Below are 57,671 nucleotides of genomic sequence, written 5' to 3'. Positions count from 1 at the left end.
TGGAAACCGGTCGTCGTCAAAGTGGACTCTCAAAATAGACCGCGCTAAATCGCTATATTTACAGCGTGCCCGTTTTTAAAATCGTCATTTTCGCATTAGTTCTTTTTCTTTGCGCTTGCGAAGAAGAAGTTTCTGTGCAACGCGAAATCCGCGAAACTCCTGGGGATATTCAGGTGTTAAATTCGAGCGGAATTCCTGGAGCCGCTTCTAAAATGCGAGATTATCTGCGTTCGCAGGGATTTGACGTCGTAGAAATGAGCAACGATAACCTTTGGAATTACGAAGAAACCATTATTGCATTACGCAATCCGCATTGGGCTGGCGCCGAAGCTCTCGCACAAGCGCTTAAAACAACAAACGTAATCCCTTTGGAAAATAAACAAAAACTCGTCGATGCCACCGTTTACGTCGGCAAAGATTTTGAAAAAATTACACAGACAGGAACACCATGACAACAGCCAAAAAGACTCCCGCCAAAAAAGAAACCGTCAAAAAGACTGCGGTCAAAGCTGCCGCAAAAACGGTAAAAGCCGCTAAACCTGCCGCCAAAAAAGCAGCAGTCAAAGCGCCCAAAACGACAGCAAAAGTCGCCGTAAAAAAAGCTGCGGACAAAAAAAGTACCGAGAAAAAGCCCGCCGTGAAAAAGGCTGCTGTGAAAAAAGTTGCTTACACCGAATCGGTAAGCAATGCTGCGAAAATTCTTTTCGAATTGCGCGCTCAAAAATTGCAGTTGATCGATCTCCGCGGAATTTCGGAAACCGCTGACTTTATGATTATCGCAACTTGCGAAAGCGAAGCGCAAATGCAAGCCATTCTCACCGAACTCAGCAAAACCTTTAAGCACCAAGGTTTGCCACACCGCACCGAATACAAGCCGGGCATCAATATGCGTTGGGCAGTTTTTGACGCGGGCTTTGATTTGATGGTTCAACTTTTCGAAGAAAGCAAACGCAAAGAACTCGCCTTCGACAAACTTTACAGCGACGCAAAAGTCACGGACTTGGACGAAAAGAATTTTGTGAAGAAAGCGACCAAGAAAGCAAAGGCAGACGATGAACTCATTTAACGAAGAAATCGCAAAAGCGGTAGCCGAAACCGGCGCCTTCGAAAAAGAACAAGCGCAAAAACTCATCACGGTTCCGCCCGATACGGAACACGGTAATTTTACATTGCCCTGTTTTGTTCTCGCGCGAACTTTGCACAAAGCGCCAAAGCAAATCGCCGAAGAATTGGCGCCCAAAATTGAACTGCCCGCAGGCATTTCAAAAGTCGAAGCCGTTGCCGGTTATTTGAATTTTTTCATTGACCGTAAATTTCTTGCTTCATCCATTCTCGAAAAAATTTCTGCGGATGGTTTGAATTACGGACATGCTGCATCGAACGGAAAAGTCATCTGCATCGATTACAGTTCTCCCAATATCGGAAAGGAACTCGCCTTCCATCATCTGCGTTCCACGATGATTGGAAACAGCCTTGCCCGCATTTATAAAGCGAGCGGTTATAAGGTGGAACGTATCAATCACTTGGGCGACTGGGGAACCGCTTTCGGGAAACTCATCGTCATGTATTTGCGCGAAAATCTCCCGACGGATCAAGAAACTTTAGACGCTCTCACCGTCAAAGAATTAAACGTTCTCTATGCGAGTTTTTCGAAAGCCGCAAAAGAAGAACCCTCTCTCGAAGACGAAGCCCGCAGCGCATTTTCGAAACTTGAAAAAGGCGATGCATTCTATCACAAATTGTGGCTCGCATTCCGTGCGGCAACTCTCAAAGAACTCATGCGCATTTACAAAATGATGGGCGTGGACTTTGATTATTACACCGGCGAATCTTTCTACGAAGATAAAATGCCCGCAGTCATCGATCAGCTCCGCCAAATGAATTTGCTCGAACGCAGCGAAGAGCGCGATGTGGTAAAGCTCGATGAATACAAATTGAATCCTTGCCTTATCCGCAAAAGCGATGGCAGTACTTTGTATGCGACGCGTGACTTGGCCGCAGCCATTTACCGCAAAAAAGAATACAACTTCGACAAATGTCTTTATGTCGTCGATTTGGGACAAGCGCTGCACTTTAAACAGGTGAAACTCGTCCTCAAAAAGATGGGCTTTGACTGGTACGATTCTCTTGTGCACATTCCGTTCGGCGTCATCTTAAATTTGATTGACGGAAAATGGGAAAAAGGAAAAACCCGCACCGGAACAGCAAGCCTTCTCCGCGATGTGATCGAAGCGGCTCAAAAGAAAATTTTGGAATTCATCGATCAGAAAAATCCGGAGCTCGAAAATAAAGAACTCATCGCGCGTCAAATCGGCATCAGTGCGTTAACCTTTAACGATTTGAAGAATCACCGTTTAATGGATGTAAAATTCGACTGGGATTCTGCGTTGAGTTTTGAAGGCGCAACTGGTCCGTATGTGCAAAACGCTCACGTTCGTCTTTGCAGCATTATGCGCAAAGCGGGCTACGACGTCGCCTTGCAAGATGTTCAATTTGAACAGTTGACCGACGATCACGCTTACGAGCTAATCAAATTCCTAGCGCAAAAATCGGATCGCATTCGCAAAGCTTGCGAAACCGATGAACCTTGCGAACTTGCGCAATATGCGCTCGACATCGCAGGAGCTGCGCACAAATTCATCCACGAAGATCGCGTTCTCGGCAGCGCCGAAGAAAAGTCTCGCCTTTTCCTCGTCAAATGCACGCAAATCGTTCTCGAAGATGTGTTGAATTTGCTCGGACTTTTCCCCGTTCGCAATATGTAATTTTTGAGGAGGCGCAAGCCTCCTTTTTCAATTTTTCTTTTTGGATAATCATGAATTTTTCGGAACAGATTCAAACAATTTTAAATAAAGCGCAATCCTTGAAACGCATTTCGTCCGAGGAAGCGCTTTTCCTTTTGAAAGAAGCTGACTGGACAGATATTGTCCGCATCGCCGATCAGGTGCGCCACGCAAAACTTCCCGGGAATCGCGTCGGTTATACCGTTTACCGCATTATCAATTACACCAATATCTGTTCCATTCTTTGTGACTTTTGTTCGTTCTCGCGCAAAGCCGACGCCGCAGGTGCTTACACTCTTTCCTTAGAAAAAATTCGCGAAAAAGCGTTGGAAGCAAAACGTCTCGGAGCCGATCAAATTTTTTTGCAAGGCGGCGTCAACGAAGATTTACCGATTGAATATTATACGGAAATTCTCACGATGCTTTCTCAAAATTTGGGAATGAGCGTCCGCGGATTTTCGCCCGTTGAACTCGTTCACATTGCAAACGCGCACAAATTAACTTTAGAAGAATTGCTGAAAATTTTCCGCGAAGCTGGACTTTCATCGGTTCCTGGCGCCGGCGCCGAAATTCTCTCGGACCCAATTCGAAAAAAATTAAGCCCGAAAAAACTTTCGGCAAAAGAATGGCGCGATGCCCTCGCCGTCTGTCAAAAGAACGGTCTTCCCGGCAGCGCAAACATTGTCATCGGCAGTTGTGAATTGCCCGAAGATATCATTGCGCATTTGGATTTAGTCCGCGGACTCCAAGACGAAACCGGCGGGCTCAAAAGTTTTGTCACTTGGACATTTCAACCGCAGACAGATCTCTTCCCGATTCGCCACGTAACGCCGATGGAATATTTAAAAGTTCTCGGACTTTGTCGCTTATACTTAGACAATATTCGTCATCTCGAAGTTTCTGTCTTAGGCATGGGAAAAGCGGTCGGCGAACTCGGATTGCATTCGGGCGCCGATGACATCAACAGCATCGTCCTCGAAGAAAATGTGCTCACTTCGCACGGGCTCACTTCTATTCCCGAAGCCGAAAAATTCATTCGCGAAGCGGGCTTTACGCCTTACCGCCGCGATTTGAATTTCACTTGCGATAATTAAATGCGCACGCATTCTAGCTTTAAACGTATTCGCCTTTCGGAAATTCTTCACCCCGAAACCGCGGAACGTTTTGCAGCGATCGGCGATTACGCACAAATTCATCTCTACAGTCTTGTTCTCGCAAGCCAAAATATTCCGCACAAAATTCAGCGCGATAAGCGCGGACCCTTTACGCTTTCGGTGCAACAGAAAAATTTGCAAAATGCCTTAGCGCAAATCGTTCTTTACGATCAAGAAAATCCACCGTCCAAAGAAAATCCGCCGCTTGCCTTTCGCCTTTCGCTTTCGCCCTTAATCGTTTTAATCGTTCCCATTATTTTTACGCTGTTCCAATTTTCGTCGCGAGGCAGCCGATTTTATCATACGGGAATTTCCGATGCCGAAAAAATTCTCGCGGGCGATTGGTGGCGTCCGATTACAGCGCTCACTCTCCACGGCGATGCGCATCATTTAGTTTCCAATTTAATTTCGGGCTATGTCGTTCTCAATTTACTCGCTTTTCGATTGCCGCTTTCCCGCATCGCGTTTCCGCTCGTCGTCGCATCGGCCATTGCCAATTTTTTCGTTGCACTTTCTCTGCAACAAAATTTCCGTGCTCTCGGATTTTCCACTTTTGTTTTTTGCGCACTCGGCGCTCTCGGTGCAATTGAATTTCGCTTAATGCCACGGACATTCCACGGTCTTCTGCGACGCTTCGCGCCTCTATTTTCGACTCTGCTTCTCGCCGTCTTTTTGGGCATCGGAGAAAAGTCCGATATTCTCGGCCATTTTTACGGTTTCGCTCTCGGCATTTTCGTCGGCTTTTTACCGCGAAAAAAATTTCTGTTATGGGGACGAAAGCCTACGCCCGCTGATTTTTTCCTCTGGATTCTTTACTTTGCAATTTTCCTCATCGCTTGGTTCCGCGCAATTTTATTATCTTTATAAGTACGATGGGAAACATCTTTCAGACATCCGGTTTTCAAATTGACGCAAGCGAAGCTTCGAAACTTCTCCACGTCTTTCCGCTGATTCTTTACGTGGGCGAAAAGCCTGCGCTCTTATTCCGCTTAGACGAAGATTTAAAAGTCGGCGCGCTCGTTTCATTCCGCCTTGTCGCAGGTTTCCGCATTCTCAACTGGAAAGGTTACGTGACTTCGGTTCAAGGAAATTCGTGGACCGCAGAACAAAAGCAAGGACCTTTTTTACAATTCCGCGTAGAACATTCCGAGCAAAATGAAAATTCGCTTTGGGAAGCTTCTGACGAATTGTCTTTTAGCGGCGAAGCGGAACTTGTCGCAGCTCTCGAAAAAGCCCGCATTATTTACGCTTTCCAAGAACGCGCTGCACTTCTTCGTGCAAAAGATTCTTATGAATCGCGCCATGCGACAGAAAGTTTCCGCGCATTCCAATCGGGATTTTCTGCGGGCTAGGAGCCCCCATGCCTTACAAATCGTTAGAAAGTGCGCTTTTGGATTTAGAAAAGCACGGGATGCTTTTGCGCATTTCCGAAGAAGTTTCGCCCGATTTGCTTATGCCCAAAATTGCAGAAATCGCTACCCGCGAAGCACTTCCTGCATTGCTTTTTGAGCACGTTCAAAATTCCCCATTTCGCGCAGCCGCAAATATTTTTGGCACTTTAGAGCGCACCCATTTTCTGTTTCGAAAAACATTGTGCGCAGCCAAAGCTGCAATTGACTTTCACGCAAATCCCGCAGAAATTTTCCGCCGTCCGCGAAATTTATTTTCTTTACCGCAAGCAGGAATTTCTGCGCTTCCGAAAAAAACTTTCAAAGCGCCCGTTCTCGAACAAGAAACGCAACTCAGCGAACTTCCGCAAATCCGTTTGCACCAAGATGACGGCGGCACATTTCTCACCTTGCCACAAGTCTTTTCGCAAATGCCCGGCGAACGCAACATGCTCAAATCCAATCTCGGCATGTATCGCATTCAAACTTCCGGAAACGATTACGTGCAAAATGCCGAATGCGGTTTGCATTATCAAATTGAACGCGACATCGCGCGTCATCACGAAGCGGCCATCGCTCAAGGGAAACCGCTTTCCGTTAGCATTTGGCTCGGCGGACCTCCGGCGCACACTCTTGCAGCGATTATGCCGATGCCTGCAAATCTTTCGGAGCTCATCTTTGCCGGTCTTCTCGGCGGACGCGGATTCCGTTACACAACATGGAACGGCTACCGCATTTCTGCCGATGCGGACTTTTGCATTTTAGGTGAAATCGCGAAAACGTTAAAACCCGAAGGACCTTTCGGCGATCACATCGGATATTATTCTGCGAAACACGATTTTCCTTATTTAAAAGTGAAAAAAGTTTTCTGCAAAAAAAATGCGATTTATCCGTTTACAACTGTCGGCAGGCCGCCGCAAGAAGATTCTGTTTTCGGAGAATTTATCGCAGAACTCGTGAAGCCGATGGTTCCCGCATCCGTTCCCGGCATCGAAGAAATGAACGCCGTCGATGCTGCGGGCGTGCATCCACTTTTGCTCGCCATCGGACGTGAACGTTATCAGCCATACATCCAAAATCGCGAGCCGATGGAACTTTTAAAAGAAGCCAATGCGCTTCTCGGATTTAATCAAGTTTCTCTTTCAAAATATCTGTTCATCGCTGCCCGCGAAGATGCGCCAAATTTACACACAAAAGAAGTCGTTAGTTACTTTATACACATTCTAGAACGCATTCAATTTCATCGCGATGTTCATTTTCAAACCGAAACAACCATTGACACTCTCGATTATTCGGGGCGTTCATTAAATCACGGTTCCAAAGTTATCTTCGCTGCCGCCGGTGAAAAAATTCGCACTCTCGGAAATTCAGAAGAAGAATTTTCTTCGCTGCATTTGCCCGAAGGATTTTCCAATCCGAAAATGGCGTTTCCCGGTGCACTCGTGATTCAAGCGAAACCGTCTGCAGACATGCACGCTCTGACCCGCGCCATTTCTTCTTTTTCATGTCGCGAAAAATTTCCGCTGATTACCATCGCCGACGATTCTCACTTTGCTGCAAAAAATATCGACAACTGGCTTTGGGTAACATTTACCCGCAGCGATCCCGCCGCAGACATTTACGGCGCTAACGAAAATATTCAGCAAAAACATTGGCAATGCGACGCGCCGCTTCTCATCGATGCTCGCATGAAATCGCAAATGCAAAAGCCCGTCGAAGAAGATGCAAAAATTGAGAGTCTCGCCCGCGATATTCTTTTCCGCGCACAAAAAAAGGCTTCGCGATGAAAGCCTTCATTTGCCTTCTCCTCGGAATTTTCGTCGGGGCAATTTTTGCCGATCCGATCTGCGGAAGAGCGCAAATTTTAGAAAATCGTTATGTGAAAAATGCAGCCTCTGCCCGCGTCGCTTATCAATCGACGACAAGTTGCGACGCTGAATTTTATTACGATTCGTCGGCTGTAAAAACTCGCGACACCGAACATTTTCGCATTTTCTATGTTCTCGAAGGCATTCACGCGACTACCGAAATTTTCGTCGATTCTCTCGCAAATTCCCTCGAAAAAGCGTGGACTTATTACATCCAAAAAATCGGCTATCGAGCGCCCCAAGGAAAAAAGAAAACTTATCACTTTCAAAAAGAAAATAACTCTCTTTTATATCCTGTTGAAGTCGTCGATATTACTTCGATGCGCAGCAATCAATTTCTCTTCGGCGGATTTATCGAATGTTATGCGCTGACTTATTCTTTTGAAGAAAATCTCGATGAAACAGAAATCGTCTTTGAAAACGATTTTATTTTTGCATCCGCACAAAGTCCGCATTTAATGGATACCGATTCGCATTGCACATTTTATTTGGCGAATCAACCGATGATCAATTCGGTAACACAAAAAAATTACGCCGAAGAATTCGGTCCGATATTACGCGCAACTGCATTTCACGAATTTTATCATGCGATTCAAACCGCATATATTGCCGAAGAATATCAAACTTCTTATTGGATTGAAGCGTCCGCGACTGCGCAAGAAGAAATCGGCGCGCCCGATGTCAATGATTATTGGGCTTATTTGCCTTCCTTCTTTTCTTCGATGCAGAAAAGTTTTAATCAAAATCAATTTCCTTACGGCATCGCCGTTTGGGAACTTTACAACGAAAATTTTTACGGGAATCGAATCGGGAAAAATTTTTGGGAACGCTATTCTAAAAATCAAACCGCATTATTCGAAGATATTTTTGCTGCCGAATTGCAATCAAAAAAAATTGACCCCGACTCTGCCTTTGATGATTTTGCGAAACGCCTTTTCTTCTCGGGCTCGCGCGCTGTTTACGATTCGAGTTTGCGTTTTACCGAAGATGCGCCTCGCTGGAAATCGACACCGAAAATTCTTCCGACAAAAATTGACACAGTTTCATTAACTCCGCCCGCAATCGCTTATTATCGCATCACTTCGGATTCTTTTCCGGATTTAGAAAATTTCCGCGGTCGCGCAAGCGTCGCCCTTTACGGCGAATCGAAGCCCGTTCAATTTTATTCTCTCGATACAATTACCGCTATTCAACTTGCGACGAAAATTGACAACTCCGAAAATGCAGTTTTAATTCTCTCGCGTCTTCACGAAGAATCGCAAACGCCAATCGTCCACGATTCTCTGCCGATGCGCAGTTATCCAAGCCCGTGGCGCGGCGATACACCGCTTTGTTTTGCGAAACTTCCCGAGAATAAACATTTCATCGAAATCCGCACACGCACAGGAAAGCTTGCGAAAAAGCAAGAATACACCGGCACGCATTTCTGCATCGAAGCCGAAGAACTGCGCCATTTTGCGCCCGGACTTTATTATTTCCGCGCGGGTAATCACGGCAAATTGAAGCCGATGATTTTCAATTTTTAATGCAATTCTTGAATCGCTGAAAAAATTTCGTCGTCTTGAAATTTTTCAATGCACTGCATCGCGGGCTCATTTCCTGAGCGCCACGCGAGTCCATTTCCCAATTTCTTTTGCGAACGAATGACGTATATTCGATTCCACAAACCGCTTTTTAAAATCTTTTGCATTAACGTTGCGCCCGTTTCTACCGCTAAACGGTGAATGCCTTTTTCTTGCAAATCGCGGAGAATGCATTTCCAATTTTCGGTAAAATCATTGCTCGGTAAAATTTTCAGTTCGGCGATTTCTTTTAAATCGGGCTGCGGAATGCGGCTATAAACAATTGTCTTCGGTGAAGTCATTTCAAAAAGATGAAGAGTCCGCGGAAGAAGGCGTGCGCCCGCTAAAACGATTCGCTGCGGAGAATTGCCGCAAACACCGCGGACAGTTAAACGCGGATTATCCGCGAGTGCAGTTCCTCCGCCGATTAAAATACATTCCGCAGTGCGCCGCCATTTCGCGGTCCAAATCGAAGCCTCGTTGCCCGAAATTTGTACCGGCGCACGGTCTGCGTTTGCGATGAAACCGTCTGCGGATTCTGCAATTTTCAATTCGATAAACGGACGCTGATACTTCACAAAGTAATCGTAAGCTTCGTAGTAGCGCAAAAATTCTTGCGGCGGTTCAACATATTCCGAAACGATTCCGGCGTCCGCTAAAATGCGTTCGCTTTTCCCTAAAACAAGCGGATTCGGATCGCGATGCGCAAAAAAGACCCGCTGAATTTTCGCTTGGATAATCGCATTCGTGCACGGCGGAGTTCGCCCGTAATGACAGCACGGTTCTAGAGTCACAAATAAAGTCGCCCCATTCGCGAGTTCGCCCGCATCGCGCAACGCCATCACTTCGGCGTGCGGCCCATGCACCACTTGCGTATGCCCGCGCCCGACAATTTTTCCCTCTTTTACAACGACGGCACCGACAGCGGGATTCGGAAACGAAACTCCCACCGCCTTTAAAGCTTCTTCAAAAGCTTCTTGCAAAAAAATCATTTTTTCGGAACCACTAGGCTAATGCCGTATAAAATATATTTGCCCAAATCATTTTTTTCGAGAGTGCTGCGCGTAATCATATTCACCGTAGAGCCGTCTCGATTTTGCACGGTAATTTCTAAATCTTGTGGCAAATCGCGTTCTTCGCCGTTGCTCGCCAAAAGTTCAATGCGCTGATTTATCATCGCCCGAAATCTCTGCAAGGTGTCGGCGGTAAAAACTTCTTCGTTCGATGTAATCGCTCCAATCGGATGATCGTCGATGCCAAAACGTTCCCGCGAAATCGGCGTTAAAAGCATCAACTGCCGCGACAAACAATCCATCGTCCAAATAATCCCAAAAGAATTATTCATCAAAACTTTTAGCAAATTTTCTTTTTCAATCAAATCGGCTTTCGTCAAAATCTGTTCGTTTAACGGCATATAAGTGCAGCACAAAATCCGCTTGGAATTATACGTCGTGAAAAATCCAAACAGTTCATACCACTGCCAACCATAACGCACGTCTTTTAAACGAAGCCGCAGATGTTCGATTGTCGTTTCGCCCGCATAACCGGTTTTATCTTTATTCAGCGAAGATTCGAGAGCGGTATTCAACAATTTTTCATCGTCAGGAAAAATAAATTCCCGCATACTGTGCTGTTTCAATTCTTCGGACGAGAAACCAAGCACTTGCCGCAGTGCAGCCGATGCCGAAAGCACATGAAAAGAATCCGCGTCGATAATAGCGAGTAAACTCTTCGTTTTTTTGTCGATTAAATCGATCAAATCCACTTTCCGTTTTAACGGAAGAATTTGAACGAGCAAAATAATCGTCGTAAAAAAGAAGAATATCGCAAAAGCTAAAAAAGCCAAATCCATCATGCCTCAAAATTTACCAAAACTTACGAATTTTTGTTGTTAGGATAATTTAATTTTACTTTTCACGATTCCAAAAAAGTCCCGCCATTTTTGAATTCATATAATCCGCATCGCGGTGAACGCCGAAGCTTGCGCCGATTCCTTCCCAGTTGAACGCTATGCCAACGCCGATTTTCGGTCCCGGAAAGACGACTTCGCCTTGAAATTCGAGCACGCCTAAACGCATTTTTTGCATGAATCCAAACATCCAGCCTTTTGGCTTTCGATAAAGCGAAGCAATTCCGCTGCGAAAATTTGAGCTCGGTTCCCAAAAAATTTCACCGCCGTAAGAATTCTCTTCGAAATCGCTCGGAAAAATTCCCCACGCTCCCACCGAAATGTGCGAAATCAATTCCGCAGAAATTCCGGTGCGCCCGACGAAACGCGCCCACGAAGCTTCGCCGGGAACGATTTGAATTTCCGCAGTTCCGCCCGCGCCGATGGAAAATCGATTCCAATGCAATGCGCCCGAAAGTTCGAAATTTTCGCTGCGGTAAATGGAATCCAAAAAAGCGCTCACAAAAACCGTTTGTAAGCGGTAGCGTTTTCCGCCCCATTCTGCAGCAAAGCCGACGACTTCGTAATCAACATCTTCCATCGGTTCCGTCCACAGAAGTCCCAAGCGAAAGCCTTCCCATTTTTTAGCGGGATTTGCGTCCGTTTCCCAAATGCCCGCTGACCAAGGTAACGGCACACGCACATCGGCGAAGGCACAAATCGCAAACAGTCCAATCCAAATCCAGCGACGCATTACGGCCTCAGCACAACGCCGACGCGCTTTTCATGCGAGCCCGCGGAAAATCGTAAAAAATTAGCGCCCGGAAATCCTTTTTGCAAAAGCGGAATTTCGGTCCACGCATTTCCGCTCGCTTCGGCGGGTAATTCCTTTTTCCAAAGCAAATCTCCCTTTCCCGAAATCAATTCCACGGTCACCGATAATTCCGAACGGATGCGCACCATCAACGGATTCGCAGACTTTTTCCGCGAAAAAACGCGGGCATTCCATTCGACTTGAAACGGTAACGCGGTATCGCGGGCAAGGCTTCCCGGCGTTTGAAATCCCGGACTGTCTTCGCTTCGTCCTGAGGCTACCGCAAATCCCGCGGGGCATTTCGGTTGAATTTGCGTGAGCTTTCCCCAGAAAACCGAATCGACTTTTTCCTTTCCGTAGCAAAGGTAAAGACTATCCGCTGCATTTTTCAAGTAGCCAAAATTCACCGGCAAAATTTTAACTTCGGAATTTCCGACATAAAGACGCATCGCTGCGGTATCTTTGGCGAGGACAATGCTTTCGTGTTTTTGGATGGAAACGGCGCTAGGAAATTGCGTTTTGTCTTTGCACAAACTCATCTGCGCAAGCGAAACTTCTCGTAATGCGGGATTGTAAATTTCAATCCATTCGGGCATGCCTTCTTCGGGACAAGGATGCACTTCGGTAAAGCGCACCGGAAAAGCGCCCGGTTTTGCAAAAAGCGAATCCACAAAATCATTCCCGGGCACATCATCTTCGGGAAGTTTCACCGTCAAATGAAACGCATCCGCCGTGAGATAAGTAAAAAACGGCGAACGCACTCCGCGGAAAAGCGTCCCGCGCCATTCCTTTTCGGCAAATGCTGTAATTCCCGAAAACTTGGCATCAATTTCTGCGGAATCGCAACCGGAAAGAGTCCACTCGCCGCGCCAACCATTTTCTGCATAAATCAACGTGTCGATATTTAAATGACAATCGACGATGCCTTTTTCAAAAATTCCATTCGGAATTCCGGGCGAAGGCTTTTCCCATTCCCATGCATCAAAAGCTTCGCCGCTTCGCACAAAGGATTCCCCCGCTTTGGGAATCGGAAGTTTGGCAGTATCCGCACACGATGGCGACGATAAAGTCCACATCGCTTCACGAGAATTGGGAAGAGCCGTTCCCGTCAAAGGGCGACAGAGCAAACCTTTTAGCAGCGGACACAGACTCGTATCGCGAATCAGCAAAATTCGCTTTACCGTATCGGATACAATTCCGCTCCAAACTTTTTTTTGTTCATTAACCACCGAAAGCGTGCCCCGCCGAAATTTTTCGGGCAAACGAATTTCTGCAAATTCCCCACGCGCATCTTCCACTTCCTGCGGATCGGGAAGAATTTCAGAAAAATAAGGACACGCTTCCCAAGCGGCAAGCGCCGCCAAAAGAAGCAACTTCATGAATGAATTTTACGGGTTTACTGAACCGCGTATTCTCCAGGGAGAATATAACGAAGCGGGTTTTCTGCCTTCGCATTGAACCAGACCTCATAATGCAAATGCGGTCCGGCCGAAAGGCCTGTGTTTCCCATATACCCAACTAATTGATAACGCTTCACAAATTGTCCTTGCTTGACCGAGGACGATTGCATGTGAGCGTATTTGGTGACAAATCCGTTGCCGTGATCGATGGCGACGTAATTGCCAAACGATTCACTGAAACGCGAAATGGTGACGACACCGTCTGCGGTCGCATAAATCGGCGTCCATTTGCTATTCGAAATATCGATGCCATTATGCATTCTGCCGACGCCTGTAATCGGGTGAATGCGGCTGCCAAATGCCGAAGCGTAACGTCCTGTTGTCGGAGAAATCGACGGCACGTGTTTCCAATGGGCGTATTGCTGCCCGACGAATCCCGCCACTTCCGAGAAACTGCGTTCATTTTCAAATGCTTTGGCGCGGAACTGTTCCGTCTTTTCTTTGAGGAGCATCGAATAATCTAAAATCGGATTTGCAGAACGCTTTAAGCGGACATCGGGACTTTCTGGTCCGCCGATTGCCATTTCCCGCGCAGAACGATCCGTCGGATTCAGTCCAAATTTATAATGCAGCAAATCTTCATTTGCAAAGCGCGATTCCATTTGAAGATTCAGCGAATCTAGACGCGCTTGTTCCTTGTTCAATTTTTTAATGAGCGATGTTCGGCTGCCGATTGTCCGATTTTTCAAAAAATCATAAGACGATAAAACGCCGACCTGCAAAACGAGCAGCGCAATTCCCAACACGACCACAACCTTTCCCACCCGAAGAACACGCCCGAAAAATTCGGGGAGACGCACAAAGTGTGTCTTCGACGAACCTTCAACGTGAACGGAAAGTTTGTAAAAATTCATAGTGAGGAATAATTTAATAAAAAATGCGGAATTAAAGCAACAGCCAACCGATGAGGAATCCGATTAAAGCGCCGCCGAGGAATGATCCCGCTGTCCGAGCCATTTCCATCGAACGATCGCGGCCGCCGTTATTCGCATCCATTTGCGCATTCACGACAATTTTTAATGCTTGCTGACAATTCGCATAATTCGCCGAAAGAATGGAATCCGACGGGCAAGTTTCTGCCGGAGCGAGCGAAACCACAGCCGAAGAATCTTTTTCCGATGCGGCTAAGCCCGCAGAAAATGTCTGCGCCGAGTCCGAAAGAGAATTGACTTTTTCCGAAGAATCCGCATTCACGCTTTCTATCGTTTCTGCGGGTTCTGCAAACAAAGCGGCCGCCAAAAATAAAATCGTAAGCGAAAATTTTTTCATGCGAAAAATGTAGAAAATTTGACTCCGATTATTCATCTTGATTTCTCCGCATAATTCCCTTTCCCCATTTCCAATCAAACGCAATCGTGCCGCTTAAATCCGTCCTCAAAATGCAGCTGCTATCGCCTACGACGCGGAAAAGTTTCTGCATGGTTTCCTTTGCCGGATGCCCGTAGCCATTTCCCTTCCCCACCGAAATCACCGCAACCGCCGGCGAAACCTGCGCTAAGAAAGGGAGCGACGAACTCGTCTTCGAACCGTGATGTCCCACTTGCAAAAGCTCTGCCCGCAAATCCGCAGACATTTCCATCAATTCTTCTTCGGCATCGCGTTCCAAATCGCCGACGAAAAGTGCCCGCGATTTTCCATCCGCAATTTGCAGCACAGCACTTGCGCTATTGCCTTCCCACGACGAAAATTCCGGCGTCCATAAAACTTTGCATTTCCACAAATCGCACGGGAGAATTTTCCCGCGAATCGCAGAAACTGTCGGCGTTTTCCACTTCTTCGCCAGCGAGAAAACGCTGTCGCGCAGCCAAACGCCGCTCGTATCGCCGCCATAAAAAAGAGTATCCACTTGGACCGTTCCGTCCCATTCCAAAAGGCTTCCCGCATGATCCCGGTGCCAATGACTCACCAAAATCCAATCCAAATGGCGAATTCCTCGCACCTTTAACGAATCCCAAAATCCCGTTGAATCATTCCCCACATCAAAAACCGCCGCATTTTTCCGCCCATTCACCGAAAAAAGCACCGAAAGCCCCTGCCCCACATCCAAAAATTCCACTTGGGCGACATTTTCATCCGCCATTTCTAGCGAAACTTCTGCATTTTCACAGCCAACGCCCCAAAACAAGAGCGCAAAAACCAAACACCAAAAGATTTTAAGCATAATTCCTCCAAAAAGAGTCTAATGTATATAGACGCTTGAAACCGAAAAAAAGAGACCAAAATTTGTGTAAAAAAACATTTACCAAATAATGGCGCGGCGTAGCCGCGCGGGGGAAACGCGAAGTTTTGGATCGGAAAATTTTTAATGTACTCGTGCGAAGCGCCTAATTTTTGCAAAATTTATTCATCGGAAGTCCGGAGATAACATTTTGCACGCAAAATTTGTCCGTCGGGACTCCGGAGATAACATTTTACACGCAAAATTTGTTCATCGGAAGTCCGGAGATAACATTTTACATGAAAAATTATTCCATCGGGACTCCGGAGAACTCCTCATTAACTCCATTCCCATTTTTCTCATTTTTTAGTAAATTTACTATCGCTATGCAGTTACCTAAATACAAAAAGAAAAAACGTATCAAACTCAAGATTTGCCAAGAACCGGGCTGCGGTCGCGAATTTTGGGGTCACCCGATTGCCAAATACTGCCCGCTTCACCGCGATATTAAAAATCGCCAAAAGCAAAAGAAAGACATCGAAAACATTGATGCGAAAAATATTGTCTTCCGCCACAACTACACCGATGTGATGGATCTCAAGTTCCGCTGCTGTCTGGACGGTTGCGATAATTTATTCGAAATTAAAGTATTTCCGAAGCAATTTATCTATCCGCGGTTCTGCAACGAACATCGAAACGACTATAAACGGGCGAATTTCATCCGTTTAAGACGCCATAAGGAACAAAGCGAAGAATAATTTTTTCGCAAAACCCCTTTAAAAATTTTCGAACCTTTGTTATATTTGGTTCGCACCATTTTATGGTGGGTGTAGCTCAGATTGGTTAGAGTCCCAGATTGTGATTCTGGTTGTCGTCGGTTCGAGTCCGATTACCCACCCTTGAAAACCCTCGCACGCAAGTGCGGGGGTTTCTCGGTTTAAATGACTCTTTTCGTGAGGCATTGAAGTTTCTAACTTATGCGCATGCTCGATCGTACTCGTGAAGCTCAAAAAGTAACTTGGATTGGATTCTTTGTGAATCTGATTTTAACCGCAGGAAAATTGATTGCGGGAATTTTTGGCAATTCTGCTGCGATGATTGCCGACGGAATTCATTCTCTTTCCGATTTTGTCACCGATTTCATTGTCATCCTTTTCATCCGCATTTCGGGACAGGAACGCGATAAAGGACATCCTTACGGCCACGGAAAATTTGAAACTCTCGCCTCGGTTTTGATTAGCGTTGCCTTGCTCGCAGTCGCCATCGGAATTTTCACCAACAGCGTGCAAAAAATTTATGCGACACTGCAAGGAGAAACTCCCGAAGTTCCCGAAGCGATTGCGCTCATCGCTGCTGCGGTTTGCATTGCGGTCAAAGAAATTCTTTACCGTTACACAGCCTTTGTCGGAAAACGCATCGATAGTCCCGCAGTCATTGCAAATGCGTGGCATCACCGCTCCGATGCGCTTTCGAGTATCGGCACTCTCGCCGGAATCGGCGGCGCATTTTTCCTCGGCGGAAAATTCGCCATTCTTGATCCGATTGCTGCGGTAATCGTCAGTTTCTTTATCGCAAAAGTCGCCTTTGAAATCGGCTTTCCCAATATTCAAGAATTGTTAGAAGCATCGCTTCCGCCCGATGTCGAAGAAGAAATTATTCGCATTATCCGCAACACCGACAAAGTCCGCTTTTTACATCATTTGCAAACGCGAAAAATCGGAAGCATTTATGCGATTGATGTGCACATAAAATTAGACCACGATATTTCTCTCGTCGATGCGCACGATGTCGCGACCGAAATCGAAGAAAAACTGCGCCAAAAATATGGCAAGCAGACACAAATTAACATTCACATGGAACCGCTTTCGGAGAATGAAAATGCCTAAAAAATTTTTTCTCGTTTTCATTTTTTGTTTTTGCTTTTTCGGCTGCGATGACATTCGCAAAGAAAATTATCCCAGCGGAAAAATTCGTTTGCAAGCGCAATATGTAAACGATCAAAAAAATGGTCCGCAAATTGAATTCTACGAATCGGGCGCAAAAAAATCCGAGAAGAATTTTGTGAACGGAAAAGAAGAAGGCGAAGCGAAAGAGTTTTACGAATCCGGTTCGGTCAAAGCTGAAATTTCGTACGAGCACGGCGCCATTCAAGGAAAGATGACGCAGTTTTACGAAAGCGGAAAAATCAAATCGATTGCCGTTTACGAAAGAGGAACCATCGCCGATTTTCCGCAGACATTTGATCCGAGCGGCGACCCCGAAATTCAAGGCGTTTACAACGATCCGCGCGACGGTCAACGCTACGAATGGGTGCGCATTGGCGATGCGGTTTGGTTAGCCGAAAACGGAAAATACGCGCCCGTTAACGGTTCGCTCTGCGTGCAATGCAACGTTTGGGGAAGACTTTACAATTTAGAAAGCGCAAAAATTGCGTGCCCAACCGGATTTCGTTTGCCGAAAATTTCGGATTGGAAAAATCTCGCTTCTGCAGTTGGCAAGGAACCGGCGAAAAAATTGAAGGCGACTTTTGGCTGGAACGATAACGGCGACGGCGCCGACGAATTTAGCTTTGCCGTTCGCGCAGGCGGCGCGAATTTCGCCCGCGTCGGTTCTGCCAATAAAAAATTCAAAGACGCGGGCGAAAAAGCCTTCTTCTGGACAGAAGAAGGCTCGGTCGCCGTTTTCAAAAAGAATTCTTCGGACATTCATTTTGAAAAATTCAATTCCGAATTTGGCGCAAGCATTCGCTGCATTCAAAAGTAATGACGAACAATAAATTAAATAGCATCGGAACGCAAAGCATTCCCCGTTTGATTCTCGCCTTCTCCGTTCCAGCGATTGTCAGCATGGCCGTTGAATCGTTGTACAATGTCATCGACCGCTACTTTGTCGCTGCGGGAGTCGGCTACTTAGGCATCGCAGGCATTACGCTTTGCTTCCCGATTATGCTTTTCATCATGGCGCTTTCGATGATCGTCGGCGTCGGCGGAAACACTCTTTTTGCGATTCGTCTTGGGCAAAAAAAATACGGCCAAGCTGCTCTCATTTTAAACAATTCGTTTACCCTTCTCATCGTGATGGCTTTGATTTCGTTTGTGCTCGGCGAAATTTTTATGGAGCCTTTGCTCAAAATTTTTGGTGCGAGCGAAGAAACTCTTCCCTATGCAACGAATTACATGCGAATCATTTTAATCGGAGCGGTTTTTCAAACGGTAACGCCGGGAATGAATCATTTTATTCGTTCTCTCGGGCATCCGAAAACAGCGATGTTTCGAAATCTTCTCGGTGCCGGATTGAACACATTTTTCGATTGGCTTTTCATCATAAAATTTCATTGGGGAATCGAAGGCGCTGCGTGGGCGACGATTCTCGCACAAGCGATTACGACGATTTTTGTTATGCAATTCTTCTTCAAAAAATCGACTCCCATCAAAATTTCTCTGCATTTAATGAAGCTCAAGTTTCCTTATCTGCGGCGCATTTACATCATGGGACTTCCGCCGAGTTTAATGCAAATTTGCAACAGCCTTATGAATGTCGTCTTGAATAAAAGTTTGGTGCATTACGGTTCCAATTCTCCGTATGGCGGCGATTTAGCAGTTTCTGCCTTCGGCATTGCCAACAGCATCGCGATGCTTTTGATTTTACCCGTCATCGGATTTGTGCAAGGCGGACAACCGATTATCGGATACAATTACGGTGCAAAATTATTCGGGCGCGTGAAGCAAACTTTAAAAGTCATGCTCACGATTAGCATTCTTTGGATGTGTCTTTGCTGGCTTTTGGTTCAAATGAAAGCGGAATGGCTCGTCGGATTTTTCAGCGCGGGAAATGAGCAACTTTTAACTCTTGCTAGTTCTGCGATGCGCACCTTCCTTTTTGCGCTGCCGACGATCGCCTGCGGCATGGTCTGCGGCAATTATTTTCAAGGCACGGGAAAACCTGGCCGTGCGATGTTTTTGAATTTAAGTCGACAACTGATTGTCCTCATTCCGTTTCTCTTGATCATACCTTTGTTCTTCGGATTGCGCGGCGTTTTTGTAGCGGCTCCCGTTTCAGATACGGTTTCGGCAATTCTCGCTGCGGTTCTTTTAAAACTCGATTTAAAGAAATTGCGTTAACCGATGAAATACGCCTACATCGAAATCACCGAACGTTGCAATTTCTGCTGCCCATTTTGTCCGAGCGCAACTCTTCAAAATTCTCGCGGCGAAATGTCCGCAGAACTTTTTCAAAATGTGCTGCAAAAATTATCGGGAAATGTCGAAGAAATTTTTTTGCATGTTTTGGGCGAACCGCTTTTGCATTCGGAATTTCCACGCATTTTGCAAATCGCAGAAAGTTTTCAAATCCCCGTCAATTTAACGACGAACGGATCTCTCATCGCCAAAAATTCCCCGCTGATTTTACGCAGCAAAATAATTCGGCAAATCAATTTTTCGACTCACGCTTACGCTTACTTGCCCCGAGAAAAAGCGTTAGAAATTTTACAGCAAACTCTCGATTTTACCGATGCATTGTCCAATACACATCCCGAAGTTTATGTGAATTTTCGCCTGTGGAACGATCATTCCGATGCCATTTCGCGCGATTGGAATTCAATTGTTTTGCAAAAGCTCACCGAATATTTTCACGTTCCTCTTTGCGATTCTGAATTTTCTGTTCGGAGAAAAAGCACGCCGATTTGTGGAAGAATTTACATTCACCGCGATTCGCGATTTGAATGGCCCAATGGCAAAGCCGAAGAAAATGAAAACGGAACTTGCCACGGCGTCAAAGATCAATGCGCCATTTTATTCGACGGACGCGTCGTCCCTTGCTGCTTAGATTATCGCGGACAAATCGTCCTCGGAAAATTTCCCGAAAATTCTTTTGCCGAAATTTTTGAAGGAATTCGCGCGACTCAAATGCGCAACGGATTTTTGCAGCATAAATTAACCGAAACTTTTTGCAGACGCTGCGCATTCGCCAAGCGTTTCGCTAACACGAGGAACGTCAAATGATCGGAAATTCCAAAGAAGTTGAAAGCAATCAAGACGGCATTCATCCCGATTTAGAAGAGCTCGTTTCGCGTTATCTCGATAGCGAATTTCGCCGTCCAATCGCCGACCATACCCGCGAAGCTTTTGACGCTGCCGCCAATTTTGTTTCGCACTTTCAAACACCAATTATTCTCGATTCGGGTTGTGGCACTGGACTTTCGACATTAGCGCTTGCCAAAAAATTTCCAGAGAATCCGATTCTCGGCATAGACAAATCCGAAATTCGTTTGAGCAAAGCAACTGCCCGCGGCGAAGAAATTCAAATTCCGGAAAATGTTTTTTATGTCCGCGCCGAACTCATCGACTTTTGGCGCCTCGCCAAATCCGCTGATTGGAATATCCAATTTCACGCTCTCTTTTATCCGAATCCGTGGCCAAAAAAATCCGAAGTCCGCTATCGTTTTCACGGGCACCCGATTTTTCCCACTCTCGTCAAACTTTCGCCGCAGTTAGAATTGCGCACAAACTGGAAAATTTACGCCGATGAATTTGCGTTTGCATTAAATTTGGCGGCAAAGCATTTTTCACTCCGCACAAACATTTCCGAAGAAATTTTCACTCCCGAAAATCCCATCACCGCATTCGAAAAAAAATTCCACGAAAGTCATCACACTTTGTGGAAAGTTCGCTTTGAAAATTTATCGTTTCCGATTTACACGCGGTAGTAGCGTCCGCGCGAACCGAAACGGACTGCGATGAGAATAATATCGATAATCCAACCAACGCTAAGCAATCCGCCAGTCAACAGCCAAAGAATTCCGGTCACAATTTTTCCTTCGTAGAAGCGGTGCACTCCCAAAGTTCCCAAGAAAATGGCGAGTAAAAGGGTAATCAAATTATCCTTTTCTCCAATCATCGGCGGTTCTGCAAATGGTTCCGAAGTTTGCTGCGTTGTATTCGCACTTGCAAAATCGACTTTCTTTCCGCATTTCCGACAAAAAGAGCTGCCATCTTCCATTGCTGCGCTACAAAATCTGCAAAATTGAGCCATAAAAAATTCCTTTTTTTGCCTAATTTAAAAATTTGCCAATTTATTTTCCCCGCAGAATAATTTTCCCATCAAAAAAACTCCTCGCTGCTTACGCAGCAAGGAGTTTTCATTCGAAAGTCGAACGGTTGGCGATTAAGCCTTGTTCAAACGATCCTGAATCATATCGATGATTTCAGAAAGTTCCTTCGGGAGGTGCTTACCGAACTTCGGATAGTGATTTTCCTTCACGTCAGCAAGTTCCTTCTTCCAGCCTTCTACATCAACCTTCGTGATTTCCGGCAAGGTTTCCTTGTAGTAATCAGCGAGGCCTTCAGTATTGATGGCTCCATCCTTCGGCATGTAACCGATCGGAGTTTCCTTAGCGTTATCAACACCATCGCAACGGTCGAAAATCCAAGCGAGAACGCGAGAGTTGTCGCCGTAACCCGGCCACATAAAGCCACCAGGAAGCTTAGCGTTGTTCGGATCCTTGCGGAACCAGTTCACGTAGAAGATCTTCGGGAGCTTGTCTTCAGAAGTCTTCTTACCGATTTCAATCCAGTGTTTGAAGTAGTCGCCCATGTTGTAGCCGCAGAACGGGAGAATCGCGAACGGGTCACGACGGATCTTACCGACCTGAGATGCATCAATGGTAGAAGCAGCGGTGATTTCCGAACCCACGATCGAGCCAAGGAACACACCGTGGTTCCAGCTGAGAGACTGATGAACCAGAGGAATTGTAGACGGACGACGACCACCGAAGAGGATAGCGCTGATAGGAACGCCAGCCGGATCTTCCCATTCCTTCGCAATGCACGGGCACTGTTTTGCCGGAGCGGTGAAACGAGCATTCGGGTGAGCCATTTCTTCGCCCTTCGGAGCCTTGTCCTTCGGGAGAGCGTCACGAGTCTTGCCCTTCCAGTCAACGAGCTTGCCCTTAGCCGGGTAGCCGATGCCTTCCCACCAAACGTCACCGTCTTCAGTGAGAGCGCAGTTCGTGTAAATGGTGTTCTTTTCTGCAGAGATAAGAGCGTTCTTATTGGATTCTGCAGAAGTTCCCGGAGCAACGCCAAAGAAGCCAGCTTCCGGGTTGATTGCATAAAGACGACCGTCCTTACCAAACTTCATCCATGCGATATCGTCACCGATGGTTTCGACCTTCCAGCCCGGAATTGTCGGGATGAGCATCGCGAGGTTTGTCTTACCGCAAGCAGACGGGAATGCGCCAGTCACATACTTGACTTCGCCCTTCGGGTTGGTGAGCTTGAGGATGAGCATGTGTTCAGCGAGCCAGCCTTCGTCGCGAGCGAGAACGGTTGCGATACGGAGAGCGAAGCACTTCTTACCGAGAAGAGCGTTTCCACCGTAGCCCGAACCGTAGGACCAAACAAGGTGTTCTTCCGGGAATTGAGTGATGTACTTGTATTCCACGTCAGCGCATGGCCAAATGCCATTGTCGCTTTCGCACTTGCGGAGCGGCTTACCCACAGAGTGGAGGCACGGAACGAAGTCTGCATTGATGTCTGCGTTGAATATGTCGAGAACTTTCTTACCAGCGCGAGTCATGATGTCCATGTTGAGAACAACATATTCAGAGTCGGTAATTTCAATGCCGTTCTTAGAAATAGCAGAACCGAGCGGGCCCATGCAGAACGGAATCACATACATGGTACGGCCGTGCATACAACCCTTGTAGAGTTCGCGCATCGTCTGCTTCAACTGAGCCGGGTCGATCCAGTGGTTGGTCGGACCTGCATCTTCTTCCTTCACAGAAGAGATGAATGTGCGGGATTCCACACGAGCCACGTCAGACGGGAGAGAACGGAACAGGTAGCAATTTTCCTTCTTCTTGAGCGGTGTTGCAAGACCTGCCTTCACGCACTTCTGCATGAGAGCATCATATTCTTCGCGAGAACCGTCAACAACAACCACGTTGTCCGGTTCGCACATAGCGATCATTTCATTCACCCAAGTAGAAATTTTCGGGTGCTTGATGTCGTTCAAAGTAAGACTCATATAGGTAACTCCTATTATGTTTTACGTTAGGTTTCGATTGATTCGAACGATTAGAAAATAGCAAATAATCGGAGTCAAATTGTAAAAGTTTTTAGAAAATTTTGCAAAAATACGATACTGCACAAAAAAGTAGAATTTTGTAAATTGATAGGAAAAGTTACATTCCCATAAAAAAGGCGACGATTCTGCGTTTTTCTCTTTTCTTCTCCCTTTTTTTGCTAAATTTCGCCTATTTTTTCAAAAATTACATAAATTAAAAGTGTAAACTTTGGAAAGGATTTTTTATGAATTGGTCCTATCGGGAACACAACAAGAATTTTCTCTGCATGATCATGGCAGGCGGCCAAGGCAGCCGTTTGCAGCCATTAACTCGCGACCGCGCCAAGCCCGCTGTTCACTTTGGCGGAACTTATCGTATTATCGATTTTGTTTTGAACAATTTCATCAATTCGGGAATTTTCAAAATCAAAGTCTTGACGCAATTCAAAAGCGATTCGTTAAATAAACATATTTCGGCAGCGTGGAATTTGAACGCAAGCTTAGACCAATATGTGGACCTCGTTCCGGCGCAGATGCGGACAGGTGGCGATTGGTATAAAGGCACCGCCGATGCCATTTTCCAAAACATCAATTTGATTACAGATGAACGTCCCGATATCGTTGCCATTTTCGGCGGCGATCATATTTACAAGATGGACGTTAATCAGATGATTGATTTCCATCTTTCGCGGGCAGCTCTTCTCACCATCGCTGCGATTCCCGTCCCCGTCGAAGAAGCGCACGAATTCGGCATTATCGAAGTGGACCAAGACAATCGCATGATAGGCTTTGAAGAAAAGCCGAAACAGCCAAAGCAAATGCCCGGACGTCCAGGCTGGTGCTTAGCGAGTATGGGAAATTACATTTTCACGAGCAAATTCCTTGTCCGCGAATTGTTGAAGCATTCTAGCGAAGGCGCAACCGACTTTGGCAAAGACATTATCCCGGCGCTGTATCCGAATTATCCTGTTTACGTTTACGATTTCAACACGAATATCGTCCGCGGCGAACGTGCCGAAACAAAAGGTTACTGGCGCGATGTGGGAACTCTCGACGCATTCTTTGACGCAAACTTAGACATTTGCTCCGAAAATCCGCCGTTCGATTTGTATAACAATTACTGGCCCATCCGCACTTACAACTGGAATCAGCCCCCTGCTCGATTCTTCAGTGCGGGCGATTCCGATCACCCGGGCGCAGCGATTGACTCCGTCGTTTCGGCGGGCTGCGTGATTGGTGGCGGTCGCGTCATCAAAAGCGTGCTTTCGCCAGCGGTGTCCATTCAAAAAGATGCTCTCGTCGAAGAATCCATTCTCTTCCCCGATGTGACGATTGGCCCGGGCGCAAAAGTGCGCCGTGCTATTATCGAAAAAGGCTTGCACATTCCTGCCGGCTTTGAAATCGGCTACGATTTGGAACGCGATAGCAAAATGTTCCACGTTACGCCTTCGGGAATCGTCGTCTTGGCAAAAGACACGATTATTAAAGCATAACGAAAGCTTTACAGAAAAAGCACCGCGAAAGCGGTGCTTTTTTATTTGAATTGAGAATGGAAAATGGGAAATTTTAGGAAGGTAAAATGAATGGCGCGCCTGCGGCGCGCCATTCGCATTAACTTTCTTCGGAAATTCTGAATTTAATTTTCGCGAGTAAAAATTTTACTCATTGCGAATCATCTTCACTTGATTTCCGCGTTTCACCAAAAACGCGCCTGCGTTTTGGAAACGGGCGCGCAGCGCATCGCTGAGCGAAGAGCCCGCAGAAACTTGAATGCTTCCGAGAATGCGACCTTGCATATCGAAAACTTGATAAGTGCCCGCAGCCGTTTGAAGCCGCAAAGAAGAATGAATTCCCGTATCGTCCAATGCCTTAAAGGTGATTTTATCCAAATTCGAATAACCATCTTCGAATGTAACGCGGATAATGTGCTCGCCCGCCGGCAATTTTACTTTGCCCGATGCCGGAGCGTATGTTTCCCATTTTTCATCTGCGGATTTGGTAAACGCAATTTCGCCCGCTTTTTCGCCATCAACCGAAATGGAAATGCTTCCATCCGTCGCACCGTTCACGAGTAATGCTTCTGCAGTATATTCGCCTGCAGCCGCAATATCGACGGTATATTCTAACCATTCGCCCGCAGTCGTATAACCGACCGCGTAACCGTCGCCCGTTCCCACGATATCGACGAAGTAATTTTCGCCGCGGTATTCGGTATTTGCGCCTTCTTCAACCGTTTCACTGTCATCGTAATACGAAACTTCGTTATTGCCTTCATCAAAATTTTCCGCTTCGATGACTCCCGGAATTTTTGCTTTTACCCCTTGGAATGGGCGACGTTCAATTTCTTTGACCGGTTCTACAGGCGTTACTTCTGAAGATTCGCCGTTATCGCTCATCGCAAAATAGGTATAATCGACAGTTCCCGTAGCGTTTCCGCCCGCTTCGTTCATGAGCATGACTTCCGTCACTTTACCGAATTTTAACGTCGTCGATCCGCCGCCTTTTGAACCTTTCAATTCTGCGGTTTGACCCGTGAAAAGTTCATCCCACTTTTTGAAATGCGCCGAAATATCGATATGTCCGCATTGACGCGGCGTTTTGCGAATGCTAAAAATTTGCAAGAATGTAGAAGTTCCCGTTTTCGAAGCTTCTTGCTGGCGCAAGAAGGCGTGCACCGTATAAGTTGCGCCATCGACTGTAATTTCACCGAATTTTTTGCCGACATAATTTTCATTCGGTTGACTATACCAGTCGTCGACGATATAATATTCGACTTGCGGATTGACCGTCCAGCCGTAAACGCCGATGTAACCGTAAGAAGCTTTTCCCGTTTTGGTGTATTTATAATCGACAGTGTAATGCTTTGTCGTGTGATCGACTCCGGGACCGTTATCGCCGTAGCGGAAGCCGACGCGCGCTAAATAGTCGTCGTTATTCGTCCATTCCGCTTTGAATGTGCCATTATCATAATAGGTCATCGAATTCGAACCGCCCGCGGACCATTGTTCATAACCCCACTGCGTTCCCGAAATAGAACCCGTTCGATTCCCGCTTACCACGTGACCGCTCCCTACATGTCCCATATCGTCTTTGCAAGCATCCACGGCAAATGCGTTCGCCGTGAACATTCCCAGTGCGGCGACAGCGCTCAGCTTTGCCATTTTCCAAAACGGATTCTGCATAAAGTCTCCTTTTGAGTCAATTTTTTCCCAAGTTAATTTTTCCTCTGCGTAAACGCCGAAATGTTTCCTTTTTTTCATTGTAAAGATTTACAACGGAAGGCTTTTTCATTGTCTTTTTGAATGCGAATTTTATAGTTTTTACCCATGGCTCATCGTTTTTATGTTCCTGTCATGGGAACCGGTTTTACCAATGATTCGCCGTTACGCATTGCGCATTTTGGAATCGATTCCGTTATTTCTTTAGTCGATGATAAGCTCATCGAGCAAATGGGAATTTTTTACGCCCAAAAATTTTCCCTTCCCTACGAAAAAGTTTTACCGAAAACAGAACACGCCCGCGCAGAACGCATCCGCCGTTATCTGAATTTGATAAATATTTTGGTTCAGCAAAATTTTGCCCGCATTCAAGCCGAAAATTTGAATGGAAATTCCGAAAAAGACCGTTATTTTCAAATGCTTCCGACGGATGATCCGCTGCGGATTCGTTATTTGGCTTGGCAAAAAATGCCCGCGGGTTTGGAACGCTCCGCCGAAGAAAAAAATTTAACCGCAGCGATGTGCGTCGGTTCAATCGACGTAAATATTATGGTGAAGCTCGACCGCCCCGGATTTGACGACGCCAAAGAAGCGCTTCGCGGTTACGCAGAATCCACACTGTGCGGCAATACACATCTCGTTCTCAGCGCGGGAATCAATCAGTCGCTTTTTTCGGAAATGGAAAAATATCCGTGTTTTTACCGCAATCAAAACGGCGGATTTGACAAAAAAATTGTTTTGAAAATTTCCGATTTTCGTTCAGCGATGATTCAAGGAAAATTTCTCGCGCGGAAAGGTTTAGAAGTGAGCGAATTCCGCGTCGAATCTGGAATGAACTGCGGCGGGCATCTTTTCCCTTCGCCGGGCGAAACTCTCCCGAAAATTCTCGGTGAAATTAAACAAAAGAAAGAAAGTTTGGGTTCGCAATTTTTAGGAGCCGTGCAAAAATATTATGCGGCAAATGGATTGGACGTTAATCGTTTAATTCCGTTTACGCCGCAATTCAGCGTCCAAGGCGGCGTTGGAAATTACGCAGAATCCGAAATGCTGATGCGCGATTTTGGGATGAATCGCTGCGGTTGGGGAACGCCTTTTTTGCTCGTCCCCGAAGCGACTCTCGTCGATGACGAAACGCGGAAAAAATTAGCGGCGGCGACCGAAGAAGATTTTTGGATTAGTCATGCGTCTCCGCTCGGCGTTCCGTTTAGCAATCTGCGGACAAGTAGCGCGGAATGTGCCCGCAAGCAAAGAATTTGCGAAGGTCATCCGGGCTCCATTTGCGTCAAAGGATTTCTGCAAAATAATACGGAATTTACAGACCGCGTCATTTGCACTGCAAGCCGCGAATATCAAAAGCAGAAAGTGGCTGCGATTTTGAAATCGGATTTGTCCGAAGAAGAAAAAAAGCAGCAAATCGCCCGCGTTTACGAAAAAAGTTGCATTTGCCACGAACTCGGCAATTCTGCGCTCATCGCTCTCGGTTTAGAAAAATCCACCGCCCCCGTCGCCATTTGCCCCGGCCCCAATATCGCTTACTTTAACCGTCTCTACACTCTCGCTGAAATGACGGATTACATTTACGGCCGCCGCAACGACCTCGCCGCCAAAAATCGCCCGCCCATTTTTGAACAAGAAGAAAAACTGCTAAAATTAGGAATGAGGAGTTAGTGGTTAGTGGGCAGTGATCAGTGGTCAGGGGTCAGGGAATTTAACCGCAGAATTGCATGGACCCATTTGGCGGGTAAAACGCCACCTTGCAAAAGTGCAATGACACATTTGGTGGGGAAAATGGCATCTTGCAAAAGTGCAATGACACATTTGGCGGGGATAATGCCACCTTGCAGAAGTGCAAGGATACATTTGGTGGGGAAAATGGCATCTTGCAAAAGTGCAAGGACACATTTGGCGGGCAAAACTGCACCATTCAAAAGTGCAAGGACACATTTGGTGAGTAAAATGCCACCTTGCAAAAGTGAATGGACGCATTTGGTGGGGAAAATGCCACCTTGCAGAAGTGAATGGACCCATTTGGCGGGGAAAATGCCATCTTGCAAAAGTGCAATGACACATTTGGCGGGGAAAATGCCACCTTTCAAAAGTGAATGGACCCATTTGGCGGATAAAATGGCACCTTGTAAAAGTGCAATGACACATTTGGTGGGTAAAATGCCACCTTGCAAAAGTGCAATGACCCATTTGGCGGGGAAAATGCCACCTTGCAAAAGTGCAATGACCCATTTGGCGGGGAAAATGCCACCTTGCAAAAGTGCAATGACCCATTTGGTGGGGAAAATGCCACCTTGCAAAAGTGCAATGACCCATTTGGCGGGGAAAATGGCTTCTTGCAGAAGTGCAAGGATACATTTGGTGGGAAAAATGGCATCTTGCAAAAGTGAATGGACACATTTGGTGGGTAAAATGGCATCTCGCAAAAGTGCAATGACCCATTTGGTGGGTAAAACGGCACCTTGCAAAAGTGAATGGACGCATTTGGTGGGGAAAATGCCACCTTGCAAAAGTGTATGGACACATTTGGCGGGTAAAATGGCATCTTGCAAAAGTGAATGGCCCCATTTGGCGAGTAAAATGCCTTCTTGCAGGTCTGAATGAGATCTTAGAACTTAGAGTTTAGAGATTAGAGTTTCTAAGATCAAAGTTCTAAGCTCTAAGTTCTCAAAACCCGCGCGCTCATTCCTCATTAAAAAAAGCCCCCGCCGAAGCGGGAGCCCTTTCTCTCTTTGTTGGGTAAATTTAGCGGAGTGCGATGCGCTTTGTCCAGTTGGCGGATGCCGATTGAACGCGGATAATGTAAGAGCCTGTTTGAAGCGATTGGAGAGAAATTGCGCCATTCACTTGGCGAAGTTGCTTCATCAAACGACCTTGCATATCAAAGACCGTGACATTCACCGGCGAAGCGCTTGCGATTTCCAAAGAACGTCCGACAACAGCCACAGAAAGTTTCTGTGCAGTTCCTGTCGAAGCAATCGCTTCGGAATCTTCCGAACTGCTCGAAATTTCAGATTCGCTGGAACTTGAAATTTCAGAACTACTCGAAGATGTTTCGCTAGAACTTGAAATTGCTGAGCTGCTCGATTCTTCAGTAAAGTTCAAGACTTTGATATTGAGCGCGACCTTTTCACCGTTAATCGTGAAGTTTTCGGTAATTTCTGTCGCCTGCGCCCAAGTTTCGACTTTACCCGAAATCGTCACTTTGTTACCAGACTGTTGAACATCAAAAGTTCCGTTCGAAGACAAATTCCAAGACTCGCGGTTGAACGAGGTGACATTTTCAATCACAACCGTTTCAATGGATTTTCCCTTTTGAACTGTTTGATTCAAACTGCCTGCGGTTACCTTATAGGAAGTCGAAACGCTTGAAGAAGATTTCACCGAGCTGCTCGACTTGACGGAAGAACTCGATGACTTCGCGACGCTAGAGCTCGACTTGACAGAAGAGCTGGAAGACTTTGATACGCTAGAGCTCGACTTAACAGAAGAGCTGGAAGTCTTTGATACGCTAGAGCTCGACTTAACAGAAGAGCTGGAAGACTTTGCGACGCTAGAGCTCGACTTAACGGAAGAGCTGGAAGACTTTGCGACGCTAGAGCTCGACTTAACGGAAGAGCTGGAAGACTTTGCGACGCTGGAGCTCGACTTTGCCGAAGAGCTCGAAGAAACCGGTTTAATTGCAATGCCGTTGCAACGCACATCGTCGATATACAAGTAGTTATAAGTCGGCTGCGTTCCTTTCAAGTCACCCTTGATTTCCCAAGTGAATTTGTTGATACGAGATTTCGAAAGGGTGACTTCTTCGCCCCAAGTCGGTTGCAGCAGTTGATTCCATGAAATATTGACAGTTGTCCAACTATTGGCATTTGCCTTGGATGTGGTGTGATAAGCATAATCACCAACAGCCATGTCTTCGGCTTTAAAGTTATGCGCTGCGCCTTTATATTTATAGCTAATCGTTGAGCATTTCGAAAGATCGTATGCAGATTCGTCAGCATTCAATTTAACGCCTAACGCAACATACGGTTCGTAAGTGTTACCACCTTGAGAAAGCTTTACGCCTTTGATGCCAGCCATATTCTTCGTGCCGTTATCGGCAGCAAATACGACTTTGTAGCCTTTTTCACCGTTTTTATCCACCGTTGTCGGGTTCGAAAGGGTCGATAAACCGTCGTCACCATCATCGGTATAAGCGTACCAAATGCCACCGGTAAAGGCAAGCGAATCGCCGTCTTCAAAGTCATCGATGTAATCGGTATAACCTGCGGGCATCGAAGAACTGCTCGAAGTGGCAACAGAACTCGAACTAACCGCAGTGCCGCTGCATTTGGTGTAAGATTTCGGGAGTTTGCTAAAGATATTGGTATTCGTCCAATTTCCGCTCGTGGAATAATTCCACTCAGAACCGTCAAAATACGATGCCGTTTCGCTCTTATTCGAAACAGCCCAGTTTGCACCCGAAAGTTTATGCTGATTCATCCAATCTAGCCAAGCGGCGCTTCTCGAATCAACAACACTTCCAGCGCCGTCTGGTGCTGAGTTTCCCCATTCGGTGACAAAGACCGAAAGGCCGCCGTTCATCGCTTGCTCCGCATTTCTGCCTTCGCGGCTAATTTCGTGTTGACTAGAACCTGTTCCTGCGTAGAAATGGAATGTATAAGCGACGTTTTTATCGTTAATCGGATTATTCAACGCTTCGTTGGGGTATTGGTCCCAGCTGCGGTTTCCGACGACAATTAAGTTATCTGAATATTTGCGAATTTCGGGAATCACTTTGTCGGCGTAAGTTTTAATATCGTTCCAAGAAGTTTCCTTCGGTTCGTTGTAAATTTCAAAGATGACGTTATCGTATTTGCCCCATTTTTGCGCCATCGTGCTAAAGAAAGTTATGGCATTCTGCTCACTTTCGTGAGCTTTATGAGAATGGTAATCGATAATCACATAAATATCGTTATCGATTGCCGCTTGCACGACGGCATCCATCAAACCTTGATAGTAGCCCGTATTTGTAAAATAGTTGCCTGCGCCCCAATCTTCGTCAACGCCCATCGGCGCACGAATAATTTGAATATTTTGCTTTTGAACAAGGCCATCTACAATATCCGATGTCCAGTAAGGAGCGCCCACATCACTTGCAATTGCCCAAAACAAGCTCATGCCTTGCACTTGGACTTCGCTACCCGATGTCGAATAGCTCGGGCAAGAGCCGTAAATTTGACCTTTACCCGCAGAATTTTTGCCTGCTTGTAATTGACCGTATTGGCTAACGGGGCCAATGCGATTCGCCGCAAAGCTCGAAGCCACGGCAGCGGCAAAAGTTAATCCAAAAAGAAAAGAGTGTTTCATAACACCTCACAAAGAGAAGACGGATATAATTTATCTCTTCCGAAAAAAAAGTCTGTAAAATAGCGTTTACATCTGGTTCTTTCTGTTCCCACTCCGTTCTCATTGTGAAATTTATCACGGTTAAAAATGGAAAAGCATCGCGATTGCGATGCTTTTTTCAATTCACTTTTGCGCGAGCTTCGGTTTCCCAGTCCATCCTAATTTTCCGTGGAGCGCATTGACGAATCCCGTATTTTTCATGCGAATAAATGTCGTCACATCTTTACTCTTCGTTAAAACCACGGAATCGCCCGCGTCCATGACCCGCGTAATGCGTCCATCAAAAACTAAATCCAGCGGCGCATTCACAACAGACGAAACGCGGCAAGTCGCATCGGTTGAAATAATTAACGGGCGCACCGAAAGACTGCTCGGCGCCACCGGCGTTAACACAAACGCATCCGTCGACGGATAAATAATCGGACCGCCCGCTGCCAAATTATAAGCGGTGCTCCCCGTCGGCGTCGAAATCAAAAGCGAATCCGCCCAATATTCGGTTAACGGACGATTTTTATATTCGACATTGATATTCACCATGCGTTCGGGCGCGTGCGCGCGAACATGCACTTCGTTCAAAACGGTTTCCGAAGCGATTATTTTTTTCCCATGATAAATTTTCGCATCGATCATAATGCGATTGCGCGTGCTAAAATCGCCGACTAAAAGCGCATTCAAAACATCGGGCAAACTTTCTACCGGCGTTTCGGTTAAAAATCCAACGCGTCCCGCATTCACTCCTAAAATGGGAATATGAACGCCGAGGGCAATTCTCGCAGAACTTAAAAATGTGCCGTCGCCACCGATTGCGATAAGCAAATCACATTTGCGAAGCATCCGCTCCGAAGCGGTTTTAATTTTTCGCGGAAGAATTTCTTTGAGCGAATCCACCGCATAAAAAGAAATGTCCAAATGCTTCGCGGCAAATTCCGAAATAAATTCCAACGCTTTAATCAGTTCCGGACTTTTTCCTTTGAATCCCACAATGCCGATTTTTGAAAATTTCATGACTTTGCCATCTCAGTTAATTTGTCAATGATTCCAGGAAAAATCAAATCGATTTGACCTTCGTTTTCAATCGTCGTTTCACCTTGCGAAAAAAGTTTTACGACATGAAACATTAGACCGAATACCGCATCATTTTCGGCGTCGAAATTTCCTGCGTCGAGTTCTTCTCTGCCGCGGACAACTAAGCCTTCTTCATAAACGCCAATCGATGCTCCCGTTTGCTTTAAATTTTGCGCGAGAATTTCACAGCGCGGACGCAATTCTTTGGCGAGGCTATCGGGAATGCGGAGAATGCTTTCGCCGTCGGCTGTGCTCGCTGCGAGAGCGATGAACGGATATTCTTCGATGCAAGTGCAAAGAATATCTTCGGCCAATCGACGCGCCGAAAGTCGTTTGTCGTAAACCGAAATGACATCGGCATAAGCGCCGCCGTAACGTTCGTGCCGAGAACCGAAATCGATTTTTGCGCCCATGCGTTTTAACGCCGAAAATGCTCCTGCTCGATCTGTTGAAATCAGCACATTTTTGACGACGATTTTTTTCCCTTTAAAAACCGGAGAAAGAATGGAAAGGGTGACAAGCGCACACGCTTCCGTCGGATCGCCTGGAACAAAATAATCGCGACTTGTGAGAATTTTTGTTTCTTGAATAATCGTCTTCGTACGACGTTCGGTTTTAATGCCGCGGGCTTTTGCTAAACGCCGTTCGAGTTCGCTCATTTCTTGCATGCCCGAAGTTTGCACTTGAATGTTCACGCCGAAATACGAAAGCATATCGACAAAGCCCGAGCGGACTGGGCTGCGTTCTTCGCATTCCAAATTTTTTCCGCAGACAAGTGCGTTTAACAATACCGCATTCTTCGCCAAATACGGCAAATAACCTTCGCGCGTTTCTTTGAGAATCGGTAACACTTTGGCAAAATGAAATGTGAAAGTTTTTCCCGCTTCCGTTTCATTTTCGCTTTCGATAACCGCGCCAAAAATCTGCGACAAAAAATGCTTTGCCTTTTCTAAAACTTCTGCGTTTCCCGTCGCTGTGAAAAGAGTTTCATCGTCTTTGGAAGCGAGGGAAAGTAAAAGCGCCATCGCATTTTCGCTGTCAGGAATTTTTAAAAGAGTCGGAATTTTATACGAAAATCCAATTCCATTTAATAAAGTGCTTGCGCCTTTTTCTTCCCACGTTAAGCCGAATTCTTTTAAGATTTCTGCAAAAGAGCGGCTGCGTTCTGTAAAAATAAAATCGTCGAGAGTCGTGCGCCCGTTGACGAGAAGTCCCATCACGAGGACGCATTCCGAAAGTTCACGATCGGGATTAACAACAAAATCCATCAGCGTTCCATGACCTCAAAATTTTCTGCACGCAAAATGTCGCGCGCTTGATGCGCTTGTTCTTCAGTTTTAAAAGCCAAGAGAAGAGTGCCCGCAATATTTTCGCGCACTTTCATCAGTTCAATATCGCGGATATTTAATTTCGCTGCCGCGAGAGGTTTTAAAATCGCAAGAATCGTTCCCGGTTCATCTTTAAGCTGCACCGTCAACTGGAAAAAGCTATTGCTCGCATTTTTTCCCGGAGCAAAAAGAGATGCGCGGCCATCATTTCCCGCGAGGAAAATTTGATGTAATTCTTCGTCATGCGGAATTTTTTCAATCGCATCGCGAGTCGCTTTTAAGCCTGCGATATATTCATCCATTGCCCGCAAAATTTCTGCGCGATTTGTGTCCGCAATATCTTTCCACATTGCCCAACTTGAAGCCGCAATGCGCGTCATATCGCGGAAAGCGCGACCGGCAAAATGCTGATAACCTTGATCGAGAAGTCGATGCGGAATATTCGCCGCTAAACTCGTACTCGCCATCTGCGGCATGTGACTTACCCAAGCCACCGTCTGATCGTGATGTTCTGGCGGGAAGACGATTTGCGTTGCCCCGACAAATTCGATAATTTCCGAAAGCGCTGCATACTCGGATTTTTTCATGCCCGCGGGCGGACACACAAACCAATATGCGTTTTCAAAAATCGACGGATCGTTAAATTCTAGAGAATGCTTTTCGGAGCCCGCCATCGGGTGACTGCCCACAAATCGAAATGGCTTTTGAAGCTTCGCTCCCGCTTTGCAAATTTCCGCTTTCGTGCTCCCGATATCCGAGACGAGAATCGGATGTGTCGGCGTGCACTGCGAAAGTTTTTCAAGAGTCGAAAGGATGACCGAAATCGGCGTACAAAGCAAAATCAAATCCGAGCCTTCGACCCATTTTTCCACTTCATCGTAGCCAAAAGTTTCGTCGGCGATTTGCATTTCTTTCGCCCGAAGAAGAGTCTTCGGCGAACTCACCGCTCGAATAATAACATCGGATTTTGCTTGCTTTAAAGCCGCAGCTAGCGAACTTGCTAAAAGTCCAAATCCCACAAATGTAATGCGATGAAATGAAAACATTTATTTTTCCACCTGACGAGTTTCTGTCATAATCGTTTGGAAAATTCGTTGCATCGATTCCGGAGAAAGCGGACCATTTTGCGCCCGCGTTTTTTCGGCGACGCGATTCAAAATTTCTTGTTCCCGCGAAGCATCAAAAACCGGAAGCCCTTCTTGCTTTTTAATTTTTCCGATTTCCACCGCATAAGCGGCGCGCTTATTCAAAAGCTCGATAATCATATTTTCGAGTTCATCAATCCGAGTTCGCCAATTTGAAATATCCATAAAATAAAAGTAGAAACTTTATAAAATTCGGAATTCAAAATGAAGAATTCGAAGTGAAATTAAAGTGTTGCTTTTCTATATTTTCCACTATGAAAATTGCTGTTGGACTTTCGGGCGGTGTCGATTCGACAATGACCGCTTACCTTTTAAAAAAGCAAGGCCACGAAGTCGTGGGCGTTACCATGTCACTTTGGGACGGAACTATTCCCATCAAAGACCACGGGCAAAGCGGATGCTTTGGGCCGGGCGAAGCGCGCGAACTCAAAGAAACTGCAGAAATTGCAAAGCGTTTAGGAATTGATTATGAAGTGATTCCTTTGGCCGAACAATACAAGAAAAATGTGCTCGATTATTTTCGTTCCGAATACAAAGCGGGACGCACGCCAAATCCTTGCGTCAAATGCAATCAGAAAATGAAATTCGGATTTTTAATCGATTGCGCACACAAACTTTTAGACTTTGATATGTTTGCAACAGGGCATTACGCCCGCGTTTCGGAAAACGGAAAACGATTAGAAAAAGCGCTCGATAATACAAAAGATCAAACATACTTTTTATCGCGCCTTAAACCCGAGCAACTTTCTCGTGTGATGTTTCCGCTCGGAAATCTCACCAAAAAAGAAGTCAAAGCTTTAGCGTCCGAAGTGGGCTTTAACGATTTAGCGACAAAGCCCGAAAGCCAAGATTTTATCGAATGCGAAGATTACTCCGTTTTATTTGACAAAGGCGACATTCAACCCGGTGACATTGTCGATACAAATGGAAAAGTTCTCGGGCATCATAACGGCATTATTTATTACACCATCGGGCAGCGCAAAGGTCTTGGAATCGGAGGATTAAAAGAACCTTTATTCGTCGTCAAAATTGACGCACACAAAAATCAAGTGGTGCTCGGCACAAAAGACGAACTTTTTTCAAAAGCATTAAAAGCGCACGATGTCAACCGTTTGCTTTTAGGTGAAAATGAAAACGAAGGTCGTGCGCTCGCAAAAATTCGCCACGGGAAAAATTTAGCGCCCGCGACTTTTAAAATCGAAGACGATAATTTGTATGTCACTTTTGATGAGCCGCAAATGTCAGTAACGCCTGGGCAAATCGTCGCCTTATACAAAGACGATGCTGTTCTCGCATCCGCGATCATCGACGAAGGAATTTAAAATGAAACTTTCTTTTACAAAAATGCAAGGCGCAGGAAACGATTACATCTACGTGGACAATCGGCAAAATATCGTCGCCGATCCCGCTTCTGTTTCCCGCAAAATTTCCGACCGTCATTTCGGCGTTGGCTCGGACGGTTTAGTTCTCATTTGTAAATCGGACATTGCCGATGTGCGGATGCGCATGTTCAATCCCGATGGCAGCGAATCCGAAATGTGCGGCAACGCAAGCCGCTGCGTCGCCCGCTTTGCTTGGGAACGCTTCTTCAACAAATCCAAAGACGAATTTGATTTGGAAACGGGCGCAGGCATTAAGCACATTGTAATTCATCGCGATGGCGAAAATTTCAAATCGGCAACCGTTGATATGGGCGATCCGATTTTAACTCCCGCAGAAATTCCCGTAGCTGCCGCGAGCAATAAAATTCAAATTGACGGGCGCGATTTTACTTGCGTTTCGATGGGAAATCCGCACGCAGTTACCTTCGTCGATAGCGTTCAAACGGCACCTGTGCACACAAAAGGTCCCGATTACGAAATCGATAAAATTTTCCCGCGCAAAGCCAACATTGAATTTGTGGAAGTGCTGAGCAAAAATCATGCGAAGATGCGCGTTTGGGAACGCGGCACCGGCGAAACTCTCGCTTGCGGAACCGGTTCTTGCGCAAGTCTTGTCGCTTGCGTTCTGAACGAAAAAACAGACCGCGAAATCGATTTGGATTTACTCGGTGGCACGTTACACATCGAATGGCGCAAAGACAATTCGCATGTGATGATGACTGGCCCCGCTGAATTTGTTTTCGAAGGAACGATTGAAATTTAAACGTTCTGAGTTTCCGCCGCTTTCTGCGCACGTTCTCTTTCCATTTTGGAATAAACGCAGCCGCAGAAATCTTGGCGGTAAAGTCCATAAATTTTACAGATTTCCGTAGAGCGCAAAAAACCATTGCGCTTTTTAAAATTTGACGGCAAATGTCTTACGCCAAATTTTTCCGCCATTTTTTCCCCGATTTCATTTAATACCGCAGCATCTTTCATCGGGCTAATCGTAAGCGTCGTGGTAAAGTAATCCATCCCAAGTTCCTTCGCCACTTTTGCGGATTCCCCCAAACGCAATTCGAAACATTTTAAGCAGCGCGCACCGCCTTCGGGATCGTGCTCTAACCCTTTTACCGCTGCATAATATTTTGCGGGCTCATAATTGCCTTCGAGAAATTGCACCGGATACTTCGTCGGAAATTCCGCAGAAAATCGCTTTAATTCGGCGACGCGATGCTGGTATTCTTCTTCGGGGAAAATATTCGGATTATAATAAAACGTCGTGATGCGAAAATAATTGGACAAATATTCCAACACATAAGTGGAGCAAGGCGCACAGCAACAATGCAAAAGGAGCGAAGGCACTTCGCCCCTTTTTTCTAAATCGCGGAGAATTCCGTCTAATTTGCGTTGATAATCAACCGGATTCATTAGAATTTGAAAATCATTCCGAAGCGCATTTGCCCATCGCGAACGCCGTCGTTATCGCCGACATCTTTAATCGTCGCAATGTCAAATTCCAACACATCCGAAAGCATCACGCCCAAGCCCAAATCGACTTCGTTGCGTTTTCCGGTTTTATCGTAAAGATAACCGATACGAACAGCGACGGTATTTGCGTAAGTGTATTCTGCGCCGACATTGAAAATGCCTTGGAGAAGAGAATTTTTGAATTTTTCTGCGCCACTTCCGCCGAGTTCTGGATGAATTAAACTTTTCCACATCGCTGTGTAGAACGGTTCCGGATCGCCTTTGTCATCGTCATAAACCACCGTACGATTGTAATCGCCCGCAATCAATAAACGATGATCGAGAGTGTTCAAAATTTCGTAAGAAAGGCCGAGGCGCCATGTCAAAGGAATCGGGTCTTGATCCGATTTATCGGTATAATAAACGCTCGGACCGATATTTGCAAGCACTAATGCTGCGCTCAAATCTTTAATCAAGAAGTCGCGTTTTAAAAGACCCACATCAAACGCATAGCTGAAAGTCGTCGCATCTTCGCCACCAGTAGAAGCGCCCGAACTCAAATCGGAATAGAAGAATTTAACGGTCAAACCAATGGAAGTTCTCTGCGTGAGTTTTGTACCGTAGCTAATCGCCGCTACAACTTCGGAACTATTCGAATTCGTTGAACTTTCGTCATCCGTTGATACGACGGTTTCTCCGAACGAAACAAAGTTTACAGAAACGCCGAGAGTTCCCCATTCGGCAAGCGGAATCGTAAGGCCTGCAAACAAGTGATACAAATCGGGAATATTTAAAACGGGAAGCAGTTTTTCGTAGAAGAATGTGAGTTGGAAATCGGCGTCTTTGTAACGTTCAATTCCCGCACTCGTGCTAAACCAAACGTCATTCGCCTGCGGAAGCACCGCCCAGACGCGATTCGAAGAAAGTCCATTGCCCGAATGGAAATGTTCCCATTCATCGTCCGATTGTAAATTGCCGCGTTCTTCCGGTTTGCGTTCGAGTTCTGCTTTGCGCCCCGACGAAGTCGCATAATCCGGCAAATGGCGCCAGACACCTTTATCGGTTGCAATCCAAATGGCGCCGTCTTTCGAAACCGCTAAATCGTGCACCACATTGCTTTCGAATTTTACTTGTTCCCATTTGCGCAAATTAAAATGCGAAAGCCCTCCGTTATGCGCTGACCAAACATGACCCGAAGAATCAACGATAAGAGCCGTCGCATGCAAATCCATCAAGCCATCTTCTTCGTTGAAAAGACTCCAACGGTCTTTTGTCGAAGAACCTTTCTTCGGAATTAAACGCGCAATGCCCGCACCATCGGCTGCGACATAAAGTTCGCCCTTAAATTCGGACCAAGCGACAGCGTTAATTTTTTGACTCGGAAGCACTTTTCCTTTTTGTTCTACCTCACCATTGCGGTAAGAGAAAAGGCCGTTATCCGTACCAATCCAAAGAGTTGCGCCTTGACTCGCGAGCGCCGTCACCCGAGGCGTGCCGAGTTCACTTTCGTAATTTTTCCACGTTTTTCCATCGAATCGGAAAAGTCCCTTCGGTGTACCGACCCACAATTTTTCGGTGCGAACATCGTAGAGAAGTGCGGTGACCGTATCGCCCACGACCAAATTCCACGGAATTTTCACATCGCGCACATAGGATTCATCCACATCATTTTGAACATCGTTAAATTTTTTCACGCGGCGAGTATATTCATCCAAGCCCGATTCGGTTCCTGCAAAAACGCGGACGACATCGCGGATTTTTTCTTGCCCTTCCAAAGTCACCACATGATAATCGGACCAATGTTCACCGTCGTAATGTTGAATGCCGCTATTGGTTCCCGCCCAAATTTCGCTCTTTTCAAAGAATCCAGAACGATTTTTGGCTGCGAGTTTTGTAAATGCGGGCGCATTTTCGGACTTTTGCGGAAGAGAAACTTCCCATTCATTGGCAAGAGGTCCAAAAGCCAATCCTGCTGGGTTGTAATAGAGCGCCGAAGCGTCATCCGCAATCGCAACGCCTGTTTCGCCCATACCGAGCTGACGCGTGCCCACCGGCATTTCCAAAGTGATAATCGCCGAGTTTGCCGCAAACGCAGCCGCCGAGCAGAACGCTGCTAAAAGAAAAGAAAGTCGAAAAATTCTACGCAATGTGTCTCCAGTCGGGAACGCTATAAGCTCCATTTTCCGGAACAAGAGCTTTCCAGCCCGCTTTGCCCGGATTTTCCCAAGGAAGCTTTGGTACTAAACGACAATCGCAGCCCAAGACATACGGCGGAAGAATTTCCGCATGATTTCGAATCTGTTCTCGGGTCACATAATTATCGTCGCTTAAGAAATTACAAAACGGACGACTTTTCGGACCAATTACAATCCGATAGGTCACCGTCCCATTTCGGTCACCTTCATCGACGACCTTTACCACATCATCAATACTTTTTTGCCACGCTTCGATTAAGTGCGCTTGCTCTTCCGGACTAGAACCCGTAGTAGAAAGCCAACGCGCCAATTCTTCGAGAGAAGGTTTTACCTTTTCGATGGATTCGCGGGCAGGGCGAACGACAACCGCATATTGCCCCGAAACGTCGATGACCGGAGCCCTTGCTTCTTTTTCCTTTTCATCCGAATTGTGAATGACCACGTAAGCCCCCAAACCGGCAAGCACCAGCGAGAGCAGCATAATGGCTATCAGAATGAAAATGATTGTCAAATCCATGTTATTCAACCTGCTTGTGTCCAAAAAAACTAGTATTTTCTAATTTGCTGCGCAGGTGATATCATGCATAAAAACAGATTTTTCAGTCTCTTCGGCGCTTTTCTTCTTTTACCCGCTTGTTTGTGGGCGATTCCCTACGAAGCGGTCACCGTCAAAGAAGGCGAAGGCGAACCGATTCAGAACGGGCAACTTATCCGCGTCCATTATAAAAGTTATTTAGCCGATTCGGCGATGACGATGTTCGATAATTCTTACGACCGCGGCGAACCTTTGGAATTTTCTCTCGGCGCAGGACAAGTGATTCCCGGTTGGGAACGCGGACTCATGGGCATGAAAGTCGGAGAAATTCGCAAGCTTTCAATTCCCTACCAACTCGCTTATGGCGACCGCGAAATCGGTCCGATTCCCGCTCGTTCCGACCTTTACTTCGAAGTGGAGCTCGTTTCTGCAGATCCTCCGTTAAAACCGGATAATTTTTCGGACAGCAAAAAAGCCAAATGGAAAACTTTGGAAAACGGCGTCCAATTTTGGGATGAAAAAGAAGGCTCGGGAACTCCCGCGGCACAAGGCACTCGCATTCAAACGCATTACACCGGTTGGATTGCTTCGGGGCGTAAATTTTCAAGCTCCAAAGATTACGGAAAACCTCTCGCCACTGTCCTCGGCGGCGGACGCCTCATCAACGGTTGGGAAATCGGACTGGACGGCGCAACTCCGGGCACCATTCGTTGGCTTAAAATCAGCCCATCGATGGGTTACGGTGCAAAATCTTACAGCGCCATTCCGCCCAATTCGACTTTGATTTTCCGCGTCGAAATGTTGAATGTCGAAACCGACGAAACTTTAGCCGAAACGATGGATTTCTTCCCCGATGTTTCGAAGCTCACTTTGCAAGATGGCCCAGAAGGATTAAAATACGCAATCGTCCGCGAAGGCGAAGGCGAGCCTGCAAAAGCCGGCGAAAATGTACGCGTGCATTATACAGGCTTCCTTTCGGATGGGAAAAAATTTGACAGTTCGCGCGAACGCGGGCAAATTTTCAATTTCCCACTCGGCAAAGGCAGCGTGATTCGCGGTTGGGATTTAGGCGTCGAAGGCATGCTTCCGGGCGAAAAGCGCGTTCTCGTGATTCCGCCGACTCTCGGTTACGGCGTCCGCGGCGGCGGCCCGATTCCAGGCAACGCAACCCTTATCTTTGTCGTCGAATACTTAGGTTACGAAGAATAATTTAGCGGTGCAGAATTTATCTGCACCATCTTTCGTTTTCATATTTCTGTAAATTCTGGAGCGCACTTTCTAAGTGCGCCATTTTCTTTGGCGAAAGAATTCTCTGCGTTTTCGCTTTTTCTAATCGCAAAATAAATTGCGAAACCGTTTCAGCGGGCGCACGGACGAACCCAAAATGCGCCAAAACTTTTTCGGTTTTCCGCAGCAATTTTTGCAATTCTTGGATTTTTAAATTCTGCGATTTTTTCTGCTTTTGACGAAGATGGCGTTTTACGACTACATACAAAGTAATCATTAACGCAAAAACGAAAATTCCCGAATAAAACCAAGTGCTTTTGAGTAGCGCTTCCACCGCATTACTCCAAGAGTCGAGAGATTTTCGCCAATTTCCGTCGCGCAATAAATGCATTCCGTAAACGCATTTTGCTTTGAATTTTTCGCTCCACTTTTCAAAAAATCCTGCGGAATGCGATTCAAAAGGAATCGGCGGAGTCGGATCAAAAATTTTCCATTCTCCGTCAAAAACTTCGACCCAAGCGTGCGAACGATTTCTTCGGAAAACAAAATAGCCGCCGCTTTCAGCGACTTCTGGATTTGCAAATCCTACAACATAACGCGCGGGAATTTTCAATTTGCGCAAAAGTAAAGTCGAAAGAGTTGCGTAGTATTCACAAAATCCTTTGCGATTTTTCCAAAATAAAATCAGCGGTTCTTCGCCCGATTTTCGCCGCGGCATTTGCAACGAATACGAAAAATTTTCAAGAAAATATTGCCGAATTTTTTGCGTCGCCATTTTCGCTTGATCCGAAGAATCAAGATGCATCGCTGCGCAAATTTCATTTAACAAAGAATCCAATCGATGTGGCGTATTCAAAAATTTTTCTGTTTCTGCGGTATCCAAAAAATTCGATTCGACATAATACCAATCGCTTTTATTTTCTTCGGAAAGATAAAATGAATTGCCCGCAATGCGTTTGACCGAATCCGCTTCTTTCAAAGCCACCGCAGCGCCCGGCGGCGCAAACGCAAAATCAAATGTGCTTAACGCAGATTGCACCCAAGTCGCCTTCGCCGAATCCGCCGAACCAAAAACCGCATAATCGCCGATGTAACGTTCTGGGAAAAGCCACGTTTCACTTTTCGGCAAATTCCAAATGCCCGCAGAATAATCGCCGTAAGCAACTGCCCGCAAATAAGTCGGCGCCCGATCGGTAAAAAGGCGAAGCACAATTTGCGCATTTCGTTTTGACGAAAAATTGCGTTCAAAAGAACCGAGCGCTGCCACATTGGAAAATCCCATCATCGAGCGTTCTTCGCGATAATTTTCTTCCCACGCACCCGACATATAACGTTTCTGTCGCCATTCATAAAGCCTTTGAAATGACGAAACAAAAAATCCAGCGAGTAAAATGGAAAGCAAAAGTTGCAGCCAATTTTTTGGGCGTTTTAATGCGGGCGCAGTTGCAAAAAGAAGAAATAAAAATGCTAGAGCGAGAAAGCCAAGAGTTACCGCATTCCATTCGCGAAGCGAAAGCAATAAAACGAATAACGCATTCCAATAAACAAAAACCGAATAACCGCCGCGTCCAACACTTTTCCATTGCCACAAAGCGAGAAATAAAAAATACCAAGAAGGAATAATCAAAAGCCACTGCGAAAAAACGCCATTCTGCGACGGCGATAAAAACCACCAAAACGCAAACGGCACAATCGCTAAATAAGCAACGCTTTTTCGGTAAGCAAAAATTTTTCCGAGTCGCCGTTTTTGAAATGCAAAAATCAAAAAGCAAATCGCAGGAATTCCGAGCCCGTAAATTTCCGAAGAAATGGAAAGCGTTAAAATTACGCTGAAGAGAAAAAGCATTTCCCAAAGAAGTTTCATAACGAAACTCCTTGCGCAGAAGAAATTGCAATTTGCAAAACGGAATCGGATTCTGCATTTTCTTCGGCGACAATAATTTGCTTCGTAATCAAATCCGACGTTAACGGCAACACCGAAATAGAAAGCACGGGTGCCATCGGGCGCGCCGCAGGCGCCCAGCGTTCTGGCTTCGGAAATTCTTTGCCTAGTTCTGGATACGGAGCGCGCGCAAGCGCGTCCATCACCGATTCCAACGGCGAATTTTTTGTCTGCGTAATTTCTCGATTCCCGATGAAAAATCTGCCGAGAAGAGAACGCGACGCAAGCCATTCGACAACGCCTGCGCATAAACGCACCGCATTTTCGACACGCGCTTTATCCGCTAATTTTTCACATGCAATATCCAAAAGCAGAACGATTCCGCGGCCGCGTTCAAAGGCAAATTCTTTTGTAAACGGTTTTCCGTAACGCGCAAAAGCTTTGTGATGTAAATCGCGGAGAGAATCGCCTTCACAATATTCGCGGACGCCTACGAAATCTTGTCCACGTTGAAATTCCGGACGCAAATACGGCGCAAATGCGCGCCCGCTAATTCCTAAGCTCAAAAAATTCAACGAGTTCACCGAAATTTTTTGCGGATAAACGACCAATTCTTTTTTTTCGGGAAAGACTTTTAAAATCGTGGCGACGCCCAATGCATCGGGAATGGCGACTGCGATATGCGGCAATTCAAAAACGCCGCGCCGACTCGTCTGCACTTTTGCAAAAAATTCTTCGGAAACAAAAGCGGGAAGCGGACGAAAATTTTCAGCGGGTAAAAATTTTAATGCCGGATGCATTCGATAAGAGCCCAATCGCACCGCCCGAAAAAATTTTTCGCCTTCGACGATTGCAGAGATTTTTGCCGCATTTCCTTCGATAGCATTTTCCATGCGGACATTTTTGATTTGCAATTTTTTCGTCGGCCACAAAAGAAAAATTGAAGTCATTAAAAGCGCATCGCAGAAAAATAAAAACGCTTTTACCGCCATCGCACCCGGCGCCCAAATCATAAAAAGCGAAAAGAAAAGAAACACCGAAAGAGTGTGTCCGAGCGCCGTCAAACGTTCATCCCAAAAGAAAAAGAAATACATTAAAACTCCCGTTTTGCGGGACATTTTCGGATATTCTTTTTTCAAAAATCGAAGAGTTTTTAGCAATCGTTTCATCGATCCGCCAAAAATTTAAGCGGGAATGCGCACTTGATTTTTAATTTCGTCTAAAATTTTTTGCACGGCGCCTTCGTCGGCATCTTTTGCAAAAATGCGGTGTGCCATTACAGGGAAATACGCCCGCAAAATATCGTCGGGTTTGACAAAATTCCGCGAGTCCATCCAAGCGAGAGCTTGCGCCATCCGCAAAAGAGAAAGCCCAGCCCGCGGACTTGCCGGCAAACGAATTTCTGCGTGGCTCCGCGTTTTCTGCACCAAAGTAACAATGTAATTTTCCAAAGATTCTTCGACAAAAATTTGCTTGACTTGTTCGCGAATGCGCAAAATTTCTGCGGGAGTTGTCTCCGGTTGCAATTTTTCAATCGGCGTTTCAGTGCGGTGCGAACGCAAAATGCCGAGTTCCGTTTCGGCAGTCGGATACCCGAGAGAAAGCCGCACTAAAAAGCGGTCCATCTGCGCTTCGGGCAGCGGAAATACGCCATGAAATTCAATCGGATTTTCCGTTGCAAGAACCATAAACAATGCGGGAAGTTTTAAAGTTTTTCCTTCGATGGAAACTTGAAATTCTTCCATCGCTTCGAGAAGTGCGCTCTGCGTCCTCGGTGATGCACGGTTGATTTCGTCAGCGAGTAAAATCTCCGTAAAGACAGGACCTTTGCGCAGTTCAAATTCCCCAGTCGAAGGGCGAAAAATGGCACCGCCTGTCACATCGGCCGGAAGCAAATCCGGAGTAAATTGAATGCGAGAAAAATCTGCGCCGATGACTTTTGCTAACGCTTTGGCAAGAGTCGTTTTCCCTGTTCCCGGTGCATCTTCAATAAGAACATGACCGCCCGCAAAAAGGGCGGCCAATAGCAAATCTATCGATTCTGCTTTTCCTAAAATAACTGCGTTTAACGCTTCACGAAGTTTTTGAATCATACAGAAACGATGAATTAAAATCCTTATTTCCAATAATATTTTTCGATATAAGTATTGCCGCGGTCTTTCGTTCTGCTGCGCGTATTTCCGATATCATCTTCGGAAAATCCGCTCCACATTTGAGAACGCATCGTTCCATCTTTTTCGCGGGAAACTTGAACCGCAATCCAATCCCAACCTGTCCATTCTGCGCGATTTTTTGAGGACTTATCAGGATGCGAAGTCACTTTGAGAGATGCCAAATTCACGCCATTTCCCGAAATGAGTTTTTCCACGTTCGTATTAAATTTATTCCAGTCACGACCTGCATTCCAGCCCGATGCGCCCGTCGTCGTATTGCCGATGACTACATTTTTTTCAGCTCCGCAGAAATAAACCCCTTTCAAATTTCCGCTGCCATAATTCTTGGTGCAAGTTTTTTGGTCGCGGCACATCAAAACCCAAATGCCTTTTTCTTGATTATCATCTTCCAAATAAAGTTCACCGGTATCCAAGGCGCGTTCCAAAGTGTTCATCACCAATTTTGCATTATAATAGTCCACACCGCGACGGGTGCGTTCTACCGCATTGGCAATCGCCGGAACACCAACCGCAGCAAGAAGGCCGATAATCATAATCACGACCATCATTTCAATGAGTGTAAAGCCCAACTTTTTCCGCATAAACTCTCCTATCTACAGCCAAGCGGCAAGCGTTAGAAAAATTTCATCCCAAAGGCAAGCCTTTGAAATTCTCTTTCTAATATATAGAAACTATTTTCTACTTACAAGGGAAAACTTATTCGCAGTTGGAACAATTTTACACAAAAATTAACTGTTCAAACATTCGCTTTGGTTTTGAGCCCAGCAAGCACTAACTTTCCAACTGTTAATGAGGCAAATATTGCATTTTATCATTGCGCAAAAGAGAGCGCAGGACTTTGCTTGCACCGATGGCGTGTTTCTGCCAAGCCTTGGCGGTAGAATCTTCTGTGCGCACAAATTCTTCGTGCTTTCCGACGTAAACATCTTCATTATCCAAGCCGCCGACGAGAACGGAATCGCGGAAGCCTAAATAGTAAGCGTTTTGCGTGTAGAATAACGAAGGCTGTTCGGCGGGACGCATTTCGGAAAGTAAATCGTAGCCCCAGAAATGACTCGGCGCACGGACTTGTGCCAAATCCAAAATCGTCGGTGCAATATCCAACTGCGAAGCGACATCTTCGCGGACTTGAAGACCGTTTAAGAGAGACGAATCGGGTGAAAAGATGCCGATAAAAATCCGCGCAGCAGCAACACCGAGCGGCTGCGGAACATGATAATCCACCGAATCTACCGGCGTATCGTGATCGCCGAGCAAAATAATTACCGTCTTTTCGAAATCTTCGCGTTCGGCAAGTGCCGAGAAAAATCTGCCGAGTTGGGCGTCGGTATAACGAAGCGCGCTGCGATAACGGAACATCGCATCGTCATCGGGTTTTGCGGCCCACGATTCTGGATAATTGCGGAACGGAATGTGCGTTGCAATCGTATTAAATAAAAGAAGCCAATTTTTATCGGCGGGCAATTTTTCCAATGTTTGAATGGCATTGTCTGCGCCGAGGCTATCCATCGTTCCAGGGATTTCAGGATCTTCAAGAGCTTTCCAATCGTCGTAAAATTTTTCGACAAACGGCAACGTGTGATCAAAAATCGGATTGGAAATCGTCACATAAAAACGTTTATAATCGACGAGATATTCGGGAAATCCTTTGAAATGATTGGACGCATAAAAGCTCGGCAAATCGCGATTCGGATGCGACGGAAAACCGAGATACGTCGCCATCGTGCCACGCACAGTCGGATAACTTCCGCTGAATGCATTTTTGAACCAAAGAGTTCCGCCGCCATTTTTAAAATAATCGCCACGGGCAAGTTTCCAAATATTCGGCGCTAATGCGGTATCGCCTTCGAGCATTTGATTAAAGATTCGCCCTTTAAATGATTCGCCAAAAATAAAAACGATATTATACGGATGCGTCGCTTTGAAAGGCGCTGTCAATTCTTTGCGGTAACCAGGATATTCAACGTTTTCTCGATTGGCGGAAAAATCTTTCGGGAGGAATGCATCTAAATCGCTAACAAGTTCGTTGGTGACTTTGTAATTATCGCGGACAAATTCAAAAGTTTCTTCGGCGGCAATGTGCAAAATCGGAGCCGTAATCGTGTGCTTTCCCAAAGTAAAACGCATGTCCACCGGAAAATTGATTATCGGAATTATTTTTTCACCGCGCGTTCCCGCTAAAAAAAGAATCAGCGGAATTACCGAAAGGACAAGTCCCGAGACACACATCGTCACCGGAATTTTTTTGCTGAAGACGAGCTTCGTCGATTTTCCAGCGCGCTTTAATTTTCGATTTCGCCAGGTAAAGAAAACGCAAAAAGCAATCGCCGCTGCAATCGTTAAGAATAGCGCCGCCAAATACAAATACGTTCCCAATTCCCCGCCGAGAGTCGATGTCGTCGTCGAATCCGAAATATTTGAAAAATGAAAATAGGTGCGCAGATACGAATACGAAAGCCGTTGATGCGTGAAACGAAAAACTTCGTAATCGACGATGGCGAAGAAAAAGTAAAAGACGTAAAAAATCGAAAGAGCCCGCGGCGCTTTGGCAAATGCAAATAACGAAGACAAAACCAAAATGGCGCCATAAGTCATTGAGAATTGCCAAAGCATTTTTCCCGAAAACATTTCGGGCATCGAAAGTCCGAGCGGATCGGGCAATGCGTAAAAGAAAATAAAAAGCGCAGTCTGCAAAAGGAATGCAAAAAGCGTAATCAAGATAAATGGATTTTTAATGAATCGCATCATTTTTCATTTTCCGTTAAGCACCATTTTACCGCTTTTTCTAAATCGGCATTTTGACGTTCTCGAATTTGCGCGTAACGCCTTTTGGCGCGTTCTGCATAATCGTGATAAATCTTAGGATCGAGTAATTGCACAAAGCGATTTTTAATTTCACTTTCGGAATACGGATCAAAGTAAATTGCAGCGTCGCCGCAAACTTCGGGAATCGAAGTCGTGCCGCTCGCGGCAACAGGAACGCCGTAACGCATCGATTGCACCGGCGGATAACCAAAGCCTTCGTTTAAACTCGGGAAAATAAATGCGTAGGCATTTTCGTGCAACATTTCAAGTTCTTCGGTTTCAACATAACCGAGGAAAACAAAATTTTCGGGATGCCGTAAATGGCTGCGATAAACTTTTTCTTGCGTGACGCCGGTGACGATGACTTTGTATTCAAAATTTTGAAGCGAAAGCGATTCGATGAGATCGTCGAATGCGCGCACAGCTCGCAGATTATTTTTTTCCCAGCGCGCGCCACTCGTGAGCAAGAAATATTTTTTCGGAAGAATTCCTGCGGGCAATTTTCCGCTTGGCGAGACTTCGTCCATCGGGCTATAAAAAACAGGAATTTCCGTTTGCATTAACTGCGGAAAAAAGGCGCGAATAGAAGCGCGACTGTGTTCGCTGACCGTTATCGTTTGCACATTTCCGCGAGCGATGCGATCGGCTAAAGCATTATATTTCGGTTTGTAAAATTGTGATTTCCAAATTTCGCGATAGCGCACAAGCGCTTCCATTTTTTGGGAAAAAGATTTGGCGAAAGAAATGCCGAGCGGACTGTAAGCGATTTCAAGAGCCCGCACGCCGTGCCACGTGAATTTGAAATTTTTTACTTGCACATCCCACTTTTTTTCGAGGGAATAAAGCGGCGTGTAAAATGTATCGATTGCGTTTTCGTCGATAACCATCTGCGGCGATTTTTCGTTCACATCGCAAAGAGGAATTGCAAAGCGTTTGCACAATTCGGCAATTTCTGGATGCAAAAATTTTTTCGCATCATAAGCACAAAATAGCCGCACATTTTTTGGCTGTTCCGTTTCAAATAAATTCTTGACGATTGCGCGGAAAAGCACTTCGCCATACGAACCGCCACCGTGAAATTTTGCGCTGTGAATCGGCTGCACTGCGACTAAATTGAACAAAAAATTCATAGGATAAATTTAGTTTTTCATTTTTCTTTTTGATTTTTAAAACGAAAAGAGCACCGCTTGCGCGGTGCTCCATTTCATTTTTCGCAGACAAAAAATCTGCAGAAAATTTTACCGGACAACTTTGCGATCGTCTGCGGTCATGTCGATGAAAGCTTGCACGCTCATCGAACCCTTGTCGCCATCTTTGCGTTTGCGAACAGAGATGACATTATCTGTCACTTCTTTTTCGCCAACGATCAAAAGATACGGCACTTTCTGCAGTTCGCATTGACGAATCTTGTAACCGAGTTTTTCGTTCGATTCATCGATTTCTGTGCGGACGCCAGCAGCGACGAGTTCGTCTTTTACCTTATTCGCATAATCGACAAACTTCTCGGAAATCGGGAGCACGCGGGCCTGCACCGGAGCGATCCACAGCGGGAAATCGCCCATGAATTCTTCAATGAGAATGCCGAGGAAGCGTTCGATGGAACCCACGGCGGCACGGTGCAACATCACCGGAATGTGCTTTTGACGCCTTTGGCGTCTATGGCTGCGGCTCACCAATAAAAATACGCAAGCGTATTTTTGCTGGATTCGCCTTGCGCATTACTGGTTGTCCTTACCGACATATTCGGCGCCGAGGCGCTGCGGCAAGTTGAAGTCCACCTGGATCGTACCGCACTGCCAGTCACGACCGAGGCTATCCTTGAGCGTGAATTCGAGGTTGACGCCGATGGCGTCCGTGGCTGCACTCGGTCATAGAAAAATGCAAGCATTTTTCTGCGACACTCGTTTTGCACACTTTTCGGGCCGTAGAAGGCTCCTTCACCCGGGTTCAAAATATAGTCGAGGCCGGCGAGCTTCGTAGCTTCGGCGATGGCGGCTTCAGCCTTGTCCCAGATTTCGTTGGAACCCACGCGCTTTTCGGGGCGGGTGGAGAACTTCACGACGATATCGTCGAAACCGAAGTCGTGGTAGATTTCCTTCACGAGGGCGCAGAAGTCGGCCACTTCGTATGTTGGTCTTATGGGCGTTCCCGCACATTCTGTGCGGTCGGGCTATATTTTAGGGGCGGTTGTCTTCGCTTCGCTCGACACCTGCCTCCTAAAACGGCGCCACAGCGCCGTCCCAAGGGGGCACTTATAGAAACACTTGGGAGTTAACTCCCTTAGTGTTCTTATCCCCTTTGGGGAATCCCTAACGCAAATGAGCGAGCATACGCCCGCTCAAATTCGCATAAAAGAAGTTCTACTTGTTATTTCTAAGGGCTTCTGCGTAATGGAACAAATCGCAACACATCATGCGAGTGCGTAAAGGTTCGCTCTCGTGCAACTGTAAACTAGCTCGCTCTTCGTTTTCGGATTTGAAAATGAACGAAAACTCATTATTCCCATAGAATTTTAAGACAGATTGGGCGTTGTAGGCATCAACAGCAAGAAACCTGCAACCAGTTTTATTGTGAGAGTCTGAAAACCAAATCTTTAGAAAGTCTAAGATTTCTGAACCGATACCATGTCCTTGAAAATCCTTGCTTACAGCAAGGCGACCGATTAGCACCGAAGGATAGTTGTGAATTAGCCTTTATCAACCTGCAGTTGGTCGAAAGATAATTCATTTGGCTAAATCTTCGCTGTTTTGAGAATAGAGAGGGTCGCCTTGGCCTTTTTGGACAGGTCAAGTTTTCTGTTCGCTTTCAGCGTCCGGTTCGCTTTTTTAACGAAGCGGTCAGCTGCTACGTTTTCCAAGACAGGTAATGGACGAATTGCTAATGCCATACCCTAAATATAGACTTTTTTCAGGTCTAAAAGGCAAGTCATAGGCTTTTATCACGGATCTCCCGCATATTTGTTTGGGCCTAACATTGGAAAGCGAAATTTCAGTGATTTTATAAAATTATCAAAATCCTGTGGAATTGAGGATTGCCAGATGGCTCCGTCAGGAGACTCTATCCGTCCTGGTGAATAATAATTTAATGTGGTTATAGTGCCGTTCTTGTTGCTAAAATGGATTGCACATATAAAGAAATCTATAGGTAGACCTGCCACGGGAGTCTCGGATGATATCTTTTTTTCTGTTTTTTTAAGATTTGCCAATTGCTTAGATAACTCTGTTTTCTGTTCGTTATTAAGAATAATCCTGTTTCCTTCAGGATGGTTTCTTTTGGGATTTGCATCCATGAAGATTTCTGCAGAAGAATCCACCACGCTCAAAAAATCATTTTTTGGTGCGAAGGATATCGTCTTTTCCGCTTCTACAACAGAAACCTTTGTGGTCGGTGGCTTGCTAGTCTCGCTCTCGTTGCAACCGTAAACTGAAAAAAGAGCGAAAGAAACTAAAAGGGATAAAATGTTGTTTGCTTTCATTTCAAGTCTCCCATATAAAGTTTGTCTTCCCCTTCTCCTGGAACGAAAACACGAAATGTATCGTTCGGGGTTCCTAGATATAAGGGAATGTTGTATTCGTTTGCAAAAGGAATGTCTCCGTAAGGTATCCCGGTTTCAAAATCAAATTCGTTTGAAAAGTTCTCGCTGTCGTAATTCGGGTCGTATGCGCCATGAGTGTGTGCAACGCCGACAACTTTGTCAAAGTTCCTTTCTCTTTCCGCAATTCTGTTTAATGTGGGAATGTCGAAACTGTCTAAATCAAACCATGCCGGGGAGTTTTGTGCGTAATATTCTCCATTTTTGTCTTCAAATATAAATGTTGCTGCTTCGCGGTTTCGTCTTTTTGACTCGTCATTGAAAAGATATACCCAATTTAGCGCAGCCTTGTCTGGCGAATCAAATTTTAGAAAGGGGTTCCGCTTTTTAAATGGAATGGGTAAAGGCGAATTTGTTAAAGCATTTTCATCAAACAACTTGTTTTGCCGGTCTATTAGGCGTGCGATATTCTTCTTTTCTTCTTCTGATAGGTTGAAAAAGGTATCTCCGTCAATGGGTATTTCCTGGTTTGTGGAGAAAGTAAAATCCAAAGGATAGATTTCTCTTAGATGATTATATTGAGGCATAGGAGTCTCCTTGAAAAATGTTTTGGGGAATTCGATTACACCTTCTTCTGCGGCTAATTGATTGCATAATTGTTGAGACTCATGCTCGGCTTGTTTGCATTGCTATGCCATGTTGGTGCAACCGCTATGGGGAGTATAGAATATTTTAGCTCAGAAGTCAAGTCTAGATGCTTGTTTGAGCAGTAAAAGAAATTTTACTCGGGAAATGCGGCTTTTCGATGGGGTAAAAGCCTACTAATACATAGAAGTCGCCTAGCAAGCGACCAAAATTGGCGACAGACGGCCTAAATTCATTTTTGTTTTTGAATAAGTAGAGCAGACGATGCTATATTTATGGAGACATAATGATTTTAGAGTAGAATCTTGTTCCTGTATTGAAAAGTCTGGTAAACTTGAAGTTAGCAAGGAGCAAGGCGTTACTCGCACCCATGTGGTGCGGGTCGTCTGTTGCTTATCGCTAACGGGTTACCAGAGCCTTCAATACGTAAGCCTGCGACTTCGCACCTTTTTTGTTTCCAAAAAATTGTGCGAATAAGTTGCAATGTCATTGTGAGAAACGCAAGTGACGAAGCGACCTATAGTTGCAGGCTACCGAACGAGAGTTCTTCTCGTAAGCCGCCTTCGGCGGAAAGGGATGATGTATGAAAAAAGTTATTGTAGCAATGCTTCTTGCTTTGTATTCTTCGGCATTGGCTGAACAGTGCTATTTCCAAACGCGCAGAACAAGCTATGATTCAGGTACTCGCGTCAAAAAGATATCTTGTGAAACTTTGAAAAATGTTCAACAAGATGTTTACTTTTACAATGGTAATGATAATTATGCTCGTTATTACGAGCGACAATTTGGACAAGAAGGCAATTTGATTGTTGAAATTGACGGCTATGTTATGATGACAAAATTCTATTACGCTTTGGGTGAATTTCGTTATTACGGACAAATTGTATATAATGGTGGAAATGTTGTAAGTTGTAAGACTACTACAAGCACCGGATATTGCGACCAAGTTGAATATACCGAGTTTGGAAATTACTTGCGTGATTTCCTTAATTCGTCTGCTAGAAAGAAAAATCGTAAATAGGGAAGATATTTTTATGATGAAAATAGGGATACTGATACTTTGCTTTGCGGTTTTATCTACAGCAGGTTCATTTAAGGATAAAAGAGATGGTCAAATTTATAAGACCGTAAAAATTGGCAACCAAGTATGGATGGCGCAGAATCTGAATTATGCGGTTGATAACGGATATGGGAGCTGGTGCTACGACAACGAATATCGAAATTGTAAAAAATATGGACGGCTTTACACATACTACACGGCAATGGACGCCTGCCCATCTGGATGGCATCTTCCATCTGAATCAGAATGGGAAACTCTATTTGCTTATGTTGGCGGACTACAAACTGCGGGCTATGTATTACGTTCAAAATATTATGCGGGAGATGATCGTTACAAGTTTAATATTTTATTAGCAGGTTCTTACAATCGTTACGATGGTATTATGTATCAAGATGGCAGGGATAGATGGGAGTTTAGTTATAAAGGCCAATGGGCAATTTTTAGAACATCCTCTAGTAATGTGGGGTATTATTTTCCAGGACAATATACGAACGTTGTTCGAGATAACACTGTTGAGGAATATCAAGGCGTATCTGTTCGTTGTATAAAGGACTACTGATGCATCAAAATTTCGTCTATCTTTTTTTGTGCGTGATAGTCAGTGTTGCATTTGCAGACAATCCCATTTGTGATAACACCGAAGAGTATCAAATCTACAACACCCGTTGTTTTTCTTTTGGGGACGAATTCGTTTTTGTAAGCAAAAACTGGCCTGAATATGACAATGGCGAAGAAAAGCCCGAAGAAGGAACTACTTGCTTTGAAAAATTCAGAATATCAGAAAATAAGGATGCCAAAGAATTTTCCAAAAACGGGATTCATTATGCAACTTATGCTTTAGACCAATATTGTTGTAAGCATCAAGTATTCCGAACAAAGGAAACTCGTTGGGGGGATGAAGATAACGGCTATATGGATTTTTCGTATTATGGGACTTTCGGAATTTTCTATTCGGAATGCGAATATCAAGAAAGCGAGCTAGCAAAGGTGCTGTTCGCAGAAACAAAATTACAAAAACCCCTTGATAAAGTTGATTTTCTGAATTTCACGGCTGACGCAATTAGAATTTTCGGTTCTAGAAAAGACGCTATGATGAAAATTGGCGTATTAGCTTCCATAGGAAACAACGGAGAAACTCCCTTCAAGATTTACAGACAAAACGGTTCTATCAAATATATTGGAGGTGTCAATCTCGGTTTCTGTATGAGTAAAAACGGGAAAAGAGCATTGGACTTTGCCAACGGACCGGACGATTGTCAGTAAGATGGAAAATTCATGCAAAATTTTATTTACCTAAAATAGTATTGGCTTTACTAATTATTTGCCTTTGTTCATCTTTGGCGAATGCATATAACTTTAAATGTCAATCGCGTAATGGCTGGTCTCCAGGAAATGGCCGCTATAGTTATCAAGGCATTACCCCAGGGGTGGACATGATTTTTGGTTTCCTAGAAATAAGTGTATTGAACTTTAACAAACAAAAGAGAGCGCTTTTGTGAAGAAAATGGCGAATTTGTGCCATTTTGTAAAGCAAACGGGCTATTCCAACTTGGAATGAACCGCCCTAAAACTTGCCTTTGAGGTGCGAAAAAGGTATATTTACACTGATAAGGATAACACGACCCAATGGAAATTGACATCCAAATAGATTCCCTTACGAACTGCCTAGTGTGTCGAGAAACTGGAGAGCAACTCGACACCGAGTTTCGGCTAGTGTTAAAAACTATTTCAAAGAAAGACGCCGTAGCACTACAACGAAAGGGGTGGAAATTCGATTGGAGCATACCACATCAGCACGATTATGAGGTTTATGAGTTGTTGTTGAAGGATGACACTCAAGTGCAAGGTATGATAGCACTGAAGCATATCCGCGATCAATTTTATACACATGTAGATATTGTAGAAGCTGCTCCGGAGAATATCGGGCATTTAGGAAAATACAAGGGCGTAGGAGCTCATCTCTTTGCAATAGCTTGCAAGTTAAGCTGGGATGTCGGCAATGAGGGCTATATCCAATTTACCGCAAAAACGAATCTTGTAGAACATTATCGTGAAACTTTAGGTGCGCGAAACATCGATTCTCAAAAAATGTACATAGACAGTTATGGAGCATTGAAACTAATTCAAACCTATTTTCCCGAGGAGGCATAATATGATTGTAGCAGAACTCGAACCCGTCGTTGCTTCACGCAAGAGTAATACGCTGCGAGAAAATTTCGACCGCTTCGGAGAAGACTTTTCTGACGGTCGTTTGACTGAACCATCTCCGACAGAACGACATTTCCGTTTGCATGAAGCAATTGCCTATTCAAACAGTTTGGGACGTCCGCTCACAGAGCAGGAAATGAAACTGTTCGAAATTTAAACGTTGGACATATTTTTCAGAAGGCCATTGCTGATAAAGCAATGGCCTTCTGTTTTGGGCGGGAGGGCGGGGTAAGCCCGGGCGTTACAGAAACCCCTGCGGCTCGGCCATAGCCATGCAAGCATGGCTGCGGCACTCGCCTTGCATGGCTTTGCGGGTGCGGCGACTGTACATCCGCTAGAAAGGGTGGAGAGCAACGAAGTGCGAATCAGGGGACAACTGCATAAGGCGAGCATCGCGACAGACCGCTAGCGGGCTGGCATGATCGAGCCGAGCAGTTGGGACTATAGTCCCACGCTTTCCCCTTTAAAAAACATCCGCCTAATAAGACGGATGTTTGAAATTTTCAGAGATTGCTTCGGGGCTGCTCGCCCCTCGCAATGACAAGGGCTTGGCGATTAGCGAACAACCTTGCGGTCGTCAGCAGTCATTTCCAAGAACTGGGCGACGGTCATTTGACCCTTATCGCCTTCCTTTCTCTTGTTGACTGCGATAACGCCTTCAGCCTGTTCCTTTTCGCCTACAATAATCTTGTACGGCACCTTCTGGAGTTCGCACTGGCGGATCTTGTAGCCGAGCTTTTCGTTGGATTCGTCGACTTCCACGCGGACGCCGGCGTTCACGAGTTCCTTCTCGACCTTCTTAGCGTAGTCAACGAACTTTTCAGAAATCGGGAGCACGCGGGCCTGAACCGGAGCGAGCCACAGCGGGAAATCGCCCATGAATTGGGCTTCGCCCCAGATGATGCGTCTCGGTCATGCCAGTCCGCAAGCGGCCTGTCGCGACATTCGGCTTGCGGCGTTTTCCAGAAGCTCGGCTTCAAGATTTACGTTACCGAAGGCACCGCCAAGTTCTACGAGAAGGCCGGCGTGAAGTGCGAAGTGGTGAACAAGATTACAGAAACTCTCTGCGCTCGGTCATGGTCAAACAAGTTTGACCGCGACACTCGACTTGTCATCTGTCTTCAATCAAAATACAGAGGAAGCGTTCGATGGAACCCACGGCGGCGCGGTGCAGCATCACCGGAATGTGCTTTTGACGCCTTTGGCGTCTATGGCTGCGGCTCACCAATAAAAATACGCAAGCGTATTTTTGCTGGATTCGCCTTGCGCATTACTGGTTGTCCTT

56 protein-coding genes, 1 tRNA gene and 1 pseudogene (1 of these 58 cut by a window edge) are annotated in these 57,671 nt (G+C 45.7%); 27 read left to right on the top strand and 31 right to left on the bottom strand.

Features of this window, described 5'->3' with window-relative positions; all coding sequences use genetic code 11:
• The 9 genes in view from panD to B0H50_RS06605 are tightly spaced (at most 50 nt apart) and all read left to right on the top strand, a layout consistent with a single transcriptional unit that may run on beyond the window.
• Positions 1-48 carry the 3' end of an aspartate 1-decarboxylase gene (gene panD, locus B0H50_RS06645; protein ID WP_106198558.1) on the top strand. 300 nt of this gene lie to the left of the window's left edge, so only the last 48 of its 348 coding nucleotides appear in the window; its start codon lies beyond the left edge, outside the window; it ends in the stop codon at positions 46-48.
• A 17-nt stretch (positions 49-65) separates the two neighbouring features.
• Complete coding sequence (locus B0H50_RS06640) at positions 66-452, top strand: LytR C-terminal domain-containing protein (protein ID WP_233244576.1); 387 nt, start codon at positions 66-68, stop codon at positions 450-452.
• Positions 449-1,066: a ribosome silencing factor gene (rsfS, locus tag B0H50_RS06635; RefSeq protein ID WP_106198556.1), complete on the top strand. Its 618-nt coding sequence runs from the start codon at positions 449-451 to the stop codon at positions 1,064-1,066. The genes B0H50_RS06640 and rsfS overlap by 4 nt, the downstream gene beginning before the upstream one ends.
• Positions 1,053-2,765, top strand: a complete 1,713-nt coding sequence (gene argS, locus B0H50_RS06630; RefSeq protein ID WP_106198555.1) for an arginine--tRNA ligase — start codon at positions 1,053-1,055, stop codon at positions 2,763-2,765. Before rsfS ends, argS begins: the two co-directional genes overlap by 14 nt.
• Before the next feature lie 50 nt (positions 2,766-2,815).
• Positions 2,816-3,877 carry a radical SAM protein gene (locus tag B0H50_RS06625; RefSeq protein ID WP_233244573.1) on the top strand — a complete coding sequence of 354 codons (1,062 nt, stop codon included), beginning with the start codon at positions 2,816-2,818 and terminating at the stop codon, positions 3,875-3,877.
• Complete coding sequence (locus B0H50_RS06620; protein WP_106198554.1) at positions 3,878-4,804, top strand: rhomboid family intramembrane serine protease; 927 nt, start codon at positions 3,878-3,880, stop codon at positions 4,802-4,804.
• 5 nt (positions 4,805-4,809) lie between these two features.
• Positions 4,810-5,289, top strand: a complete 480-nt coding sequence (locus B0H50_RS06615) for a hypothetical protein (RefSeq protein ID WP_109587456.1) — start codon at positions 4,810-4,812, stop codon at positions 5,287-5,289.
• 8 nt (positions 5,290-5,297) lie between these two features.
• A complete protein-coding gene (locus tag B0H50_RS06610; protein ID WP_106198552.1) occupies positions 5,298-7,112 on the top strand; it encodes a UbiD family decarboxylase in 1,815 nt (604 codons plus the stop codon).
• Positions 7,109-8,719, top strand: coding sequence for a hypothetical protein (locus B0H50_RS06605; protein WP_109587455.1), 1,611 nt, complete (start codon positions 7,109-7,111; stop codon positions 8,717-8,719). The genes B0H50_RS06610 and B0H50_RS06605 overlap by 4 nt, the downstream gene beginning before the upstream one ends.
• Here the strand turns inward: B0H50_RS06605 and ribD are convergent.
• From ribD to B0H50_RS06570, 7 genes are read right to left on the bottom strand one after another with little or no spacing between them, the layout of a single operon-like run.
• Entirely contained in the window at positions 8,716-9,747 is a 1,032-nt protein-coding gene (ribD, locus tag B0H50_RS06600) for a bifunctional diaminohydroxyphosphoribosylaminopyrimidine deaminase/5-amino-6-(5-phosphoribosylamino)uracil reductase RibD (RefSeq protein ID WP_109587454.1), read from the bottom strand. The genes B0H50_RS06605 and ribD overlap by 4 nt on opposite strands.
• Positions 9,744-10,610 (bottom strand): PAS domain-containing protein, encoded by an 867-nt coding sequence (locus B0H50_RS06595; protein WP_106198549.1) that lies wholly within the window; start codon positions 10,608-10,610, stop codon positions 9,744-9,746. Before B0H50_RS06595 ends, ribD begins: the two co-directional genes overlap by 4 nt.
• 52 nt (positions 10,611-10,662) lie before the next feature.
• The gene (locus B0H50_RS06590) at positions 10,663-11,397 is read right to left on the bottom strand and encodes a hypothetical protein (RefSeq protein ID WP_109587453.1); all 735 of its coding nucleotides are present in this window, start codon (positions 11,395-11,397) and stop codon (positions 10,663-10,665) included.
• Positions 11,397-12,836 carry a lamin tail domain-containing protein gene (locus tag B0H50_RS06585; RefSeq protein WP_109587452.1) on the bottom strand — a complete coding sequence of 480 codons (1,440 nt, stop codon included), beginning with the start codon at positions 12,834-12,836 and terminating at the stop codon, positions 11,397-11,399. The genes B0H50_RS06590 and B0H50_RS06585 overlap by 1 nt, the downstream gene beginning before the upstream one ends.
• Positions 12,837-12,853: 17 nt before the next feature.
• Positions 12,854-13,771: a M23 family metallopeptidase gene (locus B0H50_RS06580; protein WP_106198546.1), complete on the bottom strand. Its 918-nt coding sequence runs from the start codon at positions 13,769-13,771 to the stop codon at positions 12,854-12,856.
• A gap of 31 nt (positions 13,772-13,802) precedes the next feature.
• Positions 13,803-14,186: a hypothetical protein gene (locus tag B0H50_RS06575; RefSeq protein WP_146193702.1), complete on the bottom strand. Its 384-nt coding sequence runs from the start codon at positions 14,184-14,186 to the stop codon at positions 13,803-13,805.
• Positions 14,187-14,214: 28 nt separating this feature from the next.
• On the bottom strand, positions 14,215-15,078 hold the full coding sequence (locus tag B0H50_RS06570; protein ID WP_106198544.1) for a ComEC/Rec2 family competence protein: 864 nt from the start codon (positions 15,076-15,078) through the stop codon (positions 14,215-14,217).
• Positions 15,079-15,461: 383 nt separating this feature from the next.
• Between B0H50_RS06570 and B0H50_RS06565 the strand changes: the two genes are divergently transcribed.
• From B0H50_RS06565 to trmB, 7 genes are all read left to right on the top strand, one after another.
• Positions 15,462-15,833 (top strand): hypothetical protein, encoded by a 372-nt coding sequence (locus B0H50_RS06565; RefSeq protein WP_106198543.1) that lies wholly within the window; start codon positions 15,462-15,464, stop codon positions 15,831-15,833.
• Between the two features lie 65 nt (positions 15,834-15,898).
• Positions 15,899-15,973 (top strand) — tRNA-His (locus B0H50_RS06560).
• 79 nt (positions 15,974-16,052) lie between these two features.
• Positions 16,053-16,961: a cation diffusion facilitator family transporter gene (locus B0H50_RS06555; RefSeq protein WP_106198542.1), complete on the top strand. Its 909-nt coding sequence runs from the start codon at positions 16,053-16,055 to the stop codon at positions 16,959-16,961.
• Complete coding sequence (locus B0H50_RS06550) at positions 16,954-17,838, top strand: FISUMP domain-containing protein (protein ID WP_158256470.1); 885 nt, start codon at positions 16,954-16,956, stop codon at positions 17,836-17,838. The genes B0H50_RS06555 and B0H50_RS06550 overlap by 8 nt, the downstream gene beginning before the upstream one ends.
• The gene (locus tag B0H50_RS06545) at positions 17,838-19,196 is read left to right on the top strand and encodes an MATE family efflux transporter (RefSeq protein ID WP_109587450.1); all 1,359 of its coding nucleotides are present in this window, start codon (positions 17,838-17,840) and stop codon (positions 19,194-19,196) included. Before B0H50_RS06550 ends, B0H50_RS06545 begins: the two co-directional genes overlap by 1 nt.
• Before the next feature lie 3 nt (positions 19,197-19,199).
• Positions 19,200-20,078 (top strand): radical SAM/SPASM domain-containing protein, encoded by an 879-nt coding sequence (locus B0H50_RS06540; RefSeq protein WP_106198539.1) that lies wholly within the window; start codon positions 19,200-19,202, stop codon positions 20,076-20,078.
• Positions 20,075-20,782, top strand: a complete 708-nt coding sequence (trmB, locus tag B0H50_RS06535) for a tRNA (guanine(46)-N(7))-methyltransferase TrmB (RefSeq protein WP_106198538.1) — start codon at positions 20,075-20,077, stop codon at positions 20,780-20,782. The genes B0H50_RS06540 and trmB overlap by 4 nt, the downstream gene beginning before the upstream one ends.
• On the opposite strand, the gene B0H50_RS13620 is transcribed toward trmB, so the two are convergent.
• Both B0H50_RS13620 and B0H50_RS06525 read right to left on the bottom strand, forming a co-directional pair.
• Entirely contained in the window at positions 20,770-21,108 is a 339-nt protein-coding gene (locus B0H50_RS13620) for a TM2 domain-containing protein (protein ID WP_233244570.1), read from the bottom strand. The two genes, trmB and B0H50_RS13620, sit on opposite strands and share 13 nt — an antisense overlap.
• Before the next feature lie 132 nt (positions 21,109-21,240).
• A complete protein-coding gene (locus tag B0H50_RS06525; protein WP_106198536.1) occupies positions 21,241-23,103 on the bottom strand; it encodes a phosphoenolpyruvate carboxykinase (GTP) in 1,863 nt (620 codons plus the stop codon).
• 284 nt (positions 23,104-23,387) lie between these two features.
• Here B0H50_RS06525 and glgC point away from each other — a divergent pair, with 284 nt between their 5' ends.
• Entirely contained in the window at positions 23,388-24,635 is a 1,248-nt protein-coding gene (glgC, locus tag B0H50_RS06520; RefSeq protein ID WP_106198535.1) for a glucose-1-phosphate adenylyltransferase, read from the top strand.
• Between the two features lie 165 nt (positions 24,636-24,800).
• Here glgC and B0H50_RS06515 read toward each other — a convergent pair whose 3' ends face one another.
• Entirely contained in the window at positions 24,801-26,324 is a 1,524-nt protein-coding gene (locus tag B0H50_RS06515; RefSeq protein WP_158256469.1) for a glycoside hydrolase family 11 protein, read from the bottom strand.
• 144 nt (positions 26,325-26,468) lie between these two features.
• Here B0H50_RS06515 and B0H50_RS06510 point away from each other — a divergent pair, with 144 nt between their 5' ends.
• Complete coding sequence (locus tag B0H50_RS06510) at positions 26,469-28,028, top strand: hypothetical protein (protein WP_106198533.1); 1,560 nt, start codon at positions 26,469-26,471, stop codon at positions 28,026-28,028.
• Positions 28,029-28,045: 17 nt separating this feature from the next.
• Here B0H50_RS06510 and B0H50_RS06505 read toward each other — a convergent pair whose 3' ends face one another.
• The 6 genes from B0H50_RS06505 to B0H50_RS06480 form a co-directional block, all read right to left on the bottom strand.
• Positions 28,046-28,918 carry a hypothetical protein gene (locus tag B0H50_RS06505; protein WP_109587449.1) on the bottom strand — a complete coding sequence of 291 codons (873 nt, stop codon included), beginning with the start codon at positions 28,916-28,918 and terminating at the stop codon, positions 28,046-28,048.
• A gap of 193 nt (positions 28,919-29,111) precedes the next feature.
• Positions 29,112-31,715 (bottom strand): cellulase family glycosylhydrolase, encoded by a 2,604-nt coding sequence (locus B0H50_RS06500; protein ID WP_106198531.1) that lies wholly within the window; start codon positions 31,713-31,715, stop codon positions 29,112-29,114.
• Positions 31,716-31,877: 162 nt separating this feature from the next.
• Positions 31,878-32,759, bottom strand: a complete 882-nt coding sequence (locus B0H50_RS06495) for an NAD(+)/NADH kinase (protein WP_106198530.1) — start codon at positions 32,757-32,759, stop codon at positions 31,878-31,880.
• The gene (locus tag B0H50_RS06490) at positions 32,756-34,087 is read right to left on the bottom strand and encodes a 3-phosphoshikimate 1-carboxyvinyltransferase (RefSeq protein WP_106198529.1); all 1,332 of its coding nucleotides are present in this window, start codon (positions 34,085-34,087) and stop codon (positions 32,756-32,758) included. The genes B0H50_RS06495 and B0H50_RS06490 overlap by 4 nt, the downstream gene beginning before the upstream one ends.
• Positions 34,087-35,193 (bottom strand): prephenate dehydrogenase/arogenate dehydrogenase family protein, encoded by a 1,107-nt coding sequence (locus tag B0H50_RS06485; RefSeq protein ID WP_109587448.1) that lies wholly within the window; start codon positions 35,191-35,193, stop codon positions 34,087-34,089. Before B0H50_RS06485 ends, B0H50_RS06490 begins: the two co-directional genes overlap by 1 nt.
• The gene (locus B0H50_RS06480) at positions 35,194-35,457 is read right to left on the bottom strand and encodes a chorismate mutase (protein ID WP_106198527.1); all 264 of its coding nucleotides are present in this window, start codon (positions 35,455-35,457) and stop codon (positions 35,194-35,196) included.
• A gap of 89 nt (positions 35,458-35,546) precedes the next feature.
• Here B0H50_RS06480 and mnmA point away from each other — a divergent pair, with 89 nt between their 5' ends.
• Together mnmA and dapF are read left to right on the top strand one after the other, a co-directional pair.
• Positions 35,547-36,614 carry a tRNA 2-thiouridine(34) synthase MnmA gene (gene mnmA / locus B0H50_RS06475; RefSeq protein ID WP_106198526.1) on the top strand — a complete coding sequence of 356 codons (1,068 nt, stop codon included), beginning with the start codon at positions 35,547-35,549 and terminating at the stop codon, positions 36,612-36,614.
• Between the two features lies 1 nt (position 36,615).
• Entirely contained in the window at positions 36,616-37,437 is an 822-nt protein-coding gene (gene dapF, locus B0H50_RS06470; protein ID WP_106198525.1) for a diaminopimelate epimerase, read from the top strand.
• Here the strand turns inward: dapF and B0H50_RS06465 are convergent.
• The 3 genes from B0H50_RS06465 to B0H50_RS13135 are packed head-to-tail and all read right to left on the bottom strand — an operon-like array spanning position 37,434 to position 40,835.
• Complete coding sequence (locus tag B0H50_RS06465) at positions 37,434-38,084, bottom strand: epoxyqueuosine reductase QueH (RefSeq protein ID WP_106198524.1); 651 nt, start codon at positions 38,082-38,084, stop codon at positions 37,434-37,436. The two genes, dapF and B0H50_RS06465, sit on opposite strands and share 4 nt — an antisense overlap.
• Positions 38,084-40,270, bottom strand: coding sequence for a PorV/PorQ family protein (locus tag B0H50_RS06460; protein ID WP_233244569.1), 2,187 nt, complete (start codon positions 40,268-40,270; stop codon positions 38,084-38,086). The genes B0H50_RS06465 and B0H50_RS06460 overlap by 1 nt, the downstream gene beginning before the upstream one ends.
• Positions 40,263-40,835, bottom strand: coding sequence for a hypothetical protein (locus B0H50_RS13135; RefSeq protein WP_146129170.1), 573 nt, complete (start codon positions 40,833-40,835; stop codon positions 40,263-40,265). Before B0H50_RS13135 ends, B0H50_RS06460 begins: the two co-directional genes overlap by 8 nt.
• Before the next feature lie 63 nt (positions 40,836-40,898).
• Between B0H50_RS13135 and B0H50_RS06455 the strand changes: the two genes are divergently transcribed.
• Positions 40,899-42,062 (top strand): FKBP-type peptidyl-prolyl cis-trans isomerase, encoded by a 1,164-nt coding sequence (locus B0H50_RS06455; RefSeq protein WP_106198522.1) that lies wholly within the window; start codon positions 40,899-40,901, stop codon positions 42,060-42,062.
• A 16-nt stretch (positions 42,063-42,078) separates the two neighbouring features.
• Here the strand turns inward: B0H50_RS06455 and B0H50_RS06450 are convergent, their stop codons facing one another.
• The 11 genes and pseudogenes from B0H50_RS06450 to B0H50_RS06405 form a co-directional block, all read right to left on the bottom strand.
• The gene (locus B0H50_RS06450; protein WP_158256468.1) at positions 42,079-43,944 is read right to left on the bottom strand and encodes a transglutaminase-like domain-containing protein; all 1,866 of its coding nucleotides are present in this window, start codon (positions 43,942-43,944) and stop codon (positions 42,079-42,081) included.
• A complete protein-coding gene (locus tag B0H50_RS06445; protein ID WP_109587460.1) occupies positions 43,941-45,131 on the bottom strand; it encodes a DUF58 domain-containing protein in 1,191 nt (396 codons plus the stop codon). Before B0H50_RS06445 ends, B0H50_RS06450 begins: the two co-directional genes overlap by 4 nt.
• A 15-nt stretch (positions 45,132-45,146) precedes the next feature.
• Positions 45,147-46,055 (bottom strand): AAA family ATPase, encoded by a 909-nt coding sequence (locus B0H50_RS06440; protein WP_106198520.1) that lies wholly within the window; start codon positions 46,053-46,055, stop codon positions 45,147-45,149.
• Positions 46,056-46,078: 23 nt separating this feature from the next.
• Positions 46,079-46,717, bottom strand: coding sequence for a type II secretion system protein (locus B0H50_RS06435; protein ID WP_109587446.1), 639 nt, complete (start codon positions 46,715-46,717; stop codon positions 46,079-46,081).
• Between the two features lie 205 nt (positions 46,718-46,922).
• The gene (locus tag B0H50_RS06430; protein ID WP_233244566.1) at positions 46,923-48,884 is read right to left on the bottom strand and encodes an LTA synthase family protein; all 1,962 of its coding nucleotides are present in this window, start codon (positions 48,882-48,884) and stop codon (positions 46,923-46,925) included.
• Positions 48,881-50,071 (bottom strand): glycosyltransferase, encoded by a 1,191-nt coding sequence (locus tag B0H50_RS06425; protein WP_106198518.1) that lies wholly within the window; start codon positions 50,069-50,071, stop codon positions 48,881-48,883. The genes B0H50_RS06430 and B0H50_RS06425 overlap by 4 nt, the downstream gene beginning before the upstream one ends.
• 108 nt (positions 50,072-50,179) lie before the next feature.
• Positions 50,180-51,096 (bottom strand): annotated as a pseudogene (locus B0H50_RS13865) (His/Gly/Thr/Pro-type tRNA ligase C-terminal domain-containing protein); the annotation flags it as partial.
• 205 nt (positions 51,097-51,301) lie between these two features.
• Positions 51,302-51,610, bottom strand: a complete 309-nt coding sequence (locus B0H50_RS13860) for a GNAT family N-acetyltransferase (protein ID WP_198514846.1) — start codon at positions 51,608-51,610, stop codon at positions 51,302-51,304.
• 62 nt (positions 51,611-51,672) lie between these two features.
• Positions 51,673-51,828, bottom strand: coding sequence for a hypothetical protein (locus B0H50_RS13325; RefSeq protein ID WP_158275889.1), 156 nt, complete (start codon positions 51,826-51,828; stop codon positions 51,673-51,675).
• A gap of 51 nt (positions 51,829-51,879) precedes the next feature.
• Positions 51,880-52,416, bottom strand: a complete 537-nt coding sequence (locus tag B0H50_RS06410) for a hypothetical protein (RefSeq protein WP_109587444.1) — start codon at positions 52,414-52,416, stop codon at positions 51,880-51,882.
• Complete coding sequence (locus B0H50_RS06405) at positions 52,413-53,060, bottom strand: DUF4329 domain-containing protein (protein WP_109587443.1); 648 nt, start codon at positions 53,058-53,060, stop codon at positions 52,413-52,415. Before B0H50_RS06405 ends, B0H50_RS06410 begins: the two co-directional genes overlap by 4 nt.
• Before the next feature lie 641 nt (positions 53,061-53,701).
• On the opposite strand from B0H50_RS06405, the gene B0H50_RS06400 reads away from it, so the two are divergent.
• The 5 genes from B0H50_RS06400 (at position 53,702) to B0H50_RS06380 (ending at position 56,543) form a co-directional block, all read left to right on the top strand.
• Complete coding sequence (locus tag B0H50_RS06400; RefSeq protein ID WP_109587442.1) at positions 53,702-54,139, top strand: hypothetical protein; 438 nt, start codon at positions 53,702-53,704, stop codon at positions 54,137-54,139.
• Positions 54,096-54,737, top strand: a complete 642-nt coding sequence (locus B0H50_RS06395; protein ID WP_233244559.1) for an FISUMP domain-containing protein — start codon at positions 54,096-54,098, stop codon at positions 54,735-54,737. Before B0H50_RS06400 ends, B0H50_RS06395 begins: the two co-directional genes overlap by 44 nt.
• A gap of 32 nt (positions 54,738-54,769) precedes the next feature.
• On the top strand, positions 54,770-55,441 hold the full coding sequence (locus tag B0H50_RS06390; RefSeq protein ID WP_146193701.1) for a hypothetical protein: 672 nt from the start codon (positions 54,770-54,772) through the stop codon (positions 55,439-55,441).
• Positions 55,442-55,891: 450 nt separating this feature from the next.
• Complete coding sequence (locus tag B0H50_RS06385) at positions 55,892-56,329, top strand: hypothetical protein (protein WP_199219615.1); 438 nt, start codon at positions 55,892-55,894, stop codon at positions 56,327-56,329.
• 1 nt (position 56,330) lies between these two features.
• On the top strand, positions 56,331-56,543 hold the full coding sequence (locus B0H50_RS06380; protein ID WP_073305392.1) for a hypothetical protein: 213 nt from the start codon (positions 56,331-56,333) through the stop codon (positions 56,541-56,543).
• 398 nt (positions 56,544-56,941) lie between these two features.
• On the opposite strand, the gene B0H50_RS13320 is transcribed toward B0H50_RS06380, so the two are convergent.
• Positions 56,942-57,265 carry a His/Gly/Thr/Pro-type tRNA ligase C-terminal domain-containing protein gene (locus B0H50_RS13320; protein ID WP_233244558.1) on the bottom strand — a complete coding sequence of 108 codons (324 nt, stop codon included), beginning with the start codon at positions 57,263-57,265 and terminating at the stop codon, positions 56,942-56,944.
• Between the two features lie 3 nt (positions 57,266-57,268).
• Between B0H50_RS13320 and B0H50_RS13315 the strand changes: the two genes are divergently transcribed.
• Positions 57,269-57,671, top strand: a 403-nt coding sequence (locus B0H50_RS13315) for a hypothetical protein (protein ID WP_233244557.1), incomplete at its 3' end; no start/stop codon positions are given.

Source organism: Hallerella porci (genome assembly GCF_003148885.1).
Lineage (GTDB): Bacteria > Fibrobacterota > Fibrobacteria > Fibrobacterales > Fibrobacteraceae > Hallerella > Hallerella porci.
The sequence above is the reverse complement of the archived record's forward strand: the minus strand, read 5'-3'. Positions and strand labels throughout refer to the sequence as shown.

Excerpts from the sequence above, each read along its gene's own strand:
- B0H50_RS06455 (WP_106198522.1), top strand. The coding sequence starts at position 40,899 with ATGCATAAAAACAGATTTTTCAGTCTCTTCGGCGCTTTTCTTCTTTTA.
- B0H50_RS06540 (WP_106198539.1), top strand. The coding sequence starts at position 19,200 with ATGAAATACGCCTACATCGAAATCACCGAACGTTGCAATTTCTGCTGC.
- trmB (WP_106198538.1), top strand. The coding sequence starts at position 20,075 with ATGATCGGAAATTCCAAAGAAGTTGAAAGCAATCAAGACGGCATTCAT.
- B0H50_RS06575 (WP_146193702.1), bottom strand. The coding sequence starts at position 14,186 with ATGAAAAAATTTTCGCTTACGATTTTATTTTTGGCGGCCGCTTTGTTT.
- mnmA (WP_106198526.1), top strand. The coding sequence starts at position 35,547 with ATGAAAATTGCTGTTGGACTTTCGGGCGGTGTCGATTCGACAATGACC.
- B0H50_RS06545 (WP_109587450.1), top strand. The coding sequence starts at position 17,838 with ATGACGAACAATAAATTAAATAGCATCGGAACGCAAAGCATTCCCCGT.
- B0H50_RS06430 (WP_233244566.1), bottom strand. The coding sequence starts at position 48,884 with ATGATGCGATTCATTAAAAATCCATTTATCTTGATTACGCTTTTTGCA.
- B0H50_RS06425 (WP_106198518.1), bottom strand. The coding sequence starts at position 50,071 with ATGAATTTTTTGTTCAATTTAGTCGCAGTGCAGCCGATTCACAGCGCA.
- B0H50_RS06615 (WP_109587456.1), top strand. The coding sequence starts at position 4,810 with ATGGGAAACATCTTTCAGACATCCGGTTTTCAAATTGACGCAAGCGAA.
- B0H50_RS06450 (WP_158256468.1), bottom strand. The coding sequence starts at position 43,944 with ATGAAACTTCTTTGGGAAATGCTTTTTCTCTTCAGCGTAATTTTAACG.
- B0H50_RS13320 (WP_233244558.1), bottom strand. The coding sequence starts at position 57,265 with ATGGGCGATTTCCCGCTGTGGCTCGCTCCGGTTCAGGCCCGCGTGCTC.
- argS (WP_106198555.1), top strand. The coding sequence starts at position 1,053 with ATGAACTCATTTAACGAAGAAATCGCAAAAGCGGTAGCCGAAACCGGC.
- B0H50_RS06610 (WP_106198552.1), top strand. The coding sequence starts at position 5,298 with ATGCCTTACAAATCGTTAGAAAGTGCGCTTTTGGATTTAGAAAAGCAC.
- B0H50_RS06440 (WP_106198520.1), bottom strand. The coding sequence starts at position 46,055 with ATGATTCAAAAACTTCGTGAAGCGTTAAACGCAGTTATTTTAGGAAAA.
- B0H50_RS06555 (WP_106198542.1), top strand. The coding sequence starts at position 16,053 with ATGCGCATGCTCGATCGTACTCGTGAAGCTCAAAAAGTAACTTGGATT.
- B0H50_RS06495 (WP_106198530.1), bottom strand. The coding sequence starts at position 32,759 with ATGAAATTTTCAAAAATCGGCATTGTGGGATTCAAAGGAAAAAGTCCG.
- B0H50_RS13325 (WP_158275889.1), bottom strand. The coding sequence starts at position 51,828 with ATGGCATTAGCAATTCGTCCATTACCTGTCTTGGAAAACGTAGCAGCT.
- B0H50_RS06620 (WP_106198554.1), top strand. The coding sequence starts at position 3,878 with ATGCGCACGCATTCTAGCTTTAAACGTATTCGCCTTTCGGAAATTCTT.
- B0H50_RS06485 (WP_109587448.1), bottom strand. The coding sequence starts at position 35,193 with ATGTTTTCATTTCATCGCATTACATTTGTGGGATTTGGACTTTTAGCA.
- B0H50_RS06515 (WP_158256469.1), bottom strand. The coding sequence starts at position 26,324 with ATGCAGAATCCGTTTTGGAAAATGGCAAAGCTGAGCGCTGTCGCCGCA.
- B0H50_RS06435 (WP_109587446.1), bottom strand. The coding sequence starts at position 46,717 with ATGCGGAAAAAGTTGGGCTTTACACTCATTGAAATGATGGTCGTGATT.
- B0H50_RS06465 (WP_106198524.1), bottom strand. The coding sequence starts at position 38,084 with ATGAATCCGGTTGATTATCAACGCAAATTAGACGGAATTCTCCGCGAT.
- B0H50_RS06525 (WP_106198536.1), bottom strand. The coding sequence starts at position 23,103 with ATGAGTCTTACTTTGAACGACATCAAGCACCCGAAAATTTCTACTTGG.
- B0H50_RS06580 (WP_106198546.1), bottom strand. The coding sequence starts at position 13,771 with ATGAATTTTTACAAACTTTCCGTTCACGTTGAAGGTTCGTCGAAGACA.
- B0H50_RS06595 (WP_106198549.1), bottom strand. The coding sequence starts at position 10,610 with ATGATGGATTTGGCTTTTTTAGCTTTTGCGATATTCTTCTTTTTTACG.
- rsfS (WP_106198556.1), top strand. The coding sequence starts at position 449 with ATGACAACAGCCAAAAAGACTCCCGCCAAAAAAGAAACCGTCAAAAAG.
- B0H50_RS06565 (WP_106198543.1), top strand. The coding sequence starts at position 15,462 with ATGCAGTTACCTAAATACAAAAAGAAAAAACGTATCAAACTCAAGATT.
- B0H50_RS06380 (WP_073305392.1), top strand. The coding sequence starts at position 56,331 with ATGATTGTAGCAGAACTCGAACCCGTCGTTGCTTCACGCAAGAGTAAT.
- B0H50_RS06490 (WP_106198529.1), bottom strand. The coding sequence starts at position 34,087 with ATGGATTTTGTTGTTAATCCCGATCGTGAACTTTCGGAATGCGTCCTC.
- B0H50_RS06510 (WP_106198533.1), top strand. The coding sequence starts at position 26,469 with ATGGCTCATCGTTTTTATGTTCCTGTCATGGGAACCGGTTTTACCAAT.
- B0H50_RS06550 (WP_158256470.1), top strand. The coding sequence starts at position 16,954 with ATGCCTAAAAAATTTTTTCTCGTTTTCATTTTTTGTTTTTGCTTTTTC.
- B0H50_RS13135 (WP_146129170.1), bottom strand. The coding sequence starts at position 40,835 with ATGGATTTGACAATCATTTTCATTCTGATAGCCATTATGCTGCTCTCG.
- B0H50_RS06445 (WP_109587460.1), bottom strand. The coding sequence starts at position 45,131 with ATGAAACGATTGCTAAAAACTCTTCGATTTTTGAAAAAAGAATATCCG.
- B0H50_RS13620 (WP_233244570.1), bottom strand. The coding sequence starts at position 21,108 with ATGGCTCAATTTTGCAGATTTTGTAGCGCAGCAATGGAAGATGGCAGC.
- B0H50_RS06400 (WP_109587442.1), top strand. The coding sequence starts at position 53,702 with ATGAAAAAAGTTATTGTAGCAATGCTTCTTGCTTTGTATTCTTCGGCA.
- B0H50_RS06405 (WP_109587443.1), bottom strand. The coding sequence starts at position 53,060 with ATGCCTCAATATAATCATCTAAGAGAAATCTATCCTTTGGATTTTACT.
- ribD (WP_109587454.1), bottom strand. The coding sequence starts at position 9,747 with ATGATTTTTTTGCAAGAAGCTTTTGAAGAAGCTTTAAAGGCGGTGGGA.
- dapF (WP_106198525.1), top strand. The coding sequence starts at position 36,616 with ATGAAACTTTCTTTTACAAAAATGCAAGGCGCAGGAAACGATTACATC.
- B0H50_RS06625 (WP_233244573.1), top strand. The coding sequence starts at position 2,816 with ATGAATTTTTCGGAACAGATTCAAACAATTTTAAATAAAGCGCAATCC.
- B0H50_RS06500 (WP_106198531.1), bottom strand. The coding sequence starts at position 31,715 with ATGAAACACTCTTTTCTTTTTGGATTAACTTTTGCCGCTGCCGTGGCT.
- B0H50_RS06585 (WP_109587452.1), bottom strand. The coding sequence starts at position 12,836 with ATGAAGTTGCTTCTTTTGGCGGCGCTTGCCGCTTGGGAAGCGTGTCCT.
- glgC (WP_106198535.1), top strand. The coding sequence starts at position 23,388 with ATGAATTGGTCCTATCGGGAACACAACAAGAATTTTCTCTGCATGATC.
- B0H50_RS06570 (WP_106198544.1), bottom strand. The coding sequence starts at position 15,078 with ATGCTTAAAATCTTTTGGTGTTTGGTTTTTGCGCTCTTGTTTTGGGGC.
- B0H50_RS06480 (WP_106198527.1), bottom strand. The coding sequence starts at position 35,457 with ATGGATATTTCAAATTGGCGAACTCGGATTGATGAACTCGAAAATATG.
- B0H50_RS06410 (WP_109587444.1), bottom strand. The coding sequence starts at position 52,416 with ATGAAAGCAAACAACATTTTATCCCTTTTAGTTTCTTTCGCTCTTTTT.
- B0H50_RS06590 (WP_109587453.1), bottom strand. The coding sequence starts at position 11,397 with ATGCGTCGCTGGATTTGGATTGGACTGTTTGCGATTTGTGCCTTCGCC.
- B0H50_RS06605 (WP_109587455.1), top strand. The coding sequence starts at position 7,109 with ATGAAAGCCTTCATTTGCCTTCTCCTCGGAATTTTCGTCGGGGCAATT.